At 60.9% G+C, this 56,698-nt stretch carries 54 protein-coding genes (2 of these 54 running past the window's edge); 30 read left to right on the top strand and 24 right to left on the bottom strand.

The window, feature by feature from the left end; translation table 11 throughout:
- A protein-coding gene (locus GCM43_RS22575; RefSeq protein ID WP_152248138.1) for a head GIN domain-containing protein crosses the window boundary here: on the top strand, positions 1–432 show its 3' portion. It extends 375 nt beyond the left edge of the window; 432 of the gene's 807 nt are visible here — the last part of the coding sequence; its start codon lies off the left edge, out of view; the stop codon is at positions 430–432.
- 4 nt (positions 433–436) lie between these two features.
- On the opposite strand, the gene GCM43_RS22570 is transcribed toward GCM43_RS22575, so the two are convergent.
- Entirely contained in the window at positions 437–1,675 is a 1,239-nt protein-coding gene (locus GCM43_RS22570; protein ID WP_152248137.1) for a TIGR03862 family flavoprotein, read from the bottom strand.
- 133 nt (positions 1,676–1,808) lie between these two features.
- On the opposite strand from GCM43_RS22570, the gene GCM43_RS22565 reads away from it, so the two are divergent.
- Both GCM43_RS22565 and GCM43_RS22560 read left to right on the top strand, forming a co-directional pair.
- A complete protein-coding gene (locus GCM43_RS22565; RefSeq protein ID WP_152248136.1) occupies positions 1,809–2,039 on the top strand; it encodes a hypothetical protein in 231 nt (76 codons plus the stop codon).
- Positions 1,997–2,593 carry a nuclear transport factor 2 family protein gene (locus GCM43_RS22560; RefSeq protein WP_226929616.1) on the top strand — a complete coding sequence of 199 codons (597 nt, stop codon included), beginning with the start codon at positions 1,997–1,999 and terminating at the stop codon, positions 2,591–2,593. Before GCM43_RS22565 ends, GCM43_RS22560 begins: the two co-directional genes overlap by 43 nt.
- A 159-nt stretch (positions 2,594–2,752) precedes the next feature.
- Here the strand turns inward: GCM43_RS22560 and GCM43_RS22555 are convergent, their stop codons facing one another.
- The 6 genes from GCM43_RS22555 to thrC form a co-directional block, all read right to left on the bottom strand.
- A complete protein-coding gene (locus GCM43_RS22555; RefSeq protein ID WP_193315710.1) occupies positions 2,753–4,375 on the bottom strand; it encodes a type VI lipase adapter Tla3 domain-containing protein in 1,623 nt (540 codons plus the stop codon).
- Positions 4,376–4,560: 185 nt separating this feature from the next.
- Complete coding sequence (locus GCM43_RS22550; RefSeq protein ID WP_193315709.1) at positions 4,561–6,063, bottom strand: type VI lipase adapter Tla3 domain-containing protein; 1,503 nt, start codon at positions 6,061–6,063, stop codon at positions 4,561–4,563.
- 128 nt (positions 6,064–6,191) lie between these two features.
- Positions 6,192–8,522 (bottom strand): T6SS effector phospholipase Tle3 domain-containing protein, encoded by a 2,331-nt coding sequence (locus GCM43_RS22545; RefSeq protein ID WP_152248132.1) that lies wholly within the window; start codon positions 8,520–8,522, stop codon positions 6,192–6,194.
- Between the two features lie 117 nt (positions 8,523–8,639).
- Positions 8,640–8,897 carry a molybdopterin converting factor subunit 1 gene (moaD, locus tag GCM43_RS22540; protein ID WP_152248131.1) on the bottom strand — a complete coding sequence of 86 codons (258 nt, stop codon included), beginning with the start codon at positions 8,895–8,897 and terminating at the stop codon, positions 8,640–8,642.
- A gap of 11 nt (positions 8,898–8,908) precedes the next feature.
- Positions 8,909–10,126 (bottom strand): molybdopterin molybdotransferase MoeA, encoded by a 1,218-nt coding sequence (locus GCM43_RS22535; RefSeq protein WP_152248130.1) that lies wholly within the window; start codon positions 10,124–10,126, stop codon positions 8,909–8,911.
- Positions 10,126–11,616, bottom strand: a complete 1,491-nt coding sequence (thrC, locus tag GCM43_RS22530) for a threonine synthase (RefSeq protein WP_152248129.1) — start codon at positions 11,614–11,616, stop codon at positions 10,126–10,128. Before thrC ends, GCM43_RS22535 begins: the two co-directional genes overlap by 1 nt.
- Positions 11,617–11,833: 217 nt before the next feature.
- On the opposite strand from thrC, the gene GCM43_RS22525 reads away from it, so the two are divergent.
- Positions 11,834–12,574, top strand: coding sequence for an AAA family ATPase (locus GCM43_RS22525; protein ID WP_152248128.1), 741 nt, complete (start codon positions 11,834–11,836; stop codon positions 12,572–12,574).
- Between the two features lie 126 nt (positions 12,575–12,700).
- On the opposite strand, the gene GCM43_RS22520 is transcribed toward GCM43_RS22525, so the two are convergent.
- The 3 genes from GCM43_RS22520 to kbl form a co-directional block, all read right to left on the bottom strand.
- Positions 12,701–14,095, bottom strand: a complete 1,395-nt coding sequence (locus GCM43_RS22520) for an L-serine ammonia-lyase (protein ID WP_152248127.1) — start codon at positions 14,093–14,095, stop codon at positions 12,701–12,703.
- 128 nt (positions 14,096–14,223) lie between these two features.
- Positions 14,224–15,204 (bottom strand): NAD-dependent epimerase/dehydratase family protein, encoded by a 981-nt coding sequence (locus tag GCM43_RS22515; RefSeq protein ID WP_152248126.1) that lies wholly within the window; start codon positions 15,202–15,204, stop codon positions 14,224–14,226.
- Between the two features lie 22 nt (positions 15,205–15,226).
- Positions 15,227–16,447 carry a glycine C-acetyltransferase gene (gene kbl, locus GCM43_RS22510; protein ID WP_152248125.1) on the bottom strand — a complete coding sequence of 407 codons (1,221 nt, stop codon included), beginning with the start codon at positions 16,445–16,447 and terminating at the stop codon, positions 15,227–15,229.
- 211 nt (positions 16,448–16,658) lie between these two features.
- Here kbl and GCM43_RS22505 point away from each other — a divergent pair, with 211 nt between their 5' ends.
- The 7 genes from GCM43_RS22505 (at position 16,659) to GCM43_RS22475 (ending at position 23,137) form a co-directional block, all read left to right on the top strand.
- The gene (locus GCM43_RS22505) at positions 16,659–17,234 is read left to right on the top strand and encodes a helix-turn-helix domain-containing protein (RefSeq protein ID WP_152248124.1); all 576 of its coding nucleotides are present in this window, start codon (positions 16,659–16,661) and stop codon (positions 17,232–17,234) included.
- 152 nt (positions 17,235–17,386) lie between these two features.
- On the top strand, positions 17,387–18,313 hold the full coding sequence (locus GCM43_RS22500; RefSeq protein WP_152248123.1) for an STM4015 family protein: 927 nt from the start codon (positions 17,387–17,389) through the stop codon (positions 18,311–18,313).
- A gap of 12 nt (positions 18,314–18,325) precedes the next feature.
- Positions 18,326–19,426, top strand: a complete 1,101-nt coding sequence (locus tag GCM43_RS22495; protein WP_152248122.1) for an STM4014 family protein — start codon at positions 18,326–18,328, stop codon at positions 19,424–19,426.
- A complete protein-coding gene (locus GCM43_RS22490; RefSeq protein WP_152248121.1) occupies positions 19,419–20,258 on the top strand; it encodes an STM4013/SEN3800 family hydrolase in 840 nt (279 codons plus the stop codon). Before GCM43_RS22495 ends, GCM43_RS22490 begins: the two co-directional genes overlap by 8 nt.
- Positions 20,255–21,634 carry an STM4012 family radical SAM protein gene (locus GCM43_RS22485; protein WP_152248120.1) on the top strand — a complete coding sequence of 460 codons (1,380 nt, stop codon included), beginning with the start codon at positions 20,255–20,257 and terminating at the stop codon, positions 21,632–21,634. Before GCM43_RS22490 ends, GCM43_RS22485 begins: the two co-directional genes overlap by 4 nt.
- Complete coding sequence (locus tag GCM43_RS22480) at positions 21,628–22,530, top strand: STM4011 family radical SAM protein (protein ID WP_152248119.1); 903 nt, start codon at positions 21,628–21,630, stop codon at positions 22,528–22,530. Before GCM43_RS22485 ends, GCM43_RS22480 begins: the two co-directional genes overlap by 7 nt.
- A 28-nt stretch (positions 22,531–22,558) precedes the next feature.
- Entirely contained in the window at positions 22,559–23,137 is a 579-nt protein-coding gene (locus GCM43_RS22475) for a GNAT family N-acetyltransferase (protein ID WP_152248118.1), read from the top strand.
- Here the strand turns inward: GCM43_RS22475 and GCM43_RS22470 are convergent.
- The gene (locus GCM43_RS22470; protein ID WP_152248117.1) at positions 23,081–24,256 is read right to left on the bottom strand and encodes an MFS transporter; all 1,176 of its coding nucleotides are present in this window, start codon (positions 24,254–24,256) and stop codon (positions 23,081–23,083) included. The two genes, GCM43_RS22475 and GCM43_RS22470, sit on opposite strands and share 57 nt — an antisense overlap.
- Positions 24,253–25,434 (bottom strand): serine hydrolase domain-containing protein, encoded by a 1,182-nt coding sequence (locus GCM43_RS22465; protein WP_152248116.1) that lies wholly within the window; start codon positions 25,432–25,434, stop codon positions 24,253–24,255. The genes GCM43_RS22470 and GCM43_RS22465 overlap by 4 nt, the downstream gene beginning before the upstream one ends.
- Positions 25,435–25,554: 120 nt before the next feature.
- Between GCM43_RS22465 and GCM43_RS22460 the strand changes: the two genes are divergently transcribed.
- From GCM43_RS22460 to drt3b, 4 genes are all read left to right on the top strand, one after another.
- Positions 25,555–26,475 carry a LysR family transcriptional regulator gene (locus tag GCM43_RS22460; protein ID WP_152248115.1) on the top strand — a complete coding sequence of 307 codons (921 nt, stop codon included), beginning with the start codon at positions 25,555–25,557 and terminating at the stop codon, positions 26,473–26,475.
- 15 nt (positions 26,476–26,490) lie between these two features.
- Positions 26,491–26,826 (top strand): hypothetical protein, encoded by a 336-nt coding sequence (locus GCM43_RS22455; protein ID WP_152248114.1) that lies wholly within the window; start codon positions 26,491–26,493, stop codon positions 26,824–26,826.
- Between the two features lie 95 nt (positions 26,827–26,921).
- Positions 26,922–28,214 carry an antiviral reverse transcriptase Drt3a gene (drt3a, locus tag GCM43_RS22450; protein WP_152248113.1) on the top strand — a complete coding sequence of 431 codons (1,293 nt, stop codon included), beginning with the start codon at positions 26,922–26,924 and terminating at the stop codon, positions 28,212–28,214.
- Positions 28,211–30,208 (top strand): antiviral reverse transcriptase Drt3b, encoded by a 1,998-nt coding sequence (gene drt3b, locus GCM43_RS22445; protein WP_152248112.1) that lies wholly within the window; start codon positions 28,211–28,213, stop codon positions 30,206–30,208. The genes drt3a and drt3b overlap by 4 nt, the downstream gene beginning before the upstream one ends.
- 741 nt (positions 30,209–30,949) lie before the next feature.
- Here drt3b and GCM43_RS22440 read toward each other — a convergent pair.
- Entirely contained in the window at positions 30,950–33,166 is a 2,217-nt protein-coding gene (locus GCM43_RS22440) for a prolyl oligopeptidase family serine peptidase (RefSeq protein WP_193315708.1), read from the bottom strand.
- Positions 33,167–33,580: 414 nt separating this feature from the next.
- Between GCM43_RS22440 and GCM43_RS22435 the strand changes: the two genes are divergently transcribed.
- Positions 33,581–35,368, top strand: a complete 1,788-nt coding sequence (locus tag GCM43_RS22435) for a GGDEF domain-containing protein (protein WP_152248155.1) — start codon at positions 33,581–33,583, stop codon at positions 35,366–35,368.
- 87 nt (positions 35,369–35,455) lie between these two features.
- Here the strand turns inward: GCM43_RS22435 and GCM43_RS22430 are convergent, their stop codons facing one another.
- The 3 genes from GCM43_RS22430 to GCM43_RS22420 form a co-directional block, all read right to left on the bottom strand.
- Entirely contained in the window at positions 35,456–36,295 is an 840-nt protein-coding gene (locus GCM43_RS22430) for a tetratricopeptide repeat protein (RefSeq protein WP_152248111.1), read from the bottom strand.
- Between the two features lie 114 nt (positions 36,296–36,409).
- Positions 36,410–37,039 carry a 3'-5' exonuclease gene (locus GCM43_RS22425; protein ID WP_152248110.1) on the bottom strand — a complete coding sequence of 210 codons (630 nt, stop codon included), beginning with the start codon at positions 37,037–37,039 and terminating at the stop codon, positions 36,410–36,412.
- 29 nt (positions 37,040–37,068) lie between these two features.
- Positions 37,069–38,319, bottom strand: coding sequence for an Hsp70 family protein (locus tag GCM43_RS22420; RefSeq protein ID WP_152248109.1), 1,251 nt, complete (start codon positions 38,317–38,319; stop codon positions 37,069–37,071).
- A 173-nt stretch (positions 38,320–38,492) separates the two neighbouring features.
- Between GCM43_RS22420 and GCM43_RS22415 the strand changes: the two genes are divergently transcribed.
- The 3 genes from GCM43_RS22415 (at position 38,493) to GCM43_RS22405 (ending at position 41,030) form a co-directional block, all read left to right on the top strand.
- Positions 38,493–39,233, top strand: coding sequence for an Ig-like domain-containing protein (locus tag GCM43_RS22415; RefSeq protein ID WP_152248108.1), 741 nt, complete (start codon positions 38,493–38,495; stop codon positions 39,231–39,233).
- A gap of 2 nt (positions 39,234–39,235) precedes the next feature.
- Positions 39,236–39,817, top strand: a complete 582-nt coding sequence (locus GCM43_RS22410) for a hypothetical protein (protein WP_152248107.1) — start codon at positions 39,236–39,238, stop codon at positions 39,815–39,817.
- A 160-nt stretch (positions 39,818–39,977) separates the two neighbouring features.
- Positions 39,978–41,030 (top strand): LacI family DNA-binding transcriptional regulator, encoded by a 1,053-nt coding sequence (locus GCM43_RS22405; RefSeq protein WP_152248106.1) that lies wholly within the window; start codon positions 39,978–39,980, stop codon positions 41,028–41,030.
- Positions 41,031–41,043: 13 nt separating this feature from the next.
- Here GCM43_RS22405 and GCM43_RS22400 read toward each other — a convergent pair whose 3' ends face one another.
- Complete coding sequence (locus GCM43_RS22400) at positions 41,044–41,472, bottom strand: YidB family protein (protein ID WP_152248105.1); 429 nt, start codon at positions 41,470–41,472, stop codon at positions 41,044–41,046.
- A 98-nt stretch (positions 41,473–41,570) separates the two neighbouring features.
- Here GCM43_RS22400 and GCM43_RS25895 point away from each other — a divergent pair, with 98 nt between their 5' ends.
- The 3 genes from GCM43_RS25895 to GCM43_RS22390 all read left to right on the top strand — a co-directional run bounded on the left by GCM43_RS25895 (position 41,571) and on the right by GCM43_RS22390 (position 42,993).
- Positions 41,571–41,732 (top strand): hypothetical protein, encoded by a 162-nt coding sequence (locus GCM43_RS25895; RefSeq protein WP_193315707.1) that lies wholly within the window; start codon positions 41,571–41,573, stop codon positions 41,730–41,732.
- Positions 41,729–42,457: a hypothetical protein gene (locus GCM43_RS22395; RefSeq protein WP_152248104.1), complete on the top strand. Its 729-nt coding sequence runs from the start codon at positions 41,729–41,731 to the stop codon at positions 42,455–42,457. The genes GCM43_RS25895 and GCM43_RS22395 overlap by 4 nt, the downstream gene beginning before the upstream one ends.
- 65 nt (positions 42,458–42,522) lie before the next feature.
- A complete protein-coding gene (locus GCM43_RS22390) occupies positions 42,523–42,993 on the top strand; it encodes a DUF6328 family protein (protein WP_152248103.1) in 471 nt (156 codons plus the stop codon).
- Between the two features lie 164 nt (positions 42,994–43,157).
- Here the strand turns inward: GCM43_RS22390 and GCM43_RS22385 are convergent, their stop codons facing one another.
- Complete coding sequence (locus tag GCM43_RS22385) at positions 43,158–43,616, bottom strand: DUF421 domain-containing protein (protein WP_152248102.1); 459 nt, start codon at positions 43,614–43,616, stop codon at positions 43,158–43,160.
- Positions 43,617–43,695: 79 nt separating this feature from the next.
- The gene (locus GCM43_RS22380) at positions 43,696–45,705 is read right to left on the bottom strand and encodes a glycoside hydrolase family 3 protein (protein WP_152248101.1); all 2,010 of its coding nucleotides are present in this window, start codon (positions 45,703–45,705) and stop codon (positions 43,696–43,698) included.
- Between the two features lie 204 nt (positions 45,706–45,909).
- Here GCM43_RS22380 and GCM43_RS22375 point away from each other — a divergent pair, with 204 nt between their 5' ends.
- The 5 genes from GCM43_RS22375 (at position 45,910) to GCM43_RS22355 (ending at position 49,574) form a co-directional block, all read left to right on the top strand.
- Complete coding sequence (locus GCM43_RS22375; protein ID WP_152248100.1) at positions 45,910–46,938, top strand: AraC family transcriptional regulator; 1,029 nt, start codon at positions 45,910–45,912, stop codon at positions 46,936–46,938.
- 62 nt (positions 46,939–47,000) lie between these two features.
- Entirely contained in the window at positions 47,001–48,077 is a 1,077-nt protein-coding gene (locus GCM43_RS22370; protein ID WP_152248099.1) for an NAD(P)H-dependent flavin oxidoreductase, read from the top strand.
- 33 nt (positions 48,078–48,110) lie between these two features.
- Entirely contained in the window at positions 48,111–48,533 is a 423-nt protein-coding gene (locus GCM43_RS22365) for a DUF7684 family protein (RefSeq protein ID WP_152248098.1), read from the top strand.
- 26 nt (positions 48,534–48,559) lie between these two features.
- On the top strand, positions 48,560–48,847 hold the full coding sequence (locus GCM43_RS22360; RefSeq protein ID WP_152248097.1) for a putative quinol monooxygenase: 288 nt from the start codon (positions 48,560–48,562) through the stop codon (positions 48,845–48,847).
- Positions 48,848–48,959: 112 nt separating this feature from the next.
- Positions 48,960–49,574, top strand: a complete 615-nt coding sequence (locus GCM43_RS22355; RefSeq protein WP_193315706.1) for a M17 family peptidase N-terminal domain-containing protein — start codon at positions 48,960–48,962, stop codon at positions 49,572–49,574.
- 175 nt (positions 49,575–49,749) lie between these two features.
- Here GCM43_RS22355 and GCM43_RS22350 read toward each other — a convergent pair whose 3' ends face one another.
- From GCM43_RS22350 to alkB, 4 genes are all read right to left on the bottom strand, one after another.
- Positions 49,750–50,196 carry an Imm70 family immunity protein gene (locus GCM43_RS22350; protein ID WP_152248095.1) on the bottom strand — a complete coding sequence of 149 codons (447 nt, stop codon included), beginning with the start codon at positions 50,194–50,196 and terminating at the stop codon, positions 49,750–49,752.
- Positions 50,193–52,553 (bottom strand): penicillin-binding protein 1A, encoded by a 2,361-nt coding sequence (locus tag GCM43_RS22345; RefSeq protein WP_226929618.1) that lies wholly within the window; start codon positions 52,551–52,553, stop codon positions 50,193–50,195. Before GCM43_RS22345 ends, GCM43_RS22350 begins: the two co-directional genes overlap by 4 nt.
- A gap of 179 nt (positions 52,554–52,732) precedes the next feature.
- Entirely contained in the window at positions 52,733–52,906 is a 174-nt protein-coding gene (locus GCM43_RS25890) for a hypothetical protein (protein ID WP_193315705.1), read from the bottom strand.
- A 119-nt stretch (positions 52,907–53,025) separates the two neighbouring features.
- The gene (alkB, locus tag GCM43_RS22340) at positions 53,026–53,688 is read right to left on the bottom strand and encodes a DNA oxidative demethylase AlkB (RefSeq protein WP_152248093.1); all 663 of its coding nucleotides are present in this window, start codon (positions 53,686–53,688) and stop codon (positions 53,026–53,028) included.
- A 102-nt stretch (positions 53,689–53,790) separates the two neighbouring features.
- On the opposite strand from alkB, the gene GCM43_RS22335 reads away from it, so the two are divergent.
- Complete coding sequence (locus tag GCM43_RS22335) at positions 53,791–54,264, top strand: heme-degrading domain-containing protein (protein WP_152248092.1); 474 nt, start codon at positions 53,791–53,793, stop codon at positions 54,262–54,264.
- Between the two features lie 9 nt (positions 54,265–54,273).
- On the opposite strand, the gene GCM43_RS22330 is transcribed toward GCM43_RS22335, so the two are convergent.
- Positions 54,274–55,032, bottom strand: coding sequence for an SDR family NAD(P)-dependent oxidoreductase (locus tag GCM43_RS22330; protein WP_152248091.1), 759 nt, complete (start codon positions 55,030–55,032; stop codon positions 54,274–54,276).
- A gap of 126 nt (positions 55,033–55,158) precedes the next feature.
- On the opposite strand from GCM43_RS22330, the gene GCM43_RS22325 reads away from it, so the two are divergent.
- Together GCM43_RS22325 and GCM43_RS22320 are read left to right on the top strand one after the other, a co-directional pair.
- The gene (locus GCM43_RS22325; RefSeq protein WP_152248090.1) at positions 55,159–55,596 is read left to right on the top strand and encodes an acyl-CoA thioesterase; all 438 of its coding nucleotides are present in this window, start codon (positions 55,159–55,161) and stop codon (positions 55,594–55,596) included.
- Positions 55,597–55,620: 24 nt separating this feature from the next.
- Positions 55,621–56,698: the 5' portion of a hypothetical protein gene (locus tag GCM43_RS22320; protein ID WP_152248089.1), read on the top strand. 326 nt of this gene lie beyond the right edge of the window; 1,078 of the gene's 1,404 nt are visible here — the first part of the coding sequence; it begins with the start codon at positions 55,621–55,623; its stop codon lies beyond the right edge, outside the window.

Here is a 56,698-nt window from a genome sequence, read left to right as displayed (position 1 = left end):
GGCAGCGGCGACAGCACGGTCAGCGGCTTTTCCGGCGACAGTCTGGCGCTCGAACTGATCGGCGCGGGCGACCTGAAATTTACCGGGCGCTACAAGGAACTCAAGGCAAGCGTCCAAGGTAGCGGCGACGTGGAACTGCATGGCGGCAACAGCGACATCGTGTCCCTCAATATGGTCGGCTCGGGCAATATCAGCGCCAGCGGCAACACCAAAGCGTTGCAGCTTGAACTGAGCGGCTCGGGCGATATCGACGCCGAGCACCTGGCGGCCGACCAGGCAAAAGTCGTTGTGCAAGGCTCGGGCCAGGCCACGGTATTTGTGCGCAAGGAAGCCGACCTGGCGCTGCGCGGCAGCGGCGATATCCATGTCTACGGCAACCCGCGCCAGCGCGCCTCGCAGCGCTCGGGCACGGGGGAAGTCACCTGGCATTAATGCATCAGGCCTGGCGGGCTTCCAGCCACGCCACCGCCTGCTCGCCGGCCGCCTTGCCACCGGCCAGGCAGGCTGTCAGCAGATAGCCACCGGTCGGCGCTTCCCAGTCCACCATCTCGCCAGCCACAAAGACGCCCGGCATGGCGGCCAGCATGGCGCCGTCCAGCCCATCGAACATGACGCCGCCGGCGCTGCTGATGGCTTCATCGATCGGCCGCGGCCGCTGCAAGGTCACCGGCAGGAACTTGATGGCTTGCGCCAGTGTGGCCTCGTCGGCAAAGTCTGACGCCGACAGACACTCGCGCAGCAGTCCCGACTTGACGCCCTTGATACCGAGCCGGCTTTGCAGGTGGCCCGACATCGAACGCGCGCCGCGCGGACGCGTGACTTCCTCAAACACTTTCTCATGGCTATGATCAGGCGCCAGGTCGAGCCAGATGGTGGTGCTGCCATCGCGCGCGATCTGCTCGCGCAGCGGGCCCGACAAGGCGTAAATCAGACTGCCCTCCACGCCCCCTTCGGTTACCACGAATTGACCCTGGCGGCGTATCTTCAAGCCATCGGCATCGAACGCGGTAATGGCCACCGTCGTCAACGGTTCGCCCGCATAGCGGCTGCGCAGATGGTCGCTCCAGGCAACATCGAAGCCGCAGTTGGCCGGCACCAACGGCGCCACCGCCACGCCCTGCTGCTGCAGGACCGGCACCCAGGCGCCATCAGAACCCAGCCGGGCCCAGCTGGCGCCACCAAGCGCCAGGATCACCGCATCGAACTGGCGCAGCTGCTGGCCGTCCGGCGTGGCAAAGCACAGCTGGCCATCGTGCCAGCCCAGCCAGCGGTGGCGCATATGAAACTGCACACCCGCCTCGCGCAAGCGATGCAGCCAGGCGCGCAGCAAGGGCGCCGCCTTCATATCGGTCGGAAACACGCGGTTCGAGCTGCCGACAAAGGTGTCGATACCCAGCCCGTGCACCCAGTCGCGCACCTGCTGCGGGCCGAACTGGTCGAGCACCGGGCGCAACCGCCCCGCCGCCTTGCCATAGCGGCCGACAAACGCCTGGTAGCCTTCGGCATGCGTGATATTCATGCCACCGCGACCGGCCAGCAGGAATTTGCGCCCGACAGACGGCATGGCGTCGAACAGGTCGACCTGCGCGCCGCGCTCGGCCGCCGCCTGCGCGGCCATCAGACCGGCAGGACCACCGCCGATCACGGCAATACGTAAGATATGGGTACTGGGCATAAGAAAAGCTGAAGAGAAAACCCCGGCATTTTAGTCGAGTTGCGGCCAGATAGTAGCGACAAGGCAGCGAATTGATGCATACTGCAACAAACACAGTGTCATGGACGACAATTAAAGCAGACAGGAGAAGACGATGGGTGCAGGTTTCTGGATTTCCCGCTATGTGCTGGCCAGCGGCATTTTGTTCATTATTCTGGTGATCGTCGAATTTTCCAAAGGCACCACCAGCCAGGCCGATATCCTGAGCGCGCTGGCCTGGTCGCTGGTGGCTTCGGCGATTTTTATCGGCTCCAAATACTGGCGCTACCGCAAGGCGGTGCAGTGTGCAACGTGCAGCGCGGACAGCAAGCCGAAGGCCCGATAGCGGGCAGGAGTCTTGCCTATATTGAACTGCGGCCAGACGGACATTTCACGATTGCCTTGTTACGACCACTGGCGGCCTTTGATAAAGGAAATTTCAGAATGAAACGTGCTTTTTTGCTTGTTTGGTTGCTGGTACCGTTCCTGGCTCAAGCCGCCGATCTCACCGATGAGCAGCATATCGAGCGCGCTGTACGTGACTATATTGAATCGCAACACCAGGCCGATCCGCTACGCATGGCGCGCGGGATAGACCCCACACTAGCAAAGCGCACATATTGGCGGGCCGCCGACGGGTCTGAATTCATCATAAACACAGACTACGATGCGATGTTGAAGGTAGCCAGAAACTACAATAAAGACGGCACAAGATTTCCTGCGCATCCGCGTGTGGACATCAGGATTCTCGATATTGACCAGCGTGTGGCAACCGTCAAATTGAACGCTGATGAATGGATCGACTATATGCACCTGTACAAGAACGACCATAGCGAATGGAAAATCGTCAATGTGCTTTGGCAGTATCACGACACGACGCGCCAGGTCAGCAAAAAATAGCCAGGTTGCCGCATTCGATGGTAACAGCCGCTGTCAGCCAGAACCGGCTCTCCCGGATCTGCGTGACTGCGCACAGTGCGGGGTCAGTTCCGCCATTTGTACACGACCTCGACGGTATATAGCTTCCCTGCACAGCGCGTCAGAAAAGAAAAAGTCCTTTCAGTTTTGCGGATAGTTGGCCGGATCAATCGCGAGCGTCACATGGTGACCAAACACATCGCCGCCCCGCGCATGCTGTTGCAACCCGCGCTTTTCCTCTGACGGTGGACTAATCATTACGATGGATGCTTCTGCGGGATTGCGCAGGTTGATCGCCGCGCTGACGCCGCCATCGCGGTAGCTGCCCATTACGCCGATTGCCATCTGCACCAGCAGCGTGGCCGCGCCGGTATTGCCCAGGCGCCTGTCGGTATCGATCCATTGCGCAGGGTTGCCGGCATCCAGCTCCGTGCCCCCCTCTTGAACATGCTGCATCAATGTCTTGTGCAGCGCTACTTCTTGCTGTGTATTGCCGCCAGTGGCGCTTACTATCCGCGCTGGCGCCGCCGCGCGATCCCCTTCCGGCAGGCTGCGCAGGGCCTGCTGCCAGCCTGCCTGCAGGGCGCGCTCGCGCTCGTCGCGCCGTGTCAATGGCTTGCCGCTGGCGTCCACCATCGCTACATAAGTCGGCCGGTGGATAAAGCCCAGCGTGGGCAAGGCGTCGAGCTGGGCCAACTGCTCCTTGTTGAACGGTACAGGAAACCATGGTGTCGGTTTCCAGTCTTTCGGCGGATGATAGTCATGCGGGTGAAGCTTGTGCAGCATGCTGAAACTGCCGGTGCCGCGGATATCGCTGCGCTGGGCGAACTGGGCGGCGACGGGGAGCCATTCGGCTATCGTTGGCGCACGCATGGTAAAGGCAACAGGATCTTTTTCCTTGTCGGGATGGGGTACGGTGCGCTTCAAGCGCTCGTAGGCAAGAAACAACCGTCTGGCCACACCATAGCTATTGAGATTATCGACGCTGGCTTCGGGCGGCGCATCGTCAAAGGCAAACGCACGTACCGCATCAATACGCTCACGCCGGGCAAGCACGAACAAGGCGGATGCATCAGGCATTTCAGGAACATACTGGCCATCCTTGACCAACGCTGGCGAACCATCTGGTCGATACAGGTCGCGGGCGTAAATACTATCGACGGAATTGAGGACAATATAGGGAGCGTCAGGATTAGCGTCAAAAAATGCAAATACATCCTCCACGATGCGGTCTGGGTATTCGCTGAAGCGGCGTGGACCGGCAATAAACAAATGCCAGTGCAAGCCGGAAGCTGCATAGTCGCCAGCCAGACCGATCAATGGATCATCTGGCCGATCCACCATACTTGCGTTAAAAACCGGGGGCTCGGCGTTAAACACTGGAACGGCAAAATACATGGGTGTATGCCTGGCACCATTTTCAAGTGCATCACCGCTTCGTGCGCCTGACAGCCCCTCCCGTTCGGATGCATCCCATGGATATTTTTTTTCATCCTGCTCACGTATGCTTGCGTAAGCATTGCCGCCCTGCAATGCCTCCCACAATTTCCCCTGACGATATTTATCCACCGTCACGCCCATGCCGATGACCTCCAGTACATAGCCACGCTGTTGCTGTTCAACGGCTTGCAACATATGCTTGCCAGACTGGGCAACTTCAACCGGCTTGTGCGGCCCAAACCAACGAACACCCAGTAGACCGAGGGCGACGCAGGGAGGTATTAACAATAACCATTGCAGATAGTGCCATATGGATTTATGCATGAGAAACTCCATACCATGTCACTTTGAAGTAAGATCGCTTGGTTGCCAGAAACGAAACTGCCTGAATGAGTCGGTACGCTTGCCGCTAAGCGTTTCACAAAGGGTCAGGGTCAGTTCCGCCATTCGTACACGACCTCGGCGGTATATAGCTTCCCTGCACAACGCTCAGACAAGAAAAAGTCCTTTCAGTTTTGCGGATAGTTGGCCGGATCAATCGCCAGCGTCACATGGTGGCCAAACACATCGCCGCCCCGCGCATGCTGTTGCAACCTGCGTTTTTCCTCTGACGGTGGACTAATCATTACGATGGATGCTTCTGCGGGATTGCGCAGGTTGATCGCCGCGCTGACGCCGCCATCGCGGTAGCTGCCCATCACACCGATGGCCATCTGCACCAGCAGCGTGGCCGCGCCGGTGTTGCCCAGGCGCCTGTCGGTATCGATCCAATGCGCAGGATTACCGGCATCCAGCTCAGGGCCGCCAACATGCGCGTGCTGCATCAATGTCTTGTGCAGCGCTACTTCCTGCTGTGTATTGCCGCCGGTGGCGCTTACTATCCGCGCTGGCGCCGCCGCGCGCTCCCCTTCCGGCAGGCTGCGCAGGGCCTGCTGCCAGCCTGTCTGCAGGGCGCGCTCGCGCTCGTCACGCCGGGCCAATGGCTTGCCGCTGGCATCCACCATCGCCACATAAGTCGGCCGGTGGATAAAGCCCAGCGTGGGCAAAGCGTCGAGCTGCGCCAACTGCTCCTTGTTGAACGGTACAGGAAACCATGGCGTCGGTTTCCAGTCTTTCGGTGGGTGGTAGTCATGCGGATGGAGCTTGTGCAGCATGCTGAAACTGCCGGTGCCGCGGATATCGCTGCGCTGGGCGAACTGGGCAGCGACGGGGAGCCATTCTTCGACCAACGGCGGACGCGAGCCCGGTGAATCAGGCTTGCGCCTGGGTAATTTTCGTATCAATTCGTTATAGGTCAGAAACAGCCTGCGCGCCACACCGTGGGCATTGAGATCATTGACGCTGGCCTCGGGCGGCGCATCTTCGAAGGCAAACGGGCGTACGGCATCGATCCGTTCTCGCCGGGCCAGGACAAACAGGGCTGAGGAGTCGGGCATTTCGGGGATGTAATAGCCATCCCAGGCAAGTGGCGGCGAATCCTGCGGGCGATACAGATTACGCGTGGACATACTGTCTTCCGCATTGAGCACGACGTACGCGGCATCTGGATTGGAGTCGAAGAAGGCAAACACGTCTTCCAGAATACGGTCAGGATATTCGCCAAAACGCCTGGCTGCGGCCAGGAACAGGTGCCAGTGCATACCAGACAAAGGTGCGCCTGAGGCCAGGCCTATGGAAGGATCATCAAGACTGTCCATCATGCGAGCGTCAAAAATGGGGGGCTCGGCATTAAAAACCGGTACGGCAAAGTACATAGGCGTGCGCGCCGCGCCATTTTCCAAGCTATCACCACCACGTCCGCCCGCGATACCCTCTCTTTCCATTTCGTCCCATGTGTACTTTTTCTCGTCCTGTTCACGGATGCTGGCATAAGCATTGCCACCCTGCAGCGCATCCCACAATTTTCCCTGTCGATATTTGTCCAATGTGACGCCCATGCCGATGACTTCCAGCACATATTCACGTTTTTCCTGCCCGCTGGGCTGGAGTGGCTGGGCGATAGACTTGCTCACTGCTAGCGGCTTATTTGGGCCAAACCACCGCACACCCAGCAAACTGGCTGCCACACAGGGAGGCACCAGTAAAAGCCACTGCAGATAATGCCTTATAGAATTAGACATGGGAAATTCCTCCATAGCGCTCATTTAGGGATATCGTCACTTGGCCGCCAGGAGCGAAATTCCTTGGTCGAATCAGTACGCCTGCCACTGACCGTTTCACACACCACCGCTGATGGAAGACCAGCGTGTAATGCTGGAACCCAGGCAGGCATTTCGCCGGTACTGTAATACCTCGCGCTGCCTTCGATAATTTGCCTGCGGCTATTTGGTTCACTTTCAAGATAAACTGAAAATTGTTTAATAAATGTATTCCATCTCAGAATGCCCACTCGCACTGCCTTGGCGCCGTCCTGCTGCAGCCGCCAATCCGCCACCGCACACAAATAACGATAAAACCTGGGATCACTGCTTGCCTTGCCTCCGCCGATGGCCACGTCATACGCTGTAACCTGCCTGTGATTGGCGGCATTGCCGATAATGGCGCCGTGGAATGACTTGGGGCTGATTTCCTGCTGCCAGCGCAGCCTCGCTTCGTTGGGCGTTTCCATGCGGACGATGGCAAGCCGGTCGCCTCCGCCCGGATGGCGCCCCACGTGCAACAGCTCGCTCTGGTCTTCCAATGCCTTGCCGCGATTCCATGCCTGCTGCACCTGCTGGTGCTCGCCCGAGCCGAAGAAAGCAGCGACACCCTCGGGAATGCGACCCGCCTGCGCACGCGGGTCGGCAACGATTTCCCTTGGCCTCTGGCGCAGGCCTTTTTTGCTGGTAATGGCGATGGCGGCATCGATGGGGTCAACGTCTTCGCATGGCCCCTGCTGCGCGGGCGGCAGGCGCGACTGGCTGGAATCGGCGGGAAACTGTGCAGGCAGCACCTCGCCGCCATTGAGCACCGCCTTCACGGGAATACGCAAGGCCTCGCCATTGATGCGACGCAAGCCCTCTCGATGCCAGCCAAAGGCACGCGAGATACTCCATCTGCCGGGCTCGGCCGGCGGCCATTGCGCCTCATCATGCCGGGCGCGATGGCCGCGATTGGCGTCGGCAACATGGACATGGTCGTCTTCGCCATCGACGCGCAGCGCAAAGTCATGCGGTGGCAGGCCCACTTTGACCTGCTCCACGGCATTGGTGGCAGGATCGAGACGCTGCTTGACGGTAAAGACGCGCTGGCAAAAGCTGCTGCCCAGTTCCGACAGCGGCTGGCGGCGCTCCTGCACGCACTGCCAGATGACAGGCGCACCTGCCGTCACACCGTGCTGCGTCTTGCCGCTGGCAGCAACAAGCCGGCTGCCGCGCAGATAATCGGGTACGCCCTGCCAGCCTATCCCTTGCATATTGTCGAGCGCCACCGTCATGTCTTCAGGACAGAAATACAGATAGACCTTGCCGCGATTGTCGCGATCCAATGCGGCCTGCCAGGCGCCACCGGCCATGCCGTGGCACAGCGTGTGATCCTTGATCAGTGCGAAAGGCCGCGTGCCACGCTTGCCGGCAAGTACGCAGTTGACGATCTGTACCAGCGTCTGCAGGCGCGCATGCAGGGTCTGGCGGTGACTGATCGCCGCATATTGGCCATCCATCGCTGCATCGGTGCCGCCGCCAAACACGCTACTCGCTTCCACCGTGCCGAAAAACATGGTGGTATCTTCTTCCAGGCTGTACGGAGGATGGGTCAGTATCAGTGTATCGGCCGGGCGCTGCCCTTCGTCGTGCAGGAAGGCCTGCGCCAGCAGCGAGATCAGGCAGCCCTGGCTATGGGCCACGATGGATACCACATCGTCCTTGTCGTAGTCGCGTATCATGGCGATCAATGCCGCGAGCCGCCTGGCGGCCAGCACCATATACATCCGCCCTGGCGCCGTCATCAAGGGGCGCACCGGGTCGCCGCCCACGTCGATCGGCGAAAACAAACCCTTGTTCCACATATCCGGCAAGGTATTGGTGGCATTGCCGAACGGGCCGCCGTTTTTCGACATGTCCTTGTCGAGCCGGTTGCCATAGCGGTCGGTATGCTGGCCGTTGACCACCTTGCTGGCGCCGTTCTGCTCGCGGTAACCCCAGTAAAACGGAATTACCGGGCTGTTGCTAGCGGCCAGCAGCTGGCGTTTGAAGAACACGGCGTCGGGGTCCGGTTCCAGCTGGGTCTTGTCCTGGGTTTGCGGCTTGCGATAACTGGCAGGCCGCAGAATCGGCCGGCCGCTGTCGCGCACACCGTACATGCGCGCGTCCAGCCCCTGGCACAGGCCCTGCTCCACCGCCTCGTAACTGGTACCCACATCATTGACGCCGTGGATCACAATCACATTGCCGGGCAACTCGGGGCGCACGCGCACGATTTTTTCCTGCACGCGACCGCACTGCAGCAAGGCATGATCGCTGCCGGTAACATAGGGAATTTTGGGATAGGCCATTTCCGTCCAATGTGTCCATAGGGAAACACAGTGTAGAACGGCAGGCCGGGCTTGAATTTGCGCTATGGCAAACGAAGCAGGCGCGCAGGCCTCAGGCCCGCACGCTGAACAACAAACTTAACCGCCCGTCACCGGCGGGAAAAACGCTACCTCATCACCGTTGGCAACAGCTGTTTGGGCATCGCACATCAGCTGGTTATGCGCCATGCGCAGCGCTCGCCCTTCGGCCAGCGCTTCGGCCCAGTTGCCGCCGCGCGTCAGCAGTGTCGCGCGTACCTGGCCCACCGTGGTGGTGGCCTGCTCCAGCTCCAGCACTTCCTGCCCGGTGCCCACCAGTTCGCGCACGCTGGCAAAAAAACGCAGATTGATTTTCATCGGCTTCCTTATTACAGCAATTCGTTGAACGGGATAAAGCACAGCATGTCGCCACGCGTGATCGACAGGCCCGGCGGGCAGTCGATCAGGCCGTCGCCCCAGACGGTCGAGGTCAGCACGCCCGAGCTCTGGTTGGCAAACAGTTCAAGCTCGCCGTCGTCGGTGATGCGCGCGCGCAGGAATTCGTTGCGCCTGTCGGCCTTGCTGCGCTCGAACGCTGCCGGCAGCCGGTAGCTGCGCGGCGCCAGGTTGCCTGACACACCCTGCAGGCGCAGGATAAACGGGCGTACGAACAGCAAAAAGGTGACAAAGCTCGATACCGGATTGCCGGGCAGGCCGACAAAAAACGCCTGCCCCACTTCGCCAAAGGCCAGCGGTTTACCCGGCTTGACGGCGATCTGCCACATGTTCAGGCGCCCTTCGGCTTCCACCGCCGGCTTGATATGGTCTTCCTCGCCCACCGATACGCCGCCCGAGGTGATAATCAGATCATTGCCTTCGGCGGCGCGGCGCAGCACGCTGCGGGTCGCTTCCAGCGAGTCGGGCACGATACCGAGGTCGGTAATCTCGCAGCCGAGATTTTCCAGCAAGCCGCGCAGCGTAAAGCGGTTCGAGTTGTAGACGGCGCCCGGCGCCAGCGGCTGGCCGGGCATGGCCAGCTCGTCACCGGTAAAGAACACCGCCACGCGCAGCTTGCGCAGCACCGGCAGGCTGGCCAGGCCGACCGACGCGGCCAGGCCCATCTCCTGGCTGCGCAGGCGCCGGCCCGCTTCCAATATCTGGCCGCCGGCGCGGATATCCTCGCCCTGCCTGCGTACCCACTCGCCCGGCTGCGGCGTATGGTTGATGGTGACCACGCCATCGGCCAGCGTGCACTGCTCCTGCATCACCACCGCGTCGGCGCCGTCAGGGATCAGTGCGCCGGTAAAGATGCGCGCGGCAGTTCCTGGCTGCAAAGGCTGGCCGATATGGCCGGCCGCGATGCGCTGCGACACCGGCAGGTTGGCCGAACCGCTGGCGCAATCGACAGCGCGCACGGCGTAGCCATCCATCTGCGTGTTGTCACGCTCGGGCACATTGAGCGTGGACGTTTGGGCAGCAGCCAGCACGCGGCCATTGGCGTCCATGGTGTCGACCTGGTCAACTTCGGTCACCGGCCGCGCAGCGGCAGCCATGAAAGCCAGCGCCTCGGCCACCGACAGCATCGGTTTGCGTACGGGCTCTGTCATCACAGTCCCGTATTGGCGGCGATATACGCCTTCATTTTGGCTACGTCCGTATCCATCACCACAAATTTCTGCGGCAGTTCCTCGATGGCTTCGAAACCGCTTGGGCGCTCGGCATCGACGCCCAGCGCTTCGAGTATGGTTTCGTTGAACTTGGCTGCCAGCGCCGTTTCCAGCACGATCATCGGCACGTTCGCTTCCAGGTGTTCGCGGGCGACCTTGATGCCGTCGGCGGTATGGGTGTCGATGGTGATCTCGTAGTCGTCAGCCACATCGCGGATGGTGTCGAGGCGGTCCTGATGGGTCGACTTGCCGGACTTGAAGCCATACTGCGCGACGAGCTTGAATTCGTCGCCGTCGCTGCCCGGTTTGCCGGACAGGTCGAAGCCGCCCTGGGTTTCCACTTTGTCGAACAGCGCTTTGACGCGTGCGCTGTCGCGCCCGACCAGGTCGTACACGAAACGCTCGAAGTTCGACGCCTTCGAGATATCCATCGACGGGCTGCTGGTGTGATAGGTCTCGCTGGACTTGCGCACGCGGTACACGCCGGTGCGGAAAAATTCGTCCAGCACATCGTTCTCGTTGGTGGCGGCCACCAGTTTCGCGATCGGCAGGCCCATCATGCGCGCGATATGACCGGCGCAGATATTGCCGAAGTTACCCGACGGCACCGTAAACGACACCTTCTGGTCATTGCTGGTGGTCGCTGCCAGATAGCCGCGGAAGTAGTACACCACCTGCGCCACCACGCGCGCCCAGTTGATCGAATTGACGGTGCCGATCTTCTGTTTGGCCTTGAACGGCAGGTCGTTCGAGACCGCCTTGACCATATCCTGGCAGTCGTCAAACACGCCTTCGACGGCGATATTGAAAATGTTCGGGTCCTGCAGGCTGAACATCTGCGCGCTCTGGAAGGCGCTCATTTTCTTGTGCGGCGAGAGCATGAAGACGCGGATGCCCTTTTTGCCCCGCATCGCGTATTCAGCGGCGCTGCCGGTGTCGCCGGAGGTAGCGCCGAAAATATTGAGTTCGGCGTTTTTCTCGGCCAGCGCGTATTCGAACAGATTGCCCAGCAGTTGCATGGCCATGTCCTTGAAGGCCAGCGTGGGGCCGTTCGACAGCGCCTGCAGGATCAGTTTGGTCTGGCCACCGGCCACTTGTTTTTCTTCCAGCACGCGCAGCGGCGTGATGTCGGCGGCGTTTTCGCCAGCGCGCGCGTTCTTGTAGACAGCCTTGGTATAGGTTTTCGCGGTCAGTGCCTTCAGGTCCGCGTCCGGGATATCGGTGGCGAACTTCTTCAGGATTTCGTAGGCCAGGTCGGCATACGACAATGTGCGCCAGGCGTTGAGCTCGGCACCAGTGACTTGCGGGTAGTGTTCAGGGAGATACAAACCGCCATCCGGGGCCAGGCCACCCAGCAGAATGTCGGAAAATTGTTGCGATTGTTGCGATTGCGAAGGCGCTTGTGCAGCGCGAGTAGACACGTAGTGCATGAATTGGAGTCCAGTTGAGCGCAGAGCGATTGAAATGAATGGCAAACGAGCGGATATTATAGTGCCAGCCGGCGTTCCAGGCCATTGCGCGCGGCGCACAGGTCAAGAAACCGGCGCCCGGGGCTGGCGCCGGCATGCGATTTACGCCACACTTGCCTGCATTGCCCTGTCCTTCAACCTGCACGCCCGGCTTTGCGGGCACCGACGGAAAGCCGCCATGCCGCTTAACAAAAAGCCCTATCTGCAAAGCGCCGCGCTGCGGCCCGACACCGTGGTCGACCTCGATCACTACCCTTTCACGATACCGGCCATCCGCGACTTCCGGCAGATCGATTTTCATCGCGACGTGACGTTTTTCGTCGGCGAAAACGGCAGCGGCAAGTCAACCATGCTCGAAGCGCTGGCCGTGGCGCTCGGTTTTGGCAAGGACGGCGGCACGCGCAATGTGCGCATCGGCGCCGTGTCGGACCAGGAGTCGGGGCTGCATGCGCATTTGCGGCTGAGCAAGAGCTACAAGAAGCCAGCCGACAGCTACTTTCTGCGTGCGGAGAGTTTTTTCAATGTTGCTACCTATATGGACGACATGCCGGAGTTCCTCGGTGGCTACGGCGGCAAATCGCTGCACGCCCAGTCGCATGGCGAAGCATTCATGGCCACGCTGGTCAACAAGCTGCGCGGCAAGGGTCTGTATCTGCTGGACGAGCCGGAGGCGGCGCTGTCGCCAAGCCGGCAGCTGGCGGCCCTGTCGGTCATCCACCAGCTGGTGCAGGACGACTCGCAACTGATTATCGCCACCCACTCGCCCATTTTGCTGGCCTACCCCAACGCGCGCATCCTGAGCTTTACCGGCGGCGGCATCCATGAGGTGGCGTATGAAGACACCGAACACTACGCCGTCACGCGCGACTTTCTCGATCACTATCCGAGGCGGCTGGAGCAGTTGTTCGAGGAGGAGTGATTAACCGAGACCGTAGGTCGGATTAGGCCTCGGAGAGGCCGTAATCCGACAACATTGTTAGCGCTTGCGGTGTTGTCGGATTACGCGCTTGCGCGCTAATCCGACCTACCGACCTGACGGTTTTTTCTAGCAAGCCGCGTGATTGACCGTAATCACATGCACGGCCAGGCCACCCAGCGAGGTTTCCTTGTATTTGTCCTGCATGTCGGCGCCGGTCTGGCGCATGGTTTCGATTACTTCGTCGAGGCTGACGAAGTGGGTGCCGTCGCCGTTCAGGGCCAGCGAGGCGGCGGTAATGGCCTTGACGGCGCCCATGCCGTTGCGCTCGATGCAGGGGATCTGCACCAGGCCGCCGATCGGGTCGCAGGTCATGCCCAGGTGGTGCTCGATGCCGATTTCAGCGGCGTTTTCAATCTGCTCGTTGCTGCCGCCCAGCGCCGCCACCAGGCCGGCTGCGGCCATGGCGCAGGCCACGCCGACTTCGCCCTGACAGCCCACTTCGGCGCCCGAGATCGAGGCATTGCGCTTGCACAGCATGCCGATGGCCGCCGCCGTCAGCAGGAAGCGGCGCACGCCGCCAACCGGGTCGCTTGGATGGCAGTCGTGCGCGTAGTAGCGCAGCACGGCGGGAATAATGCCGGCCGCGCCATTGGTCGGCGCTGTCACCACGCGCCCGCCGGCCGCGTTTTCCTCGTTGACGGCCATCGCATACAGACTGACCAAGTGTACTGCGTCGTGCGGCAGATCGTTGGCGCGGCTTGGGGATGCCTTGGCATCCTGCGCCTGGCGCCACAATTTGGCGGCGCGGCGCTTCACATTCAGCCCGCCCGGCAGGTTGCCGGTGGTGTCCAGGCCATGGGCGATGCAGTCGCGCATCACGTGCCAGATACGGTCCAGCCCCTCGTTCAGTTGCGCTTCACTGCGGCGCACATGTTCGTTGGCGCGCAGCATTTCGGGGATCGACAGACCGCTGGCGCGGCCATGGGCCAGCAGCTGCTCCATGGTATCGAACGGGAACGCCACCGGCGCCGCGTCTGCCGGCTGGGTGGGGATGGCGGCCTCGCCTGCTTCGCGGATAAAACCGCCGCCGATCGAGTAGTACACCTTGTCGATGCGCGTGCCATCGGCCAGGCGCAGGGTAAAGCGCATGCCGTTCGGGTGTTCGGGCAGCGATTCGCTCTTGTGCCACAACAGGTTGATGGCGGCTTTGAACGGCACCTTGTGCGCGCCCAGCAGCGCCAGCTCACCGGCCGCTTCGGCGGCAGCGAGCATGGCATCGACTTCGTCGGGCGGCACGTCCTGCGGCGTCTGGCCCATCAGACCCAGGATCACCGCCTTGTCGGTGGCGTGGCCGACACCGGTCAGCGCCAGCGAGCCATACAGCGCCGCATCGACACCCACCACCTGGTCGAGCGGACCGGCTTCAAGCAGGAAGCGGCGCGCCGCCACCATCGGCCCCACGGTGTGGGAACTCGACGGCCCGATGCCGATCTTGAACAGGTCAAATACGCTCATATCCATGCGGTGTCTCTTTATTTTGGTGTTTTGTTTTTTTTGCTGTTGTTGGATTACTGGTCATGCCAACACTTGTTACGCCAACAATGTTGTCGGATTACGGCCCCCTTGGGGCCTAATCCGACCTACGCGACCTACGCTGCCGAAGCGATTTCTTCTGGCTGGCCGACGTTGACGTTGACGTTGGCCAGCATGTCGGCCACCATCTGCTCGACGCCAATCGCTGCTTTCCAGCCCCAGTCGGCCGTGGCGCGGCTGTCGTCGAGGCTTTGCGGCCAGCTGTCGGCAATCGCCTGGCGGCTGTCGGGCGTATAGGCGATTTTGAAGTCCGGCAGTTTTTGCACGATGGCTTGCGCCAGCTGCTCGGGGTTGAACGACACGCCGGCCACGTTGTAGGACGAACGGATGGCGATCTGTTCAGCCGGCGCATCCATCAGTTCGATGGTGGCGCGGATCGCGTCGGGCATATAGATCATCGGCAGCGTGGTGTGCGCGCCGAGGAAGCAGTCGTAGCGCTCGCCGCGCAGGGCTGCGTGGAAGATCGCAATCGCGTAATCGGTGGTGCCGCCGCCCGGTGGCGACTTGTAGCTGATAATGCCGGGGTAGCGGATACTGCGGACATCGACGCCATACTTGTTGAAGTAGTATTCGCACAGGCGCTCGCCAGCCAGTTTGCTGATGCCGTACATCGAGGTCGGATCCATCACCGTCATCTGCGGCGTATTGACCTGCGGCGTATTCGGGCCGAAAGCGGCAATTGACGACGGCCAGAAGATGCGCAGCGGCTTGCCTGCCTCGCCGCGCTCGCGCGCCAGTTCCAGGATATTGAGCAGGCCGTCCATGTTGAGGCTCCAGGCCTTCAGTGGCGCCGCTTCACCGGTGGCCGACAGCATCGCGGCCAACTGGTACACCTGGGTGATGTCTTCGCTGGCAATCAGCGCCGACAGCGCTTCCTTGTCCAGCACATTCAACTGCGTATAGCGCTTGGCCTGGTACAGATTGGTGGTGCTGATATCGCTGGCAATCACATTGTCCGCGCCATGCTGCAGGGCCAGTGCACCAACCAGTTCGCTGCCGATCTGGCCGTTTGCGCCAATGACTAAAATACGTTCCATCTTGAGTTCCTGTTTGTTCTTATTAATTGGTGGTGGTCTTGAGCAGACCCAGTTCCTTGCCCGCCTGATCGAATGCGGCCAGCACCGTGACCAGCTGCTCGCGGCTATGCGCAGCGGAGAGCTGCACGCGCACGCGCGCCTGGCCCATCGGCACCACCGGGTAGAAGAAGCCGGTCACCAGCACGCCCAGCTCATACAGGCGGGCGGCAAACTTTTGCGCTACCGGTGCGTCAAACAGCATCACCGGCACCACCGGGTGCGTGCCCGGCTTGATGGTAAAGCCGATGCGCTCGATCTCGCTGCGGAAAAACGCCGTGTTTTCATGCAGGCGGTCGCGCAGTTCGGTCGACTTGGCCAGGCGTTCGAGTACCGACAGTGAAGCGCCGGCAATCGAGGGCGCCAGCGTGTTGGAGAACAGGTAAGGACGCGACTTCTGGCGCAGCGTGTCGATCACTTCCTTGCGCGCCGAAGTAAAGCCGCCCATTGCGCCACCCAACGCCTTGCCCAGCGTGCCGGTAATAATGTCGATGCGGCCCATCACATTGTGGTGCTCGTGCGTGCCGCGACCGGACGCGCCCATAAAGCCCGAGGCGTGGCACTCGTCGATCATCACCAGCGCGCCGTATTGGTCGGCCAGGTCGCAGATCTTGTCGAGCTGCGCAATCGTGCCGTCCATCGAGAACACGCCGTCGGTAACGATCACCTTGTGGCGCTTGCCGGCGGCGGCGGCGGCCTGCAGCTGCACTTCCAGGTCGGCCATGTCGTTATGCAGGTAGCGGTAGCGGCCGGCCTTGCACAGGCGGATGCCGTCGATGATCGAAGCGTGGTTCAGCGCATCCGAGATAATCGCGTCGTTTTCGTCGAACAGCGGCTCGAACACACCGCCGTTGGCGTCAAAGGCAGCCGCGTACAAAATCGTGTCTTCGGTGCCGAGAAAACTTGAAATGGCTTGCTCGAGTTCCTTGTGCACGGTTTGCGTGCCGCAGATAAAGCGTACCGACGACAGGCCATAGCCGTATTTTTCGGTCGCGGCAATCGACGCTTCTTGGGTTTGCATGTCGCCCGACAGGCCCAGGTAGTTATTGGCACACATATTGATCAGGGTGCGGCCATCGTCGCACACCACTTCAGCGCCCTGGCGCGAGGCAATCACGCGCTCGGGCTTGTACAGGCCCTGCTGGCGCAGTTGATCGAGGTTCTGTTGCAGACCGCTGAAAAAGGTGTTCTTCGCTTGCTTGCTCATGATGTTCCTGATCCTTGTTTGACTGTGTGCCGAATATGTACTGGTGGGAGGGCTGCCGTGGCTTGACCGGTTCGCAAGGTATGCTGTACCGTGAAGCTGTGCCTGGAAGTCTACACGTTTCCAGGATCGCCCTCTTGATCCATTATTTTGAACTGAAATTCAATATAATGGATATTACCGAAGCCCATTGAACTTTGCAAGCCAACTGCCGATGAAAACCAGCGTTACGACCAATTCTCCGCCCGAAGTGGGCGCCACCCTGCAACGACTGCGCCTGGCGCGCGGCCTGACGCTGGAGGATTTGTCGCGCATCGCCGGCGTCTCGAAGTCCATGCTGTCGCAGATCGAGCGCGAAAAGGCCAACCCCACCATCGCCATTACCTGGCGCCTGGCCAATGCACTGGGCGTGCAGATCGGCGAACTGCTGTCGAGCGCGGAAAAAGCCGTGGAAACCATCCGCATTACCGACGCCCATGAAACGCCGACCCTGCCCGGCGACCATGCCGGCTACGTGCTGCGCATCCTGGGGCCGATGGAACTGGCCGGTAAATACGAGTGGTATGAAGTCACGCTGGCGCCGGGCGGCGAACTGGCCTCGCAACCGCATGACCCGGGCACCACCGAGCATCTGACAGTCATCCACGGCAACCTGGAACTGGAAGTCGGCACGGCCAGGAAAAAGGTCAAGAACGGCGGCACAGCCAGGTATCCGGCCGACCAGCCACATACCATCCGCAATCTGGGCAAAACCGAGGGCAAGGCGCTGCTGGTGGTGATACACCGCTAACCTCAGGTGCAATATTGCTTTTCAGCAGTGCGCAATATGCTCTTACACCCATGCTAAGATTTTGTAATACACAAGATTTCCGCGCCTGGATGTCTTAGGGCACAGTGCGCAGCGCATCCAGGCACCCACCGTTTGCCATGGAGAGCCCAGCAATGACCATTTCCGACAGCACCGTCACCTTCCATAACAAAAAAGTCGTCCAGTACGACCCTGACCTGCCGGTCGATCCGTCGCCGGACGTGGTCTACCGCCTGTCGCTCGACTACGACGATGAGGGCAAGATGGAAGAGCTGATTGCCGGCTTCCTGGAAAAGGCCGACAAGAGCAAGCTCGAGGCAATTATCCTGGGCATGTGGGGCGAGCCGTATGACTCGGGCGCCGACGAGGCGATGGCCGAACTGATCAAACAGGCGCCGCAACTGCCGAACCTGCGCGCCATCTTTATCGGCGACATGACGTATGAAGAATGCGAAATCTCGTGGATCGTGCAAGGCAGCTACAAGCCGCTGCTGGACGCCTTCCCGCAGCTGGAAGAGCTGCGCATCCGTGGCGGCAACGATCTGGTGATCGAGCCGTTTGCGCACCAGAACCTGCGCCGCTTCACGATCGAATCGGGCGGCCTGTCCGACAAGATTGCGCAGGCGCTGGCCGCGTCGAGTATGCCGCAGCTTGAACACCTGGAACTGTGGCTGGGCAGCGACGACTACGGTTTTTCGGGCGATGTGGAGCTGTACCGCAAGGTGCTGGCGCAGCTGGCGACGCCAACGCTGCGCTACCTGGGCCTGCGCGACTCGTGCATCGCCGATGACCTGGCTGTGTGGCTGGCACAGGAGCCGCTGGTGGGCCAGCTCGATACGCTCGACCTGTCGCTGGGCACCATCGGCGACGTCGGCGCCAAGGCCATCCTGCAAGGGCGCCAGTTCGGCAAGCTCAAACGCCTGGACCTGTCGCACCACTATATCTCTGAAGCGAACCAGGAAAAGCTCAAACAGCTGCCGTTCGAGGTGGTGCTCGACGATCCGCAGGAAGACGACGAAGACGACGGCGAAACCTATCGCTACGTGGCTGTCGGCGAATAAGGCGTTCCTGCCTTGTCCGACCATCTGATTTTGCTGGCAACAGAAGGCAGCAAGCGCGTGCGCCTGATGCAGGCCGCGCGCGCGCAGTTGCAGCTGCCGCCGGCGCAGATACTGGAATGGCGCGACTATCTGCGCCAGCCTGGGTTGCTCGATGAACTGCTTGACGCTGCGCTTGCCCCGCCCTGCGCATTCAAGATCGAGCCGCCCGGCGACGATCCCGCCGCGCATTGGCATCTGCTGGCCGACGGCTGCCGGTTGCAAGGGCGCGCCCCGGTCGCAGCTCCCTTGCATGGCGAACTGCTGGCGATGGACGCCTGGTTTGCCGGCTTTCGCTCTGCCATGGCGCAGTTGACGGAGCAATTGGCGGCGCTGCAGCAGGTGCGCGTGTTCAATGCGCCGGCCGAAATACTGCGCATGACCGACAAGCTGACCTGCCAGCAGCATCTGGCCGCGCATGGCCTGACCATCCCTACCCTGCTTGGACGGGTGGCCGGTTACGAGCAGCTGCAATCACTGCTGGAACAGCAAGGGATCGACCGCGTCTATCTGAAACCGCGCTATGGTTCGTCGGCGTCGGGCGTGGTGGCCTTGCGGCGCCACCGCGATGGCCGGGTGCAGTCCACCAGTTCGGCCAGAATCGTGTGCAAGGATGGTGTTACGCAACTGTTCAATGACAAACGTATCTCGCGCCTGAGCAAGCATGCCGAGATTGCCGCCCTGGTCAACGCACTGGCGCAGCAGCAGCTCTACGCCGAAGCCTGGCTGCCCAAGCCGCGCCTGGGCAGCGGCCATTACGACCTGCGCGTGGTGACGATTGCGGGCATGCCTGCGCACCGGGTAGCGCGCATCGGCGCCCGGATGATGACCAATCTGCATCTCGACAACCGCCGTGGCGACACCGATGGCCTGCTTGACGCACGCGACACGGCCGCCATGGAGGCAGCCTGCCGCCAGGCCGCCAGCACCTTTCCGCACAGCCACGTCACCGGCTACGACCTGGTCGTACGCCAGGGCTGCGCTCATGTGCTGGAAGCAAACACCTTTGGCGACCTGCTGCCAGGCTTGCTGTGGCAAGGCCAGGACACCTACACCGCACAATTGCATCATGCCTGAAGCCCTCTACCCTATCCCCGATATGCACGCGGTCGTTGGCAGCCACGATATCGTCTTCATTACATTGGACACGCTGCGCTACGATGTGGCGCAGACACTGTTCGAGGCCGGCGAACTGCCGGTGCTGGCGCAATACATGGCTGCTGGCGGCTGGGACAAGCGCCATAGTCCGGCCACCTTTACCTATGCAGCGCATCAGGCCTTCTTTGCCGGTTTTCTGCCTACGCCAGCGCAACCCGGACGCCATGCGCGCCTGTTTGCCAGCGCCTTTGCCGGCAGCGAAACGACATCTGCGCGCACCTTTGCGTTTGAAGAAGCCGACCTGCCGGCCGCACTGGCCGCGCGCGGCTACCGCACCATCTGCATCGGCGGCGTAGGTTTTTTCAACAAGCAGACGGCCCTGGGCAGCGTACTGCCTGGCCTGTTCCAGGAAAGCCACTGGAGCCCCGGCATGGGCGTGGCCAGCCGCCATTCGACCGAAAAGCAGGTCAAGCTGGCCTGCGAGCGGCTGGCCGCTACCGAAGGACGCACCTTTTTGTTTATCAACGTGGCCGCGCTGCATGCGCCGAACCGCGCCTACCTGCCCGGCTGCCGGCAAGATAATCTCGACAGCCATGCGGCCGCGCTGCGCTATGTCGATGGCGCGCTGGCGCCGCTGTTCGAGGCCTGCGCCAGACGCGCGCCCACCTTTGCCATTGTCTGCTCGGACCACGGCAGCGCCTATGGCGACGATGGCTATCAGGGCCACCGCGTCGCCCACGACAGCGTATGGCAGGTGCCGTACGCGAATTTTTTTATTCCGCCGCCAACGGCCCAGGAGCACACAGCATGAACCCATCGGAACAACCAGGCGCGCTGGCGCAGCGCATGCGCCATACGCCTTATCAGGCCTATTCCTATTCCTACCCGCACAAGGCGGCCTACCGCACGCTGGCCGAGGCTACGCCGCTGGCGACGCTGTGGGCGCAGCAGGATCGCTCCGCCCTGTTTGCCTATATCCATATTCCGTTCTGTGAAATGCGCTGCGGCTTTTGCAATCTGTTTGCCATGGCCCGCCCCAGCGCCGACATGGTCGAGCGCTATGTGCAGCAGGTGCTGGTGCAGATGCGCGCGCTCGATGGCGCGCTGGGCGAGCGGAAATTTGCCCGTTTTGCGCTGGGCGGCGGCACGCCCACCTACCTGTCGGCGCAGCAGCTTGACACCCTGCTGTGCGGCGCGCGCGATATACTCGGCATCGACCTGCAGCAAACGCCAGCGGGCATCGAGGCGGCGCCCGAAACGGTCACGCGCGAGCGCATGGCCGTGTGCCGCGCGCATGGCATCGACCGCGTCAGCCTGGGCATCCAGAGCTTTGCCGCCAATGAAATGCGCGCGCTGGCGCGGCCGCAGCAAAACAGCACGGTGCAGCAGGCCATCGCCCTGATCCGCGAAGCCGGCTTTCCCACCCTGAACCTGGACCTGATCTACGGCATTGCCGGCCAGACGGTTGCCAGCCTGCTGGCCTCGATCGACAGCGCGCTGGCCTTTGCGCCCGAAGAAATCTATCTGTATCCGCTGTATGTGCGCGAGCAAACGGGCCTGGGCAAAGTGGCGCGCCGCCAGGGCGCGGCCAGCCTGGACCCGATCATGCTGGCGCGCGACGGCGACAGCCGGCTGGCGCTGTATGCAGCCGCACGCGAACATCTGCTGGCGCAGGGCTACGAGCAGGTCTCGATGCGCATGTTCCGCGCACCGCATGCGCCCGAGCAGAACGGCCCATCCTACTGCTGCCAGAACGACGGCATGGTGGGCCTGGGCGCCGGCGCGCGTTCGTACACCTCGCAGCTGCATTATTCGAGCGAATATGCGGTGGCGCGGGTCGAGACCATCGGGATTATCGAACAGTATCTGGCGCTGGACGAGGCGCGTTTTGCGCAGGCCGAACACGGCTATGTGCTGAACGAAGACGAACAGCGGCGCCGCTTTGTAATTCAGTCGCTGCTGACCGAACCGGGTCTGGATCGCAACGCCTATACGGCACGCTTCGGCACGCAATGCGAAGCCGATCTGCCGCAACTGGCCGAACTGCATGCGCTCGAACTGGTCACCGAAGATGGCCCGCTGCTGCGCCTGAACCAGCGCGGCTATGCCTATGCCGACACCATCGGCCCGTGGCTGATTTCGCCCACGGTGCGCCGCCTGATGGAAGAAAGCGGCCAGGCATGCTGACAGCGCCTCCTGGCTTCGGCGAGGCCGGCAGCCTGTCGCTGCTATACCGCGGCACGCTGGCCAGCTGCAATTACGCCTGCGCCTACTGCCCGTTCGCAAAAAAACGCGACAGCCGCGCCGCGCTGGCACACGATGCGCGCGAAGTGGCGCGCTTTGTGCAGTGGGTCTCTGAAGCACAGCGCCCCATCAGCGTGCTGTTTACACCATGGGGCGAAGCGCTGGTACGGCGCCACTACCGCCATGCCATGGCGCAATTGGCCGCCCTGCCGCAGGTGCGCCAGGTGGCGCTGCAGACCAATCTGTCCGGCCCCCTGAAATGGCTCGACGGCTTGCCCGGACGCGAAAAGATCGGCCTGTGGTGTACCTACCATCCTGGCGAAACCACGCTGGCGCGCTTTATCGAGCGCTGCACGCGGCTGGACGCCATGGGCATACGCTATTCGGTCGGCGTGGTGGCCATGCGCGAGCATTTCGAGGCGATTGCCGAACTGCGCGCCGCGCTCCCAAAACACGTCTACCTGTGGCTCAATGCCTATGACCGGCGCGGCCCCGGCTACTACAGCGAACAGGACCTGACTTGGCTCGACGCCATCGATCCGTGGTTTGCGCACAATCGCCGACCGGTTCCTTCGCGCGGCAAGGGCTGTCTGGCCGGCGAGACGGCGCTGTCGGTCGATGGCGACGGCACACTGGCGCGCTGCCATTTCCTGCCCGAGCGCCTCGGCAATCTGTACACCGACGATCTGGCCGACATCCTGCAGGAGCGCCCTTGTCCGCGCCTCAAATGCGACTGCTATATCGGCTATGCGCAGCGCAAGGACCTGCCCTACCAGCAGATATTTGGCGATGGCGTGCTGGCGCGCCTGGGTGGGCAGGCTGACGGGCTGATTGCCTGATGGCGCAGCCGCTGCTACAGTGACCGCCATGACGACACCATCCCTGCACCATGCCGGCCTGCTATGGCGGCCCTTCGAAGATAACGATGCCGAAGCGTTTGCCGCCGCCGTACGCGAGTCGGTCGCCTCGGTCGCGCCCTGGATGCCTTGGTGTACCAGCACGTACACGGAAACCCAGGCACTGGAGTGGTTTGCGCACTGCCGCGCCCAGGCCGCCAGCGGCGGGGCTTTGGAATACGGTGCGTTTTGCCAGGACAGCGGCGAATTCCTCGGCGGCGCCGGCCTTAATGAAATCCGCCAGCAGCACAAGCTGTGCAATCTCGGCTACTGGGTGCGCCAGTCGCGCCAGCGCCAGGGCGTGGCCCTGCGCTCTGTACAGGCGCTGTCGCGCCATGCGTTCGAGGCGCTGGGTCTGCAGCGCGTAGAAATCGTGGTTGCAGTCGGCAACAGCGCCAGCGCGAATGTCGCGCTCAAGGCCGGCGCCCTGCGCGAGGGCGTCGCCAGGAATCGCCTTTATCTGCACGACCGGCCGGTGGACGCGCAGATGTTTTCACTGCTGCCGCCTGGCAGCACACACGATGCCGAGCGTAACCAGCAGCAACGCTAGCAAGGCAGGCGGAAAAGCACCTGCGCCGAACCGGTCGAGCAACACGCCGCCAAGCAGGCCGCCACCGGCAATGGCCATATTCCAGGCCGTGACCAGCATGGACTGCGCCATATCGGCCGCCTCGCCCGCAGCTTGCGCCAGGGCCGTCTGGAACAGGGTGGCGGCGCCGCCGAAGGCCAGGCCCCAGATCACGACCGCTGCATAGACGGCCGCAGGCGCGTCGCCCAATACGCCGAGAAGGATCGCAGCCAGTGCGAACAGGCAGATGCTGGCCAGCGTCAAGGCCCGCAGGTGACGATCAACCAGCACACCGATCACCCAGATGCCGACCAGAGACGCGACGCCAAACACCAGCAGCACCAGGTCGGTGCGCGCGGCCATGCCGGCAGCGGCCAGGAACGGCGCGATATAGGTATAGAGAAGATTATGCGCCAGCACAAAAGTCAGCACCACCAGCAGCACCGGCCGGATGCCACGCATGATCCATACGCGCTTCAATGACAGTGACTTGCCACCGGTCTGACCCGGATAATCAGGCACCTTGATGCGCACCCAGGCCAGCAGCAGCAATGCCAGCAGGCTCATAATGCCAAAGCACAGCCGCCATCCCACCAGATTGCCCAGAAAAGTGCCGGCCGGAACGCCCAGCGACAGCGCCAGCGGCGTTCCGACCATGGCAATCGCAATCGCCCTGCCCTTTTGATGCTCGGGTACCATGCGCGCGGCACAGCCGGCCAGCAGCGCCCACAACAACCCGGCCGACATGCCCGCCAGGAAGCGCGCCACCAGGGTCACGCCATAGCTGGTCGACACCGTGGTCACGCTATTGGCAATGGCAAAGCCGGCAATCGCGGCCAGCAGCAAGCTCCGGCGACGCACCCGCTGGGTCGCTGCCATCAGCGGCATGGCCGCGACCAGCGAGCCCGTTGCATACACCGTGACCAGCTGCCCCGCAAGCGACTCGGACACCGCCAGCCCCTGCCCGATCTGGTGCAGCAGGCCGGCCGGCAGCGCTTCGGTCAGGATCGTGACGAAACCGGCCAGGGCCAGCGCCAGCAATGCAGCCAGCGGCAGCCGGTCAGCGCTTGCGGCGTGCCTGCCGCGAACACCGGCGCTCATGCGCGTGGCTCCAGGCGGTCGATCCCGTAGACGGCGTCACGCACGTCGGCAACAAAGCGCCCGGACATGCCCTCATACAAGGTATTGGTCAACGCCACCACGGACAGGCCGCGCGCGCCATCGACAAACCAGGCGTGGCCGTAGGCACCACCCCAGCGCCAGGTGCCCGGCGACTCGGGCGACGCGGCGGCCGCAGGGTCACGCAGCACCGAAAAGCCGAGGCCAAAGCCAAACCCCGGCGCATTGGGCAGTTCGCGCCCGCCAGTCTGGTCGCGCCCCATTTCCTGCACCAGGGCAGCGGGCAGCAACGGTGCACCGCCCTGGCGCAACACCTCGAGCAGGCGCAGCACATCGCCGGCGCTGCCGACCATGCCGGCGCCACCGGACGCAAACGCCGTCTCGTCCAGCGCGCGCGCCGGTGCATAGCGGATGCCGACGGTGCCCTCGAAGGCGGGCACGATATCGAGCTCACGCATGCGCCGCGGCGATGGCGCGTCGTTGACGTACGCTGCCGCCAGCCGGCTTGCATCGCGCGCGACAAAGCCGGTATCGTCCATGCCCAGCGGGCCCGTCACCAGCTCGCGCACCGCTTTAGCCAGCGGCTGGCCGCAGACCTGTTCAATGACCGCGCCAAGCACGTCGGTCGCCAGCGAATAGCCCCAGTTGCTTCCCGGCGGGTACAGCAGCGGCACGCTGGCCAGGCGGCGCAGGTTCTCGGCCAGAGAGAACGCCGACTGGTTCATGCCATCGGACACGCCAGCGCGCGCATAAGGACCGTTCTCGTCGGCCTCGAAGAAGCGGTAGCCGAGGCCCGCCGTATGGCTTAGCAACTGCCGCACCGTCAGCGATGCCACGCCGCCATCGGGCAGGCAGGGCCGGAAGTCAGGCAGCCAGCGCTCGATACCGGCGTCAAGTGCAAGCCGCCCCTGCGCCACCAGCACCAGTGCAGCAACAGAGACAATGGGTTTGCTGACCGAGGCCAGCCGGAACAGCGCATCCGCCTGCATCATGCGGCCGGCCTCACGGTCGGCGCTGCCGGCAGCGCGCTGATAAACCAGCTCGCCGTCCCTGGCGACCAGCACCACTGCGCCGACCAGGCGCTGGTCGGCCAGGGCCTGGTCGATCACGCGGTCGATCAGTTGCATCGGTTGTGGCACGGGAAATGAAAAAGTTGACATACGGATTTCCTTGGTTGTGGATCACCGCGCCACGATAAAATTTCCGCAATAAAAGAAAAAGTAAGATAGAGTTCCTCGGTATGCGGAAATATCTGTCCGCAATCGGAACGCAAGAGGAATATGGAAAGTCTGAACGGGTTTATCGTCTTCGTGCAGGTGGCCGAAACACGCAGTTTTGTCGCGGCCGGGCGCCTGCTGGGCGTATCCGCATCGGCCGTGGGCAAGAGCATGGCGCGACTGGAAGCGCGGCTGGGCGTACGGCTGTTTCACCGCAGCACGCGCAGCATGACGCTGACGGCAGAGGGCACGCAGTTCCTCGAACGCAGCCGGCGCATCCTGGCCGAAATCGAAGCGGCCGAACTGGAGCTGTCGCAAGCGACTGCCGCGCCACGCGGACGCCTGCGCGTCAGCCTGCCGCTGGTCAGCTCCCTGGTCCTGCCCGTACTGGGCGAATTCATGCGCCAGTATCCCGAGATCGAACTCGACCTGGACTTTAGCGACCGCATGGTCGATGTGATCGAAGAAGGTTTCGATGCCGTCGTACGCACCGGCACGCCCACCGACTCGCGCCTGTCCGCGCGGCAACTGGGCCAGTTCCAGATGATGCTGGTCGCCTCCCCCGCCTACCTGGCACAGCACGGCTTCCCGCAACATCCGGCCGACCTGGCACAGCACAGCTGCCTGCATTATCGCTACCCTCACACCGGCAAGCTGGAAACCTGGCCGTTGCAGGCCGTACCTGGCGAAGCGGAGTGGCAGCTGCCAACCTCGATGATCTGCAATAACATCGAAACGCGCGTCTGCTTCGCCCTGCAAGGCCTGGGTATCGCCTGCCTGCCCGATTTCGCCATACGCGACGCGATTGCCGATGGCCACTTGTTCCCGGTGCTGGGCGAATATGTACAGCGTACCGGCACATTTCATGTGCTGTGGCCGTCGGGACGACAGGCGTCACCGAAGATCCGGGCTTTTGTCGACTTTCTGGGCGAACGGGTGTTTCCGGTCGGGCGCGCAGAGCAACACCAGCAACCAGCAAGATAAGTCCAGGCGTTGCTGATGCCGCGCGGCCACAAGCGCTCCGTGTTCTACACTCTGCAACGTGGCGAAAACTACCGCGACAGTACCACCGACTACGAAGCGCTCGCGGTGCAACGTAATGCACCGCGATGGATCAAGGCACTGACGAAATTCGGATTCATCCTGAATCAGCCTGACATGCTTCTATCGTTGTATGCCTTGACCAACGATGGTCAGGCAGGCGCACGTCCCGAACATCGTTTCTTTCACGTTAACGGAGCACACATAGCAGCACCGTATCGGGCGCGTTTGCTCTACTGCAAAAACAATTTCTCAATGATATGCATATCTATTAGATATCTTGAGTTACACTGATCCGTTAAGTTGACATTGGGCAGTAGGTTGCAAAATACAACTAAACCGGAATGGCCCTTTGCCGCAAAGTGCGATAGCCAAAATACCAATCATCAGTGCGTGAACCTTTACAAAAAATGCTGACAACAGAATTTTCCAAACGAAGTCTTCGTTCAATGATTCGACAAAAAGACGGAAATCAGGGTATTTTAAAAGAAAAACATCTACGTGAGGCATACCTGGGTTGGTTAGAAAAAACAATTGCATCCAATAAATTCCAGTTTGGAAAACTAAAACCCATTAAAGTTGGATCATTCTTGGCATATCAACCCACTTTGCTTGGAGACGATTTAGTTTTAAGGAGAATTAACGGAATAATAAGAAATAGATATTCCACCAGACAAGCCAACAGAAATACCATAATTCAACAAGCCACTATATTACTAGAAGAAAATTGCCCCAAACACATATATAAAATTGATATTGCAAAATTCTATGAGAGCATAGATAGAGATTTTATTATTAAAAAACTTCTTGATGACAACCTTATTTCATCAACTACTCACAATTTGATTTCTATACTTTTCAAAAATTTTGGCAAATATATAAAGTATGGATTACCAAGAGGTTTGTCTATAAGTGCCACTCTTTCAGAGCTATATCTGAAAGACCTAGATAAGAAAATATCGGAAATGGATGGAGTTTATTATTACTCCAGGTACGTGGATGACATGATAATATTTTCCTCAAAGAGTCGGCCATCTATCCTGTCTGAAATCACAGATTTCCTTCCCGGAAAAATGAAAATAAATTTTGATAAATGTGTAAGCTATTATGTAGGTTGCAACTGTCTCATAACGTGTGAATGCGGCAGATCACCTTGCCAGTGCGCTGTTAAATGTGTTTGCCCTTCCACACCCCAGATAGAGATAAATTATCTAGGTTATAAATTAACAATCCCCAAAATCCCTTTAAGGGACACTAAAAAGAAAATCATCGTGGACGTGAGTATGTCGGAGAATAAGGTAAGAAGAATTAAAGCGCGTATGGTTATAGCGTTTCTTGATAACCACAAATTATCTAATTTTTCACTTCTACATGACAGGATAAAATTTCTTACTGAGAACCGTCGAATTAAGACGCAAGGGCGACGAGGGAAGTTAATGTCTGGAATTCATTACAATTATCCACTGATTACAAATATGGCACCTTTTATTGCGATGAATCAGTTTTTACGGTCTCAAGTTTATGCGAACACTGGACAGTTTGGTGTCAAACAATCCAGTATGCTGTCCGCACAACAGAAAAATGACCTCGCGAAATTATCGTTTGTTTCCGGCTTCAAAAGTAAACGATCAAAGTCAGTGAGCTCGCATAGCCTTAAAAACATTAGAAAGTGCTGGCAATGAAAGAGAAAATCAGAATTAGGCAAAAGGATGCGAATAGAGTTTTACTCACCGAAACTTTGCCTTATGAAACACCAATAATATTTTCAAACAAAAAGCTTTATCATTTTGCCATTTTATCAGAAAAAAATTCTTCTACCATACCAGCTTTTGTAAAGACAATTTTTTCTAAAAATAGCTTAAAATCAACTATCCCTTACGACTATAACATCCGTCAAGGGGCAAATAAAGAGCGCCGGTTGTCCATTATTCATCCTGCGCATCAATTATCTTTTACTAATTTCTACACTTCCTACAGTGATTTGATCCTTTCACTGTGTCGGAAAAGCCGATTTAGTTTGCGCTATCCGGTTCGGGTGGCGTCCTATTTTTACACACACGAATACGATGAGGGCGCAGAACTAAATGAGAATGAGGTCGAGGAAAACCCTGAAATAGAGGGCTATGAAGGCAAATATGCAAGCTCTTACTTTTATTACTCTAAGTTTAACCAATTATATAAATTCATTGATTCAGGTGAATTTCTAAATCTGGAGCGTCAATTTTGCAATCTAAAACGCTTCGATGTTAAGCGTTGCTTCGCCAGCATTTATACACATACTATTTCCTGGGCAGTTAAAGGCAAACTATTTGCCAAAGAACATCAAGGCACAAGTTTTGATTCAACCTTTGATAGTTTAATGATGGCCGCTAACTATCAAGAAACAAACGGTATCGTTGTTGGTCCTGAAGCGTCACGAATTTTCGCGGAAATAATTCTTCAGCAGATCGATTCTAATATTTTCACAGCAATCAATGAAGCTGGAATATTGGATTCCGAGTATGCAATTCGTAGATATCTGGATGATTATTTTCTTTTCACCCGAAATAAAGATATTGAAAATTCCATCTACCATATTGTAGAGCATCAACTACAAGATTATAAATTATATCTAAATGAATCGAAGACCGTAGAGATGTCGGTCCCTTTCGCAACTGGTCAGACCATTGCAAAAAGTGATGTTCAGAAAGTTTTAGATGAGAGCGTTTTACATTGGCTTGCCGAGGTTCGTCGGGCAATTACTCCACCAGATTCCGACGAAAACTCCAAAACAGAGCCGCTATTTACTGGACACTTAAAGGTTATCAACACACCATTTAGACAAGCCACTCACGTAATTAGGGACATAAAGATAGCTCTAAAAAGAAGCTCCCAAAGCTTCAATATAATTAGTGGATATGCTTTGTCTGCGATAATAAAATCATGCTATCGCCTTGAAAAAAAAATTAGAAAATTTCCAGATGCGCCTATCCCGTGGCAGAACCTTCAGAGTTTATTAACAAGTACTATAGAAATAGTATTTTTTTTGTATTCAATGGACTTCAGAGTACGGACAACATATTTGGTTTCGCAATTTATGTTAACAATAGATAAATTTGGAAACCTAGATCCAAGACTAAAAGAATCTTTGCAGAGGCAATTAAAAAACTCCGCAATTACGGTATTGGACTCTCGTCCCTCAGGAGAATTAGGTGGCATTGAGGTTCATAACCTGCTCATAGCACTAAGAGCTATTTGTCCCGATGACAACTTATCGGAAGATGACATCCGAAAATATTTTGATATCTCTAATAAAATTAAATATTCTTCATTCCATTATTTTGATTTTATCGCACTGTTTTATGTGATTCGCGCAAAACCACTATACGCCGAGCTTAGCATTGAAGTTTTGACTGAACTAAAAAGGGTTTTCAAGGACAGCGACAATAGAATTGGCTTTAATAGTGAATTAACGTTGTTATTGGTAGATATGCTCTCATGTCCATTTATCAATCGAGATGAAAAAGGGGAAATATTAAACGACTTCTCAAAACACGCCCTCAATAGAATTACCTCAGACCAAGAAAGAGGACAGTTGATCAACTTCTTTACCGCTCATCTTCATTTTGTTAACTGGTCGGATAACTTGAACTTAGAAAAATTATTAGTCAGAAAACAGTTGAACCCAGGATACTAAAAATGATACACTGGCTCTGGAACCTGCTTTCGCAATAGAACACAATGAATTCTGTCAAGTAAGAAGCTTTATGCGATAGGACAAGTTGAATTGCTGCTTACCGTGAGTAAGTACTCAATCAGAGCACCGGGAGAGAGGATCGGGGATATGAAGCTATAGGCCTCGCATTTTGCATATACACGCCAGGAGGTGGGTTCCAATTTGTAAGCCCTACCTGCTTGTCTGTATAGCGGCTTGTGTCACTCTTTGCTGCGCCATTGGATTCCCTGCCGAAGCACTGCTCAGGTGCGGGGAGAACCAATTTCGCCTGCCCCCCCCCCCGCGAGAAAGGTGTGGCACGTTGCTGACTTCACCACCCCATTTTAACGGTTTGGTGTGCGTTTGCTAGCTGAACTGACCCTGTCAGTTTGACTCGCCCGCCATATCCTAGCGAACGCAGCAACTCTGTCTAAGAACCTTCAAAGCGCAACCCCTTTAGTTGTTCGTGAAACTGTTTCAAAGTACGTCGCTGCTTGCGTGATTTTACCGCCTCTATCTTTAGTAGCCCGAAAGCTGGAAAGAGTACTTGTCGATTGCGCTGGGCGAGCGTCTATCTGCGTGGTGCACATCAAGTTATGCGTGATGCCGCTACTGAACCTTCTAGGGCTCGGTCAAGGCAACAGTAACATTGTCTTGTCGTGACAGCCCATAAAAAACGCGGGCCAACCGCACCCGCGCTTTTCACACTCCACAATCAGCAGCTTACTGCGCCGCCACCTTGGCAGGCTCAGCCGTCTGAGTCACTGCCGGCGTCATCTTGAGCGCGCGGCTCAAAAAGCCCCAGCGATCCGCCACTTCTTCGATCTGCTTGGCCGTCGGCTTGCCGGCGCCGTGGCCGGCCTTGCTGTCGATGCGGATCAACACTGGCGCTGCGCCGCCTTGTGCGGCCTGAGCTGCGGCGGCGAACTTGAAGCTGTGGGCTGGCACCACGCGGTCGTCATGGTCGGCGGTGGTGATCATGGTGGCCGGGTAGCAGCCGCCGGCTTTCAGGTTGTGCAGCGGCGAGTATTTCACCAGTGCCTTGAACTGTTCGGCGTCGTCAGACGAGCCGTAGTCGGGCACCCAGCCCCAGCCCACGGTGAATTTGTGGAAGCGCAGCATATCGAGCACGCCGACTTGCGGGATGGCAGCGGCAAACAGGTCGGGACGCTGGGTCATCGCTGCTCCGACCAGCAGGCCGCCGTTGCTGCCGCCGCCGATCGACAGTTTTGCTGGCGAGGTGACCTTGTTGTAGACCAGCCATTGCGCTGCGCCGATAAAGTCGTCAAACACGTTTTGCTTGTTGAGCTTGGTGCCGGCCTGGTGCCAGGCTTCGCCGTATTCGCCGCCGCCGCGCAGGTTGGCCATGACATACACGCCACCCATTTCCACCCAGGCCAGGTTGGCCACCGAGAAGCTTGGGGTCAACGAAATATTGAAGCCGCCGTAGCCGTACAGATAGGTCGGGTTCGAGCCGTCCAGCTTCATGCCTTTTTTGGAGACGATGAACATCGGCACGCGGGTGCCGTCGCGGCTGGTGAAGAACTGCTGGCGCACATCAAACGCGGACGGATCGAAGTCGACCTTGGGCTGGCGGTACACGGTGCTCTTGCCGGTCTTCATGTCGTAGCGATAGATGGTCGCTGGCGTGGTAAAGCTGGTGAAAGAATAGAACGTTTCGCTATCGCTCTTCTTGCCAGCAAAGCCACCGGCCGAGCCGATGCCTGGCAGGTCAACCTGGCGCACCAGTTTGCCGTCCAGGCTGGTGATCTTGATCTGGGTCTGCGCATCTTTCAGGTAGTTCAGCACCAGCTGGCTATTGAGGATATTGGCCGACACCAGCGTCTCTTCGCTTTGCGGCACGATTTCTTTCCAGTCGGCCGGCAGTGGCTTGCGGATGTCGATGGCGATTACGCGCGACTTCGGTGCATTATTGTCGGTGGCGAAGTAGAACACCGGGCCGACATTGTCGATAAACGAGTAGGAAGCGTCGAACTCTTCCAGCAGGCCGACCACCTTGGCGTTCTTCTGGCGCAGGTCCTTGTAGAAGATGCGGTTCTTGCGCTCGGTGCCTTGCGTGGCGGTAATGATCAGGTAGTTGCCGTCATCGCTGACGCGGCTGCCGCCAAATGCCCATTCTTTCTGGTCGGGGCGGTCAAACACCAGCACATCGGCGCTTTGCGGCGTGCCCAGCTTGTGGAAATACAGTTTCTGGAAGTAATTGATATCGGCCAGTTTGGTCTCTTCCTTCGGCGCGTCGTAGCGGCTGTAGAAGAAGCCGGCGTTATCCTTGGTCCAGGAAGCACCCGAGAACTTGGCCCACTTGATTTCGTCGGCGAGGTCCTTGCCGGTGTCGATATCGCGCACTTTCCACTCGTTCCAGTCGGAACCGGAAGCAGCGGTGGCGTAGGCAAGGAACTTGCCGTTGTGGCTGATCGAGGTGCCAGCCAGCGCCACCGTGCCGTCAGCGGACAATGTATTCGGGTCGAGCAGCAGGCGCGGCTCGTCGGTCAGCTTTTTGACCGTGTAGAGCACAGCCTGGTTTTGCAGGCCGTCGTTGCGGGTAAAGAAGTAGCGGCCGCCTTCTTTCGTTGGCGTGCTGAAACGCTCGTAGTTCCACAGCTTGGTCAGGCGTTGCTTGATCGCTTCGCGCTCGGGGATGGTGCCCAGGTACGATTGCGTCAGCTTGTTTTGCGCGACCACCCAATCATGCGTCTCGGCGCTGTTGGCGTCTTCCAGCCAGCGGTAAGGATCGGCAATGGTGGTGCCGAAATAGCTGTCCTGCTGATCGACTTTTTTGCTGAGCGGATAGACTACCGGAGCTGCATCGCCGGCCGGGCAAGCTGCCGCAGGTACAGGTACAGCAGCGGATTGGGCCATGGCGTTGCCGCCAAAAGCGGCCAGCAAACTGAGGATGAGGGTTGCACTACGTAATTGCATGGGTTGTTCGTCTCATTGTGGGGATTCTCGAATGGCAAGCTGGTCTTGCGCCGGCGCTGCCCATGTTGACTTTCGCCAAAGTAAATCATAACGTGGATTACTACTTTTAATGCACAGTTATCCGGGCAATATGCCGGCTTTTATTTGGCGCCAAACGCAAACCATCATGCAAATGATGGCGATGCAACTGTGACAGTCAGTCAATAAATATTGCTAATCGCTTACAGATTTCATCAAGCCGTCATAAATGATATTTATGATGGGCAATAGACCATGGCCTAAAACACTGCCATGCCGACTGCCGCCCACCGTTCCCTCATGCCTAACCTTGCTCTTTCCGCCGTCATGCCTACGCCCGCGCCCATGTCGGACCTTGCCCTGCCAGCCAATGTGGCTTACCTGAAGACCTCGTCCATGGCGGCGGAAGCGACTGCCGAACTGCTCGATATCGTGGCCGGGCGCAAGCTGTCGGCGCTGTTCCAGCCGATTATCCAGATGCACAGCGGCGACATCATCGGCTATGAAGGGCTGATACGCGGGCCGTCCGACAGTGCGCTGCATGCGCCGATGAATCTGTTCAAGGTGGCGCGCGCCGGCGGGCTGACGCAGGAAGTGGAACATCTGTGCCGACAGGTGGTGCTGGAGCGCTTTGCCGAACTGGACCTCCCGGGCAAGCTGTTCCTTAATGTCAGTCCGGAATGCCTGCTGTTGCGCAATGCGCGCCATGGCGGCACGCTGGAATACATCGAGCAGATCGGCATCAACCCGGAGCGCGTGATTATCGAGCTGACGGAAAACCAGCCCACCTACGATTACGAGCTGATGCGCGAAGCGGTCAGGCATTACCGCAACATGGGTTTCCAGATCGCCATCGACGACCTGGGCGAAGGCTTTTCCAGCCTGCGCCTGTGGTCTGAACTGCGTCCGCAGTATGTCAAGATCGATATGCACTTTATCCAGGGCATCAACAATGACCCGGTCAAGCTGCAGTTCGTGCGCTCGATCCAGGAAATTGCGGAAAAATCGGGCACGCTGGTGATTGCCGAAGGTATCGAGACGCAGACCGAACTGCTGGTACTGCGCGATCTTGGCGTGGCGTTCGGCCAGGGCTACCACCTGGGCCGCCCGCATGCGGCGCCGGCGCGCGCGCTGCCAGCCGAGGTGGTGCAGGCGCTGGGGCGCAATGGCGTGGCCGTCTATCCGCAGCGCAGCAGCCTGGAAAAAAACGGCGCCAGCATCCGCAAGCTGCTGCAGCATGTAGCCACCGTCTCGTCGTCGAAGAACAATAACGAAGTCTACGAGCTGTTTGCGCGCGAGCCCAAGCTGATGGTGATCCCGGTAGTCGACCAGGGCGTGCCGCTGGGCCTGATCAACCGCTTCGAGATGATCGACCACTTTGCCCGCCCTTACCAGCGCGAACTGTACGGCAAAAAATCCTGCAGCCAGTTCATGGACGCCCAGCCGCTGATCGCCGACCATGACACCAGCTTGCAGGAACTGAGCTACACCATGGTGCAGTCGGACGCGCACCACCTGTTCAACGGCTTTATCATTACGGAAAACGGCCGCTACCTGGGCATGGGACGCGGCCACGATCTGATGCGCGAAATCACGCAGATGCAGATCAACGCGGCGCGCTACGCCAATCCGCTCACGCAATTGCCGGGCAATGTACCGATCAACGAGCATATCGACCGCCTGCTCCATAGCGGCAGCCGCTTCTGGGTCTGCTATTGCGACCTTGACCATTTCAAGCCGTTCAACGATGTGTACGGCTACCGCAAGGGCGACGATGTGATCCAGCTGACCGGTGAGCTGCTGAGCCGGCATTGCGACCCGAACCGCGACTTTATCGGCCATATCGGCGGCGACGACTTCATGATCCTGTTCCAGAGCGAAGACTGGGAAGCGCGCTGCCAGGCCATGCTGGACGACTTTGCCAGCGCCATCCTGGCCTTCTACAGCGCCGACGACTGCGAGCGCGGCGGCTATATCAGCGAAGACCGGCAGGGCAAGAAAGTATTTTATTCGCTGATCAGCCTGTCATTGGGCCTGATCAAGGTGGAGGCGCACCAGTACTATACGCATCACCAGATCGCCACCCAGGCCGCCGAAGCGAAGAGGCAGGCCAAGAAAATCCACGGCAACAGCCTGTTTATCGACCGCCGCCAAGGCGCCAAGCCGCGTCCGGAACTGGCCTAACGCGCTACGGAGCAGGCAGCGGTTGCTGCGCCAACTGGCGAGCCGATTATCGCAGCGCCTTGCACCTGGCAAACGCCACGGCGACCTTCAGGTTCTGTCCGGCGCCAGAGGAAAGCGCGCGCGACACCATAGGCTGGTCAGCGACTGTGCACATGGCAGCCCTGTGGGCGCCAGCATCAGTGCCAGCCTGCACTGCGCTTCGGCGTCGTCCTGCCGGGCTGCGCGCTGCAGCCAGGCAGCGGCGCGCAGCTGGTCGGCCGCCACGCCACGACCCTGTGCATAAGCGACGCCAAGCAGACGCTGCGCCGCTGGCACACCCTGCGCGGCAGCCTGGCGAAACCAGGCCAGCGCCTGACTGTCGCTCTGCGCCACGCCCTGGCCGCGCTGGTATGCCAGGCCCAGGTTCAGCTGCGCCAGCGCCTCGCCCTGCAGCGCGGCCTTGCGAAACCAGGCCAGCGCCAGTGCATCGTTGCGCTGGGTGCCCAGCCCTTGCGCATACGCCACGCCCAGCTGCGACTGTGCGCTGGCCACGCCCTGCCCGGCGGCGCGGTAAAACCAGGCCAGCGCCAGTTCATCGTCTTGCGGCACGCCGCGGCCCTTGCGATACATCTGGCCCAGGTTCTGCTGCGCCGAGGCCTCGCCCTGGACGGCGGCGCGGCGAAACCACAGCACGGCGTCATCGTCGCTCTGCGCTGCGCCACGGCCGTGGTAATACATGGCGCCCAGATGATTCTGCGCAAAAGCCAGCCCTTGCAGGGCGGCCAGGCGCAACCAGGCAAAGGCGCGTGCATCGTCCTGCTGCACGCCCTCGCCTTTTTTATACAGCAGTCCGAGATTAAATTGCGCGTAGGCGTTGCCTTGCTCGGCAGCGGCGCGAAACCACAGCCAGACCTGATGGCTGTCGCTGGCAGCATCGCGGTGATCCATCTGCGCCTCCCGTCCATGGCGACATCGTTGGACTTGCATTGTAAGTTCGATGCCCTGTGCGGGCTTGCGCGAACTCAAAGGCAATAGCAAAATGCCATGCCTTTGCCGGGCGCGTCAGCTGCGGCCGGCCTGCTTCTGCAGGTATTGCGGCACCTTGGCCGCCGCCAGCTTGTTGAGCGCCACCAGCAGCGCGGCGTCGACGCCGCCGAGACCGTAGGTGCTGCGCAGATGGCGGCCGATATGGATCAGCACCTGGGCCGCCACCTCGGCGTCGGACTCGGCCCGGTGGGCGGCGCTTTTGAAAGCGATGCCAAGCTGGCCCGACAGCAATCCCAGCTTGTAGCTGGACAGACCAGGAAACACGCGGCGCGACAGTTTGAGCGAACACACCAGCGCCTGGTGCGCCGGCGCCAGCTGCAATCGCGCGCTCTCGGCGCGCAGGAATTTCTCGTCAAAGCTGGCGTTATGGGCCGACAGCGTGTCGCTGCCGATAAAGTCCAGCAATTGCGGCACCACCTCGGCCACCGGTGGTGCACGGTCGACCATGGCCTGGGTAATGCCGGTCAGGCCGGTAATAAAGGAAGGAATGCGCGCCCGGCAGTTGACCAGCGTAACGAAGCGGTCGGTAATACGCCCGTCCTCAATGCGCAGCGCCGCCACTTCGGTAATCCGGTCGCCCATGTCGGGGGACAAACCGGTGGTCTCGAAGTCGATCATCACGATCGGTTTGTCAAATACGCTCATGGACGCTTTCAGATAAAGGAATGGGACGCTCAGCCAAATTTGCGCACGGCGTCCAACGCCAGGCCGGCGCCGATACTGCCGAACAGGTCGCCTTCGACCTTGCGCGCCGACGGCACCACGGCGGCGATCTTCTCGCGCAACAGGCGCACGCCGCTCGAGCCGCCGGTAAAGAATACCGTATCGACCGCCTCCGGCGCCACCCCGGCGTCACGCAGCAGGCGTTGCACGGTGTCTTCAACCGAGCCGCACAGGTGGCCGATGGCCTCGTCGAACTGGCCGCGCCTGAGCAGCAGGCTTTGGGCGGGCGCCAGACGCTCCAGTTCCAGCTCCACCTGTTCGGCGCCGGACAGCGCAATCTTGCCTTCCTCGACCTTCATCGCCAGCCAGTGGCCGGAGCGCTCCTCGATCAGGTGCTGCAGGCGCCTGACCTTGTCCTGCTCGCGCGCATCGCGGCACACATCGGCCAGTTGCACCCAGATTTTCTTGGTGTAAGCGAGGTTGATGGTATGCCAGGTGGCCAGGTTGAAATAATAGCTCGACGGCACTTCGCTATTGTTATTGAGGCGGCTGCCATAGCCGAGCAGCGGCATGACCGATGCCAGGCTCAGGTATTTATCGAAATCGGTGCCGCCGATATGCACGCCGCCGGTAGCCAGGATATCGTCGCGGCGCTCGGCTTTTTTCGCGCGCTCGGGCGACAGGCGCACCAGCGAAAAGTCCGAGGTGCCGCCGCCGATATCGGCAATCAGCACCAGCTCTTCGCGCGCAATCTGCGATTCATAGTCAAAGGCAGCGGCAATCGGCTCGAACTGGAAGGCGATCTCCTTGAAGCCGACCGAACGGGCGATCTCGGCCAGCGTATCTTGCGCTAATTGATCGGCCTGGGCATTGTCATCGATAAAGAAAACGGGACGGCCAAACACGGCCGAAGTCAATTCGCGGCCGGCGGACTGCTCGGCCCGGCGCTTGACCTCGCCGATAAATTGCGACAACAGCATGCGAAACGGCACGGCGCGGCCCCCCACTTCGGTCTGGCCGTCGATCAGGCTGGTGCCGAGCAGGCTTTTAAGCGAGCGCATCAGGCGCCCTTCATAGCCGGCCAGATAATCGGCCAGCGCGGCACGGCCATAGCTGACCTCTTCGTCTTCGGCATTGAAGAACACCACCGACGGCAGGGTCGTTTTGCCATCTTCCAGGCTCAGCATGGTGCTCTGACCCGGACGTACCCAGCCCACCGTGGAATTTGACGTGCCGAAATCGACACCGCAAGCGTGAATCATGTCGACCCTTCCCTGAATAAAGGGGCGTTATGTTAGCAGACCGGGCCGACCTTGACCAGCAAAACCGCTGGCCGGGGCAACGCCGCCACACACGGCCATCAAGCTTGCTGTGCATCAAATGATGCAAACGCGCAAAAGATACTCTTAGGCAACCACCCCTGCCGGAGAGCGCCGTGTTCCAGTCTTTATCCTTGTCACCTTCCTGGTCTCGCCCGCCGGTGGCAAGCGCAGCACTGCTGCTATGCTGTGCCTTGCTGTCAGCCTGCGGCGGCGGCGCGACCGATGCCCAGCCTGCCCAAGGCTGCAGCCTGCAAGCGACAGCCGGCTGCGGCGGCACCCTGCCCGATCCCGTTACGCCGCCGGTAACACCGCCGACCACACCGCCGGTGACGCCAACCGATCCCGCCAGCCTGGCCGCCGGCGTGCAACTGCTGTTCTCATCGACCGAACTGGCCTCGGCAGGCCTGGCCGGCAGCGAAGTGGGCGTCACCGCGCTGGTCAGGGACAAAGCCAACCAGGCCTTGGCGGGTGCGGCGATCGCCTTTGGCGCCGATTCTGGCCTGTTGTCGGGCGTGGAACTGCTGACCGACAGGAACGGTCAGGCGCACGCGACGCTGGGCACCGGGGGCGAGCGCAGCAATCGCAATATCAAGGTCACGGCGACCGTGGGCAGCCACAGCGGCGCTGGCACGGTGGCCGTGACAGGCAGCAGCGTGGAGCTGGCCGGGCCGACCCTGCTGACGCTGGGCCAGCAGGCCGACCTGACGCTGACGGTGCGCGACTCTGCCGGCAGGCCGGTCGCCGGCGCCGCCGTGACATTGGCGAGCTCTGGCGCCGGCAATGCGCTGTCCGTCAGGGACGGTGGCGCCGCGCTCAGCAATGCCCACCCCAGGCGCGCGCGCAGGTACACCTGACGGTGGCAAAAAAGGCGCTGTCGATCAAATTTGGCAGCGGCAACAGCGTACGCGCCTATTCGACCAGCGTGCTGCAACAGGATTTTGCCGTGTTCGTGGCCGACAGCGCCGGCAATGCCGTGCCCGGCGTGGCGCTGACGGCTGCCGCCTGGCCCAGCCGCTATGACAAGGGCTATTATGTGTGGGAAGCGGACAAGGCCGACTTTCCCGACACGGGCGTATGGCGCCTGGCGCAGCCGCGCTACAGCTGCGCCAATGAAGACGTGCTGCGCAACAGCCTGTACGACGCCGCCTTCGACGTCAACGGCAATGGCGTGCTCGACCCGGGCATCCCGCTGACCGTCAGCAGCGAGGGCCGCACCGATGCGTTGGGCCTGGCGACGGTCACGCTCAGCTATCCGCGCAATTACGGCTCCTGGGTGCAGCTGCTGCTGACGGTGCGCGGCGCGGTGGCCGGCAGCGAAGCGGTGGCCAGCACCGAGGTCGGCCTGCCCACGCTGGCGCTCGATTTTGGCAACCGGCGCGTCGCGCCGCCGGGCCAGACCAGCCCGTACGGCTTGGGGCCATGCAGTACCGCCGACTGACGTGGCATGCTGGGCTTGGCCGTCCGAAAATGTCTGCTTTGCAATAGAACACTCTTGCAACACGGCAATAGTTTGCGCTATCCTCGTCGCTTAGCTCCGGTCGCCATGCACGCCCGGGCCCGCAGCAAGACCTTGAGACAGGCGCTTGGCAACCATAACTATGCGAAAAAAACTGAACAATACCGGGGCAGGCGGCGCCACGCGCCGGGTAACGTCCTATGATGTGGCGCTGGCGGCGGGCGTGTCGCAGTCGGCCGTGTCGCGCTGCTTCAAGCCGGGTGCCAGCGTGTCGCCCGCCACCCAGGCCAAGGTCATGCAGGCAGCCGCCGCGCTCGACTATATTCCCAATGCCGCCGCGCGCAGCCTCATTACGCGCCGCTCCAACCTGGTGGCGGTGATCGTGTCCAACCTGGCCAATCTGTATTATCCGCAGGTCCTGTCCGAACTGAGCGAGCAGATTGCGCGCCTGGGCAAGCGCCTGCTGCTCTTTACGCTCGAGCGCGAGACCGATATCGGCAAGGTGCTGTGCGATGTCTGGCAATACCAGGTGGATGGCGCCATCGTGGCGGCCTGCCTGTCGGACCAGCAGATTGCCGAATTTGCGCGCCGCGAGGTGCCGCTGGTGCTGTTTAACCGCCGCTCGCGCGAACAGGCCGTGCCGGCCGTGCTGTGCGACCAGGCCGAGGCGGCGCGCCTGCTGGTGTCGCGCCTGGCCGAAGCCGGTCATCGCCAGTTCGCCATTATCGATGGTCCTGGCGATTCGGCCGTGGCGCAGGAGCGCAAGGCCGGCATGCTGGACCGGCTGTTTGAACTGGGCTTGCCGGCGCCCATCGTGGTCGGCGGCAATTACGACTATGCCAGCGGCGGACTGGGCTTGCGCAAGGTAATCGACCGCCTGGGCCGCGTGCCGGACGCCGTTATCTGCGGCAATGACATCATGGCCATCGGCTGCCTCGACACGGCGCGCCAGCAACTGGGCATCGCCGTGCCGCAGCAGATGTCGGTGGCCGGCTTCGATGCGATGGAGGCGTCCGGCTGGCTCAGCTATAACATCACCACGCTGCGCCAGCCGATACAGCAGATGGCCAGCGACGCCGTGCTGATGCTCGACCGCCTGATGGCGCGCTGCGGCGGCGCCGCCGAAGGCCGGCGTTACCGGTCCAGCCTGGTTGAAGGCGCCACCGCGCGCCTGGCGATGATGGCGGCCGCCTGAGTCGGCCCGCAGTTCAGCCGAACAGTTTGCCCTTGAGTATGTTCAAGCCCTGGCTGACCAGATCATTGCCTTCCGGCAGTTGGCCATGCGGCGTCAAGTGGTCGATCAGTTGCGGCAGCAGCAGGGCCAGGCCGCTTGAGGCGGCATCCGGCGCCAGGCCGGCTTTCTGGGCAATCTGCGCGACCACATCGGCGCCCAGCACGCTTTTGACCTGCTCGCTCGACAGCACGGCATTGGCGCCGGCGCCGATCCAGCTGGCCACTTGCGGCGCCAGTCCGCTATCCTGGAACTTCTGCAGCAGACCGGCCACGCCGCCGTGCTGGTTGATCAGATCCATGACCGCCGACAGCAGCGCCGGGTGGCCATCCGTATTGCCGGCTGCGCCGGACTGGCCGCCCAGGGCGTTGATGGCCTGTCCTGCCAGTTGATCGAATAATCCCATATTGACTCCTTTAACGATAAAAAAACGCTGTGATTGTGCGCCGCGCGCATTAAAAAATCTTTAAGCTTGCCTGAACCCCATCGAGCGATAGGAAAGCCATGACCACTACTGTAGGCGATTTTTTACGCGAGCGCAGGTATACCTGGTACGTGCCGCGCATGTCGGCCAAGCGGGCGTCCGCCTATTTCAAGGCACTGCTCAAGGCCAGCATCAGGGAAACCTGGGACGGCTGGTTTCCTCAGGAGAAAAACACACGATGAAATTACCTTTGACCCTGCCCGGCATCTGCTGGCCGCTGCACGCCACGGTGGGCCATATTGCCGTCACCTCCCAACAAATCACCGGGCACTTCAACGCCGGCGCCGGCCTCGACGCCATCGTCGTGTGCGAGCTGGTTCCTGCAGGCAAGTATCGCAACGGCGCGCCGCGCCAGTGGTGCCGTACCCATCAAATGTACTGGGGCACCCAGGCCGATCTGGCCGACCAGAGTTTCAGCGGCCTCACGCGCTGCCGGCAGCACGCCAGCCCGATGGGCTATGTGCTGTATCCTGAAGTCTACGATCCGTCCAGCCACCACGGCGCTGTACTGGCGCAGGGCGACGAAGGACTGCTGACCTTGCACGCCAGGGCCGACGATGGTGGAGCCTTGCTGGTCCGCAAGGCCATGGCGCTGGCCATCGACTGCCGCGCCCTGCCCGGCCTGTTCCACGCCGATATCGTGCAGATCAACCTGACGCCGCCGGCCGTACAGGGCTATCTCGAAGCGCGCCAGGCCGGCGCACCGCTAGGCTGCATCGACTGCCCGCGCTGCCATCATCCACACCTGGACCTGGCCGAATTTGCGCAGGAGCCGCACCAGCGCCATTACTGCGGTCACTGCGGCCACAGCGCCACGCACAGCAAAACCGAGATGGTGTCCAATCCTCTGGCGCGCCTGCACGACTATGCGCTGAGCACGCCGCAGCGCATCGCGGCATGGTTTTAGGTGTGCCTGGCAACAGTCGCGCCGGCAATCAGCGGCTAGACTGAAATTTTGGCAAGGGACATACCATGCAAGACAATTTCGATCACGACAGCGACGAGGACAGCGGCGACGGCGACCTGTCGGACCTGCTGAGCGAACTGCGCATCCTGCTGCCCGGCGCCCAGATGCTGACGGCGTTCCTGATCATCCTGCCGTTCAACGGCGGCTTCGCGAAAATTGTGCAGGCAGAAAAAGTGGTGTTCCTGGCGACTTTTTTCCTGTCCATGACCAGCCTGGTGCTGTTGAGCGCGCCCGCCATCCAGCACCGCATCATGCGCCCGCTCAAGGACCGCGAGCGTTTCAAGCGCGTGGCCGACCGCATCATGATGGCCGGCGCGCTGACGCTGGCCTTCGCTTTCGTGCTGGGCACCAACCTGGTGATCTCGGAAGTGTTCGGCCATCTTGCCGGCATCGTGGCCTGCACCATCATGGCCGTACTGATTATCGTGATGTGGTGGGTAATGCCACGCTATCTCAAGCGGCGCACCAGCATCTGACCGCGCAAACTCGGGGTCAGTTCCGCCAATGCGACACGAGCTCTTGCGTTGATACTATGTTGTCGCTGTCGTCGGTGTCGTCGGATTACGCCGCTGCGCGGCTAATCCGACCTACGCGGCTAATCCAACCAATTTTAAATGGTGACATGACCGCGTTTGATGGGCTATTTTTGCAGGATGGTAATCTTGCCATCGGCTTCCAAGAACGCGCACTTCATGTCCTTGAGCGGGCAGTCGGCTTCGCGCAACGCCTGCTCGACGTCGCCGGCGGCCACGCGGCACTGGCGCACCACCTTGTCGAAGATCACGCCGTCGCGGCCAAGCAGCACCGGCGTGCCGTCGATCAGTTCGGCGATCTTGCGGCTGCGCGAGGTGAGCCACGCGATCAGCATATTTAAACCCAGCAAGGTCATGGCCAGCAACAGGCCGCCGGGAATCGAATCGTCGCCGCCCGACAGCGAGTTCGAGACCGCTTCGCTGAGCAGCATCACCACCAGCAAGTCGAACGGCGTAAACTGCCCCACCGTGCGCTTGCCGGTCATGCGCATCAACAGCAGCAGCGCCAGATAAACCAGCGCTGCGCGTGCCATCAGCTCCCACCACGGCACATCGAGTTCGAACATGGCAAGTCTCCTTGATCAACTTGCCACATTTATACGATATTTACGTGGTGGGTGCCGCACAACTGAAGCTTGGCTCCGATCAGTAAGACAGGCCGTAACCAAACTTGTACAGCGGACGGGCTGTGTCGTAAGGCACGTCCGACTTCTGCACCTGCACTTCGGCCATCGACGACGGCAGCTCGAACGGCAGCTTGCCCTGCGGTTTGGCCTTGCCGGTCAGCACGTCGAACAATGCGCTGTCGCTGACGCCAAAGTTGCCGATCACCGCGCTGGCCTTGTCCTGCACATTGCCCAGGATGGCCGGACGGTCGAGATAGACCGTGACGATGGTTTTTGGCGCCAGGCGGGCCGCATTCTTGATCGCTTCATAATCGGCGTCGCCGTCGATGTAATTGAGGCGGCCTTCATGCTGCATGCTGCCGAAGATATAGTTCGGGTGCAGGGTTTCATAGGCGGTCGACACGCGCAGCAGCGCCACATCGGCCTCTTGCGGCGTGGCCACTACCGTATAGCCGTACTTGGCCGCCACCGAGGCATCGATGCCGTACAGATACACCTTCTTGACCGTGGCGGCCAGCGGCAGCACCTTGTCCTTGTTTTCCAGCAGCACCAGCGAACGGCGCTGCGCATCGAGGCCCGCTTCGATGAATTCGGCCTTGCCCACGGTCGCCGCCGCCTTGGCGGTATCGACAAACGGATGCTCGAACAGACCCTGCTTGAACTTCTGCACCAGGATACGCTTGGCCGAGGCGTTGATGCGCGCTTCGGTCAGGTCGCCGCGCGCCACGGCCTGGGTCAGGTATTGCGCTTCGGTCACGCCGCCAAACTGATCCATGCCGGCCAGCACGGCCTTGGTGTAGCGCTGCGCCTTGGTGGCGTCTTCCATACCCCACGGCGTGCCAAAGCCGTTAAAACTCGGCGCCACGCCCGCTGGCGTGCCGTTGCGGCAATAGGCGTCGCAATCGGAGGTAATGCCCCAGTCCGACAAAATCACGCCTTCAAAACCGTATTTGCCGCGCAGCAGATCGGTCAGCAAGGTCTTGCTGAAGCCGGCCGCGGTCTGTTCCAGCGTAATGCCGTCGATCGTGATATTGCTGTCTGGAAGTGCGTAGGTCGGCATTACCGACGCCGCCTTGGCGGCAAATGCGCCTTCGAACGGCTTGACGTGGTAGGCAAAGTTATTGCTCGGAAAGGTCATGTAGCGACCGTAGTAGTTGTGGCCATCGAAACCCTCGCGCGTGGCGCCGTAGCCGACCCAGTGCTTGACGACCGCCACCACGCTGCCGTCATGCAGGCCGGTATTGCCGTCCTGGAAGCCTTCGATATATTGCTGGACCATCCGCTTGGCCAGGTCGGCGTCTTCGCCGAAAGTGCCGTTGATGCGCGACCAGCGCGGCTCGGTAGCCAGGTCGGCCTGGGGCGAGAGCGCCTGCGTGATACCGACAGCCAGGTATTCCTGGCGTGCAATGTCGCCGAAACGGCGCACCAGCGCGTCGTCGCCGATGGCAGCCAGGCCCAGCGTTTCGGGCCACTGCGAAAAACCATTGGTGCTGGCGCTGGCGCCCACCGTGTACTGGAAGTGGTGGCGCGGATCGGTACTGATCGAGACCGGAATGCCCAGGCGCGTCGTTTCGCTCAGCGCCTGCACCTTGTTGTACTGGGCGGCCATATTGGCCGTGTCGCCGGCCATGCGGGTAATAAAGGTATTGATATATTGCTTGACGATCAGGCCTTGGAGGGCCGTCAGGTCATACGCGCCGCCCAGGCCGATGCCGGACGGGTCGGACACCGTGGGCGCCGTGCCATGCATCATCAGGCCGGCCTTTTCATCGAGCGTCATTTTCGACAGCAGGTCGTCGGCGCGTGCCTCGGGCGACTGGCGCCAGTCTTCGTAGACGTCGAGCTTGCCGTTGCGGTTCATGTCCTTGAAGCGATAGGCGCCGTCTTGCACGATAGTGTAGGACGTGGTGCCAAATACCGGCTGTGTGTACTCCTGGGCGACGGTATCGTTGTTGCCGCAGGCGGCAAGGGTGAGCGCGGCCAGGCCGCCGGCGACCGCCAGGGCCATCGGTTTCAGATTGCGGGTCATGATTATCTCCAGATTTATAGTAGTTACGGGCGCGGCATCCAGGCCGGCCCGCAAGCAATATAGCCTGCACCGCGCTGCTGCATGTTGACCGCACAGTGGTCGATTTATACCCGCGTGAACAATTTTCACTTTATTCGTGCGCAACCAACTCTTCCTACAAAGTGTTAGGATTGCTGAAAAATTACTACAATCGGGGAGACACCCATGCATAAATCCGATACGCGGACGGTTTCCAACCGTATCGCGCAGCATTTTGCACGCGCCATGCTGGCAGACGGCCATGATCCGGCCGATTTTGCGCGCCAGACCGGCATTACCGAAGCTTTACTGGCTGAGCCAGGCGGGCGCATCAATGCCGAACGGCACCGCCGCATGATGCTGTATGCGCAGCACCTGGCGCCGCAGCGCGGCATGCTGGAGATGGACGTGCCGCACTGGTTTGCGCAATTTTCCAGCATCGCCCATGTCTGCTTCAACCGCCCCACCCTGCGCGAAGCACTGCAGGAACTGCTGAAATTGCGCGGCCTGATCGGTGAATTCGATTTCATGCTGATGCGCGAACAGGGCGGCCGGGTGGAAATCGACTACCTGTCCGAGTTTTGTCCGCTCGGCGGCGCGATGCAGGCGCTGGCCAATTTCAAATTGCTCAGCCTGGTCGTACGCGCCTATGACGGGCCGCGTGCGACCACGTTTCGCACCGGTTTCATGGGCGCCGCACCGTGGTTCGCGCACAATGTGTCGGAATGCTTCGGCGCACCGGCGCGCTATCACCAGGGGCGCAACAGCCTGACGTTCGATGCGCACAAACTCGACCAGCCTTACGCCCAGTTCAACGCCGTGCTGGCGCCGCATGCGCTGCAGCACGCCCATGCTCAATTGCAGCAGTTGCACGATGCGCAGCGCTTTTCCGCGCGCGTCGAGCAAGCCATCGTCGATTTGCTGGGTGCGCACCATGGCAACGGCGCCTCGCTGCTGCCGGCCCTGTGCGACGGCCTGGCCATCAACAGCTGGACGCTGCGGCGCCAGTTACAGCAGGAACACACCTCGTTTCGCGCGCTCGAACTGCGCGCCAAAAGCCGCGAATCGCGCCGTCTGCTGCGCGAGACCAGGCTCTCCGTGGCCGAGATCGGCGAGCGCCTGGGTTTTTCCTCGCAAAGCGCGTTTACCCGCTTTTTCCGCACCCAGTTCGATCTGCCGCCGGCGCGCTACCGTCATGATGCGGCCGGACAATAGCAGGCTCGGCACACCCTTGCCGCAGCCACTATAATTTGGCATCGCATCGACAAAGGCATGCCATGACGCAGTCCGCACAACTACTTGAACGTTTGCAACTACAGTTGCCGATTATCCAGGCGCCGATGGCCGGCACCGCCACCCCACAGCTGGCCGCCGCCGTCTCTGAGGCGGGCGGTCTCGGTTCGCTGGGGCTGGGCGCGTCAACCCTGGCGCAGGCGCGCCAGGCGATCCGCGACACGCGCGCGCTGACCGCGCGGCCGTTCAATGTCAATTTCTTCTGCCATGCGCCGGCCGTGCGCGACGCGGCGCGCGAAGCGGCCTGGCTGGCCCATCTGCAGCCGCTGTTCGATGAACTGAAAGCCGACGCTCCCACCCTGCTGGAAGAAATCTATCCGACCTTTGTGGGCGATGATGCGATGCTGGCGATGCTGTTCGACGAGCGTCCTGCCGTGGTCAGCTTTCATTTCGGCCTGCCGCCGGCCAGCACCGTGCAGGCGCTGCGCGCCGCCGGCATCTATACCATCGCCAGCGCCACCAGCGTCGAAGAGGCGCAGTTGATCGAGCAGGCCGGCGTCGATGCCATCGTGGCGCAAGGCTACGAGGCAGGCGGCCATCGCGGTGTGTTCGATCCCGACGCCCGCGATGAAAAACTGCCAGCCTTTGTACTGCTGCGCCAGCTGGTGCGCCAGACCAGTCTGCCCGTAATTGCCGCCGGCGGCATGATGGACGGTGCCGGCGTCCAGGCGGCGTTGCAACTGGGCGCTGCCGCAGCGCAACTGGGCACCGCCTTTATCGCCTGCCCGGAATCGGCTGCCAGCGCCAGTTACCGCGCCAACCTGCTGGGCGAGCGCGCCGGCCAGACGCGCATGACCAGCGTGTTGTCGGGGCGCCCGGCGCGCGGCATGGTCAATCGTTATATCGAGCACGGCGAAGCGCCAGGCAGCCCTCCGCCTGCGGCCTATCCGGTGGCCTATGATGCGGCCAAGCAGCTCAATGCGGCCGCAGTCAAGCTGGGCCAGCATGAATTTGCCGCGCAGTGGGCCGGCCAGGGTGCGCCGCTGGCGCGTGCGCTGCCGGCCGCCGAGCTGATGGCGCTGCTGGCCCGGGAGTATGGCAAAGCGGCAGGCGGCTGTTAAAATTGGCACCTGATTGTTTAACCATTGCTGCCCATGCTGAAATCTACCCTGCGCTATCTGCATCTGACACCCGACCAGCCGCTGCCGCCGCTGGAGGGTTTGACCTCGTTCAAGACCATCCTGGTGCTCGAAGCGGTAGTCGAGGAAATGGTGATGTGGGAAACCTGCCGTACACTGGTCGCCTCCGGTTGCCTTTACGCACTGGCCTGGGGCAAGCAATGCGAAAGCTGGCACGAAGCCATCGACGATGCGTTTCTGGAAGCGACCAACTACGAAGACCTCGATGACGCAAAAACCCTGGTCAGCACCGCACACGAGGACGAAGAACTGGGTGAAGTATTCTGGTTTGCCCGCCACCGCGCCGTGCATGCCGCCGAGCTGCCCGATACACTGATTGTCCATATTGCCGACACACCGCGCCGCGAGGCACTCGAAGCCGAGTACCGCGACGCCTGAACATCTCCATCCAGAAAAGGAAGACCATGAGCTTGATCGTTGTTGCCACCATTGATGCCCAACCCCAGCATATCGACGCCGTACGCGCCGCGCTGGAAGCCGTTGTTCCGCCAAGCAATGCCGAAGCCGATTGCATCTCTTATGCACTGCACCTTGACAACAAGATTCCCACGCGCTTTATCATGCTCGAGGAATGGACCGACAAGGCTGCCCTGGTCGCCCATGAAGCCACACCGCACTTCAAGGCACTGGTTGCTGCCGTCGGCGACAAGGTCGTCAAGATTGACGTGGCCGAGTTGAGCAAGATCGCCTGAACCGTGTCCTGCAGGCCCTGACCTTTGGCAGGCGCGCAAGCGGTGTCGCGCCATTATGATGCTCATGCAGGCGCGCCATCGGTTGCGCGCCGCATCATCAGGAAAGCCGTTTATGCACACTGCCGACACATCTGCCCCACCGCGCCTGCCGATCGGCACGGCCAACCAGGTCGTCTTCGATGTCGTTGCCTGGGGCCCCGCCCGAGCCGACGTCGATCTCAGCGTGGCCTGCATGTTCGAACATGAAATGCCTGGCACCACCATGAGCGGCGGCTTGCTGGGCCTGGACCAGGCCCTGGGCGGCCAGCTGTCGCGCCTGCGCACCACCGGCGCTTTTCGCGCGCAGGAAATGGAAACACTGCTGATCACGCTGCCGCCGGCCGCCGTCGCTGCGCGCGCCGTGCTGGTGATCGGCCTGGGCCAGCCCGAACAACTGAACGCCGACACGCTGCGCCGCGCCACCCGCGTGGCCATGCGCGAGGCAATACGCCACGGCGCACTGTCGATGGCGTTTGCCCCCAGCGTGCTCGACGCCGGCCACACCGACAACGCCGCACTCAATATGCCAGCCGTCATGCTCGACGGCATGCTGAGCGCACTGCAGGCCGAAACCGACCTGGCCGCGCTTGGCCTCGCACCCCCGCCAAGCTTGCGCCATTGCACTTTCGATGTCGGCGCACCACGCATCGCCAGCGCCGGCGCCGCCTTCGCCGCCGCCTTCCCCTGAAACGCGGAAACGCGGGGTCAGTTCCGCCATTTGGACACAGCCTCAGCTGTAGAGCCCTGATCTTGCAATCGAGCTACATACCCGTCTCAATACTGATGAGTTCGTGTCTGTTTGGCGGAACTGACCCCGCATTGCGCATTGTGACCGGTAGTGTTGAGCGCCGGTGCGGAAGGATTCAGGCGCTGTAGTAGAACGGCGCGATACCGTCTACCTGCACGATTTCCAGCGTGCCGCCCGCTTCTTTCAAGGCCGCCACGCGTTCCAGCATCACATCGAGCAAAGGCACGCCGTCGGTGGTGACGTGGTAGTTGGCCAGGCAGGTCACGCCAGCGCCCAAGGCCTTGCCCCACGGACTCTCACGCGCCAGGTCGCTGTAATCCCAGATCGCGGCGCCTGGCGTCAGCTGCCTCAACTTGCGCCGGATGTCCTCCAGCTCGCGCCAGGCCGCATCGGCATGCTGCGCCGGCAGTGCGCCGCGACAGAGTTCGAACATGACATGCGGGAAGCAGCTGCCCCAGCTGCCGTGCTCCAGCTGCACCGCCACCGTGGACAGCAGCGAATGGAACAGCGGCTCGACGCCGATATCGGTCAATTGCGCACCGAGCCTGAAGGCGATGCTCACGGTGCGCCACCGTCGGGCGACTGCGGCGCTGGTGGCTGCTGAGGCTGCGGCTGGGCTGCAGGCTCCTGCGGCACGGCGCGGCCATTGCTTTCCTGGCCGCCCGCCTCTTCGACTGGCATCGCCAGCGGCGCCTCTGGCGTGCCTTCCTGTTGCAGGTCGCCCGCTTCTTCTTCGACTTCCTCGACCGGTTCAACGCGACGCAGCGGCGCCGGCGGTTTGCCGCCTGGGAAGATCGCATCGCGCGTCAGCTTGCCGGTATCGAGCGCCGTCTTGAAGAAGTCGCCCACCACCAGCACCGCATTATGGCCGCCCTGGCCCCAGTAGTTGCTGCGCATGGTCACGCGCGCATCGTTGAAGCCCACCCAGGCGCCGCCCACCAGTTCGGGGTGCATCAGGATAAACCAGCCGTCGGCATTGTTCTGCGTGGTGCCGCTCTTGCCGGCCACATCCGAGCGGATGCCGAAACGGTTGCGTATTGCCGTGCCGGTGCCGCGGTCGATTACGCCACGCATCATGTCGAGCAAGGTGTTGGCCGACTCTTCCGGCATGGCCCGTTTCGGCCGGTCGTCGCCAAAGCGCGCGATCACCTTGCCGTCGCGGTCGGTAATATGCGTGACCACGAACGGCAGGCGCGCCTGGCCCTGGTCGGCAATGCTGGCGTAGGCGTTGACCATTTCCAGCAGCGTCACCGGACTGGTGCCCAGCGCCAGCGAAGGCACCGCAGCCAGCTTGCTGTCGCGTATGCCCAGCGCGCGCGCCAGCTTGATAATCGGCGGCAGGCCCACGTCCTGCATCACCTGGGCCGTAATGGTGTTCTTGGAATACACCAGGCCGTCGCGCATGCTCATCTCGCGCCCGGTGGTGCCGCTCATGTCGGTCGGGCGCCAGATAGTGCCGTCGGCCGCCTTGATGTCCGTCACGGCATCGCGGTACAGATGGTCGGGCGTAATGCCCTTTTCCAGCGCCGCGCCATACACGATGGGCTTGAAGGTCGAGCCGGGCTGGCGCGCCGCCTGCGCCACGTGGTCGAACTGTTCGCGCGCAAAGTCGCGGCTGCCGACCCAGGCGCGCAAGGCGCCGGTGGCCGGATCCATCGCCACGAAGCCGGCCTGCAGCCGCGTTTTCGCTTTGTGCAGCGCCGACATGAAGCGCCGGTCGCCCTTCAGTTGCGCCAGCGCTTCGTCGGGTGTCTTGCCATCGGCCACCAGCTTGCGGTAGTCGTTTGACTCGCGCACGAAGGCGTCGTTGAGCTCGGGATGCGATTTCCAGAAATAATCGAACGGCGCACTGCCGGCCTGCATCGACGCATACATGCCGGTCGAGGTCGACGAAGGCAGTCCGGCGCGGCTCCATTCCACATCGGCAATCGCCTGCAAGGCATTGGCCTGGCGCTCGACGGCGCGCTCGGCCGCCTGCTGCAGATCGCTATCCAACGTGGTATGCACCACCAGCCCGTCGCGCTCGAGGTTGTAGTCGTTTTCATCGGCCCAGTTGATCAGCCATTTGCGCACATAGGCGGTAAAGTGGCTGTCGGTCTGTGCGCGTTCGCTCTGGCGCTCGAAGTGCAGGCGCAAGGGGCGCTTGAGCAACTGTTTGTAGCGCGCCTCGTCGATCAGATCGTGCTTGCGCATCTGCCCCAGCACCACATTGCGCCGCTGCAGCGAGCGCTCGGGATTGCTGACCGGGTTGTAGTAATTGGTACCCTTGAGCATGCCGACCAGGGTGGCGCTTTCCAGGATATCGAGGCGGCTGGCCGGCTTGTCGAAATAGGTGCGCGCCGCCATCTCGATGCCGAAGGTGTTGTACAGGAACGGCACTGTATTGAGATAGGCTTCCAGGATTTCGGTCTTGCTGTAGGTTGCTTCGATCTTGAGCGCCGTGATCAGTTCCTTGAGCTTGCGGTTCAGGTTGCGCGATCGGCCAATTTCCTCGGGAAACATATTGCGCGCCAGCTGCTGCGTGATGGTCGAGCCGCCCTGCGCGTTGCCGCTGGCCGTATGCACGATGGCGCCGGCGGTGCGCTTGAAGTCGACGCCGTGGTGCTGGTAGAAGCGATGGTCTTCGGTGGCGATCAGCGCATTGACCACGTTGGGCGAAATCTGCTTGAGCGTGACGCGTTCCTGCAGGCCCTGGTCAAAGCGTACCAGTTCGGTGCCATCGGTACTGACCATGCTGCTGGGCGCAGCCGTACGCGCCTGGCGCAGGTCGTGGATGCTGGGGGTCAGGGGAATGAGCAGCAGCATGTACAGCGTCAGCAGCAGCAACAACGCAAGGAAAGACCACAACGCCAGTACCAGCGCGCGGCGCAGCGGCGGCAGCGTCATCAGGTGCGCGTGGCCCCTGGCCGTCAATGCCATCAGCCTGATACGCGCGGCATCGGCCAGCCGCATGCAATGCCGGCCGACGCGTCCTGCCCATAGTTTTGCCTGTTCCTGCCACTGCTGCTTGCCTGCCATGCGATAACCTTGTCTGAAGCCGGATAATCCGTTTCAGCAAGTATATAGGGCAGCGCGCCAGCGAGCAGGTAATTTACGCGCTAGTGCCGGCGCTCGCGCGGACCGTCCGGCAAACCGTGCCCTTTCAGGCGCGTTTCTTCAAGCTCGTCCATGCCCAGTTTTTCTTCGTCGACCAACATATGGTCGACCCGCTCGCGTTCGAGTTCGTCAGCCAGCGTGCCGTCGATAACGGCCTGTTCAAATTTTTGCGTCATGCTGTCTCCGTTGATGTCTTGTGGCCTGGGGTCCAAGGCTCTGGAACCAGCTTAGATCATCGCCGGGCGCTTTGCCAGTGCGATTTCAATCGAATCGGGGTGCGGCTGCAAGCAGGCGTCTAGCCGGCCTTGCGCAACGTCAGGTTGATGCGCTGCGCGCCCAGCAGCGCATGCTCACCGGCGGCCAGCGGGGCCACGCCGTGAAAGCGCAGGCGGTCGGGGCCGCCCCATACCACCACGTCGCCATGCAGCAGCGCAATGCGCGCAGGCTTGTCGCTGCGCTGCGCGCCACCGAACAGGAAGGTCGCCGGCAGGCCCAGCGAGACAGACACGATCGGCGCGCCGAGGTCGCATTCATCTTTGTCCTGGTGCAACGCCATGCGCGCTCCCGGACGATAGCTGTTGATCAGGCAGGCATCGGGCACGAAACCGGCATAGCCGGCCGCCAGTGCGGCAGCGCCAGCCAGTTCCAGCAACAGCGCCGGCATGGCCGGCCACGGCAGGCTGCTGACAGGATCCTGGCGCACATAGCGGTAGCCGCGCGCGTCGGTGATCCAGCCCAGCTGGCCGCAATTGCTCATCGCCACCGACATGCGCAGGCCGCCCGGCGTGGCCATATGACGCAACGGCGCCGCCTGCACGATGGCATCGAGCGCCGGCAGCAGTTGGGCAACATAAGGCAGTGCAAAGCCGCGCAGCAGTGCCGAGCCGCCGGCACCGGGCGCCAGCGGCGCTGGCGGGGACACAGGCTGGTCTTCGTCGGCAAACAGGGATAAATTCATGCCGCCATTCTAGCGCTGCCACGAGAAAAGCGCGCAAAAGCGCCCGTGGCTTGCCGCAGGTAAGCTACAGTAACGTTTTTCAGCCACTTTGAACTTGCCCCCATGGACCATTTCGCCGATCTGCTGCAGACCCTGGAACAACAGGAAGAGACTTTGCAATTCGACCATTTCGACAACGACCGCGCGCTGGCCGTGGGCCTGTGGATCGTCGAAGACGTGCGCCGGCGCGGCAAAGCCGTCACCGTCAATATCACGCGCAACGGCCAGGTGCTGTTCCACCACGCCATGGCCGGCGCCACGCCAGACCAGGCCGACTGGATACGGCGCAAGAACAATACCGTGCAGCGCTTTGCCCGCAGTTCCTACTATATGGGGATTTACTACAAGAATCGCGGCAGCACGTTTGAAGAGGTCAAGTACCTCGACGACATGGAATATGCAGGCCACGGCGGCGCCTTCCCGCTGATTATCCGCGGCACCGGCCCGGTCGGCACCGTGACCGTATCAGGTCTGGCGCAGGCCGACGACCACGCGCTGGTGGTGGCGGCGCTGCAGGCGCAGCTGGACGCGCACTAAAATTGCATCTTAAATCCGCTGGCCGCCGTCGATGGGAATCTCTGCGCCGGTAATATACGAGGCGCGCTCGCTGCACAGGAACTCGACCAGGTCGGCCACTTCAGCCGTGGTGCCCAGGCGGCGCATGGGGATCTGCGTATCGACGATATGCCCGGTGCCAGGCGACAGGATGGCCGTGTCGATTTCACCGGGGGCAATGGCATTGACGCGCACATGCATTGGCGCCATGTCGTTGGCCATCTCGCGCGTCAGCGAGGCCAGCGCTGCTTTCGAGCTGGCGTAGGCCGAGCCGGCAAACGGATGCACGCGGTAGCCGGCAATCGAGCACAGATTGACCACCGAGCCGCGCGCATTGGACAGTTCCTGCGCAAAGCCGCGCGTGAGCGCCAGCGGCGCAAAGAAATTGGTGTTGTACATTTCCTGCCAGGTCTGCATGTCGGTGGTCAGCGAATTGACACGCGTGCCGCCCGGCCCCTTGGGCGAAACGCCGGCATTGTTGACCAGCGCATGGAGCTTGCCATCGGCCAGCATCGGGCGCAAGGTGTCGACCATCTGGCCGATCTGCGACAGGTCCGACAGATCCATGCAAAAGTGCGTATTGTGTTCCTGGCTGCGCGGACAGCCCAGCGGAATCGGGCTGCGCGAGACGGTAATCACGCGCCAGCCCAGCGCGCGGAAGCGTTCGGCCACCGCATGGCCGATGCCGCGGCTGGCGCCGGTGACGATGGCAGTCTTGCGGTCGAGGTTTTTTTCGGTTTGATCGGGCATGCGGCTCCTTGTCTGATAACAGATTTGTTCATTTCTGTAAGATACTGCGGTATCGTATCAAAAGCAGCCGGTGCGTGTTTCTGCCGGACGCGCCAGCGTACGCCGCCAGCCATTCAAGGAGACCATGTGAACTGGGATTATCCCCACCCCTGCACCCTGCCCGTCATGCCGCAAGCGTCTGATATCGACGGCTTGCAGCACACCAACAACGCCGTCTACGTGCGCTGGTGCGAGCAGGTCGCCTGGCATCACTCGGCGCTGCTGGGCCTGAAACTGGACGATTACCGCCGCCTCGACCGCGCCATGGCGATACGGCGCAGCGTCTACGACTACCTGCTGCCCACCTACGAACATGAGCCGCTGACGCTGGCCACCTGGCTGACCGCCAGCGACGCACGCTCCAGCATGGAGCGGCGCTTCCAGCTGGTGCGCGACAGCGACCGCGCCACCGTCGTGCGCGGCCACTGGGAACTGGTCTGCATCGAACTGAGCAGCGGCCGCGCGCGGCGTCTGCCACCCGAATTCCTGATCGCCTACGAACCGGCTGTGGTGAAGTCAAGGTAATTCAAATATGGCAATCAAGAACACATGAGCAAAATCCTCGACTGGCTCCTTGGAGAAGCACACAATAAACAACATCCTGCGCCCGTACGGGATTGGCGCCACGCAGAACTGGAAAGCTTGCGCCAGTCCAGCTCCGCTGGCGATCTCGCCAACTGGCTCCGTCACGACGACGGACGCTTGCGCGAAGCGGCCCTGGCGCGCACTGCCGAAGCCGGCATGGCCGAGCTGTATCCGGCAGTGATGGAACGGCTCAATGACTGGGCGCCACAGGTCAGGCAGGCGGCTCGCAGCGCCCTTGTCACCATGCTTGCATTGATGTCGGAAAGCCAGGTACTGGCGGCGCTGGGCTTGCTCGAGCGCCTGTTTCTGGCTACCCGCGAGGATCATACGCAGTGGATCGAACAGTTCGAAGCAGCAGCACTGGAAAAAATCGGACCGCAAGCAGTTCTCAAGGCAATAACGGGCCAGCAGATTCGCACTGCCCGCGCCTGCTTTCGCATTGCGCGCCAACACCGCCTTGCGCCACTAGACACGCTGGTAAAACAAACGTTGCAATACGCACACGATATCCGTATCGCAATCGCCGCGTTTGATTTGATCGCCGAGGCTGAACAATCCGTGCAAAGCAGCCTGTTCGAGGCGGCCCTTGCCAATAAATTCGGCGCCGTTCGCACCCGCGCCCTGCGCGCGTTGCTCGCCGCATCGGATCAATCACGGGCCCGCCCGGTCGCCATGGCTGCCTTGGCAGATCCGTACAGTGCCGCCAGAGGCGCAGCGATCTGGCATCTGCAACAGATGGGCGTTGAAACAGATCGTTACTATCTCGAGCAACTCGCAACGGGCGCATTGCCTGCCAAAAAAATACGCCTGTGCCTCAGTGCCTTGTGCGGGCATGGAAACCATGGACAACTGGCCGTCATCAAAAGTTACCTGAACAGCCCCTGGTCCAGCGTACAGGTCAGCGCCCTGCTGGCATGGGCGCGGCTGGACAAATCTGCCAGGGATGACATCGTGGTCGTGGCATTGCAAAGTGAGGCCACCGCCCCGCGCAAGATAGCGCTGCTGATGACAGAAAAATACGGCGCCTGCATCGACACGGCTA

The sequence above is a fragment of the Janthinobacterium aquaticum genome, assembly GCF_009208565.1.
In the GTDB taxonomy this organism is placed as follows: Bacteria; Pseudomonadota; Gammaproteobacteria; order Burkholderiales; family Burkholderiaceae_D; genus Janthinobacterium.
This window is presented reverse-complemented; position numbering and strand designations above follow the sequence as displayed.

What these genes read in the sequence shown, in the direction of transcription:
- GCM43_RS22525 (WP_152248128.1), top strand. Translation starts at nt 11,834, where the DNA reads ATGCCGCTTAACAAAAAGCCCTATCTGCAAAGCGCCGCGCTGCGGCCC.
- GCM43_RS22380 (WP_152248101.1), bottom strand. Translation starts at nt 45,705, where the DNA reads ATGACCCGCAATCTGAAACCGATGGCCCTGGCGGTCGCCGGCGGCCTG.
- GCM43_RS22370 (WP_152248099.1), top strand. Translation starts at nt 47,001, where the DNA reads ATGACGCAGTCCGCACAACTACTTGAACGTTTGCAACTACAGTTGCCG.
- GCM43_RS22515 (WP_152248126.1), bottom strand. Translation starts at nt 15,204, where the DNA reads ATGGAACGTATTTTAGTCATTGGCGCAAACGGCCAGATCGGCAGCGAA.
- GCM43_RS22505 (WP_152248124.1), top strand. Translation starts at nt 16,659, where the DNA reads ATGAAAACCAGCGTTACGACCAATTCTCCGCCCGAAGTGGGCGCCACC.
- alkB (WP_152248093.1), bottom strand. Translation starts at nt 53,688, where the DNA reads ATGAATTTATCCCTGTTTGCCGACGAAGACCAGCCTGTGTCCCCGCCA.
- GCM43_RS22385 (WP_152248102.1), bottom strand. Translation starts at nt 43,616, where the DNA reads ATGTTCGAACTCGATGTGCCGTGGTGGGAGCTGATGGCACGCGCAGCG.
- GCM43_RS22425 (WP_152248110.1), bottom strand. Translation starts at nt 37,039, where the DNA reads ATGAGCGTATTTGACAAACCGATCGTGATGATCGACTTCGAGACCACC.
- GCM43_RS22490 (WP_152248121.1), top strand. Translation starts at nt 19,419, where the DNA reads ATGCCTGAAGCCCTCTACCCTATCCCCGATATGCACGCGGTCGTTGGC.
- thrC (WP_152248129.1), bottom strand. Translation starts at nt 11,616, where the DNA reads ATGCACTACGTGTCTACTCGCGCTGCACAAGCGCCTTCGCAATCGCAA.
- GCM43_RS25895 (WP_193315707.1), top strand. Translation starts at nt 41,571, where the DNA reads ATGACCACTACTGTAGGCGATTTTTTACGCGAGCGCAGGTATACCTGG.
- drt3b (WP_152248112.1), top strand. Translation starts at nt 28,211, where the DNA reads ATGAAAGAGAAAATCAGAATTAGGCAAAAGGATGCGAATAGAGTTTTA.
- GCM43_RS22405 (WP_152248106.1), top strand. Translation starts at nt 39,978, where the DNA reads ATGCGAAAAAAACTGAACAATACCGGGGCAGGCGGCGCCACGCGCCGG.
- GCM43_RS22455 (WP_152248114.1), top strand. Translation starts at nt 26,491, where the DNA reads ATGCCGCGCGGCCACAAGCGCTCCGTGTTCTACACTCTGCAACGTGGC.
- GCM43_RS22500 (WP_152248123.1), top strand. Translation starts at nt 17,387, where the DNA reads ATGACCATTTCCGACAGCACCGTCACCTTCCATAACAAAAAAGTCGTC.
- GCM43_RS25890 (WP_193315705.1), bottom strand. Translation starts at nt 52,906, where the DNA reads ATGACGCAAAAATTTGAACAGGCCGTTATCGACGGCACGCTGGCTGAC.
- GCM43_RS22475 (WP_152248118.1), top strand. Translation starts at nt 22,559, where the DNA reads ATGACGACACCATCCCTGCACCATGCCGGCCTGCTATGGCGGCCCTTC.
- GCM43_RS22355 (WP_193315706.1), top strand. Translation starts at nt 48,960, where the DNA reads ATGCACACTGCCGACACATCTGCCCCACCGCGCCTGCCGATCGGCACG.
- GCM43_RS22545 (WP_152248132.1), bottom strand. Translation starts at nt 8,522, where the DNA reads ATGGCCTATCCCAAAATTCCCTATGTTACCGGCAGCGATCATGCCTTG.
- GCM43_RS22375 (WP_152248100.1), top strand. Translation starts at nt 45,910, where the DNA reads ATGCATAAATCCGATACGCGGACGGTTTCCAACCGTATCGCGCAGCAT.
- GCM43_RS22520 (WP_152248127.1), bottom strand. Translation starts at nt 14,095, where the DNA reads ATGGATATGAGCGTATTTGACCTGTTCAAGATCGGCATCGGGCCGTCG.
- GCM43_RS22465 (WP_152248116.1), bottom strand. Translation starts at nt 25,434, where the DNA reads ATGTCAACTTTTTCATTTCCCGTGCCACAACCGATGCAACTGATCGAC.
- kbl (WP_152248125.1), bottom strand. Translation starts at nt 16,447, where the DNA reads ATGAGCAAGCAAGCGAAGAACACCTTTTTCAGCGGTCTGCAACAGAAC.
- GCM43_RS22335 (WP_152248092.1), top strand. Translation starts at nt 53,791, where the DNA reads ATGGACCATTTCGCCGATCTGCTGCAGACCCTGGAACAACAGGAAGAG.
- GCM43_RS22470 (WP_152248117.1), bottom strand. Translation starts at nt 24,256, where the DNA reads ATGAGCGCCGGTGTTCGCGGCAGGCACGCCGCAAGCGCTGACCGGCTG.
- GCM43_RS22345 (WP_226929618.1), bottom strand. Translation starts at nt 52,553, where the DNA reads ATGGCATTGACGGCCAGGGGCCACGCGCACCTGATGACGCTGCCGCCG.
- moaD (WP_152248131.1), bottom strand. Translation starts at nt 8,897, where the DNA reads ATGAAAATCAATCTGCGTTTTTTTGCCAGCGTGCGCGAACTGGTGGGC.
- GCM43_RS22480 (WP_152248119.1), top strand. Translation starts at nt 21,628, where the DNA reads ATGCTGACAGCGCCTCCTGGCTTCGGCGAGGCCGGCAGCCTGTCGCTG.
- GCM43_RS22365 (WP_152248098.1), top strand. Translation starts at nt 48,111, where the DNA reads ATGCTGAAATCTACCCTGCGCTATCTGCATCTGACACCCGACCAGCCG.
- GCM43_RS22430 (WP_152248111.1), bottom strand. Translation starts at nt 36,295, where the DNA reads ATGGATCACCGCGATGCTGCCAGCGACAGCCATCAGGTCTGGCTGTGG.
- GCM43_RS22555 (WP_193315710.1), bottom strand. Translation starts at nt 4,375, where the DNA reads ATGCATAAATCCATATGGCACTATCTGCAATGGTTATTGTTAATACCT.
- GCM43_RS22485 (WP_152248120.1), top strand. Translation starts at nt 20,255, where the DNA reads ATGAACCCATCGGAACAACCAGGCGCGCTGGCGCAGCGCATGCGCCAT.
- GCM43_RS22395 (WP_152248104.1), top strand. Translation starts at nt 41,729, where the DNA reads ATGAAATTACCTTTGACCCTGCCCGGCATCTGCTGGCCGCTGCACGCC.
- GCM43_RS22420 (WP_152248109.1), bottom strand. Translation starts at nt 38,319, where the DNA reads ATGATTCACGCTTGCGGTGTCGATTTCGGCACGTCAAATTCCACGGTG.
- GCM43_RS22330 (WP_152248091.1), bottom strand. Translation starts at nt 55,032, where the DNA reads ATGCCCGATCAAACCGAAAAAAACCTCGACCGCAAGACTGCCATCGTC.
- GCM43_RS22360 (WP_152248097.1), top strand. Translation starts at nt 48,560, where the DNA reads ATGAGCTTGATCGTTGTTGCCACCATTGATGCCCAACCCCAGCATATC.
- GCM43_RS22570 (WP_152248137.1), bottom strand. Translation starts at nt 1,675, where the DNA reads ATGCCCAGTACCCATATCTTACGTATTGCCGTGATCGGCGGTGGTCCT.
- GCM43_RS22440 (WP_193315708.1), bottom strand. Translation starts at nt 33,166, where the DNA reads ATGCAATTACGTAGTGCAACCCTCATCCTCAGTTTGCTGGCCGCTTTT.
- GCM43_RS22400 (WP_152248105.1), bottom strand. Translation starts at nt 41,472, where the DNA reads ATGGGATTATTCGATCAACTGGCAGGACAGGCCATCAACGCCCTGGGC.
- GCM43_RS22435 (WP_152248155.1), top strand. Translation starts at nt 33,581, where the DNA reads ATGGCGGCGGAAGCGACTGCCGAACTGCTCGATATCGTGGCCGGGCGC.
- GCM43_RS22565 (WP_152248136.1), top strand. Translation starts at nt 1,809, where the DNA reads ATGGGTGCAGGTTTCTGGATTTCCCGCTATGTGCTGGCCAGCGGCATT.
- GCM43_RS22460 (WP_152248115.1), top strand. Translation starts at nt 25,555, where the DNA reads ATGGAAAGTCTGAACGGGTTTATCGTCTTCGTGCAGGTGGCCGAAACA.
- GCM43_RS22535 (WP_152248130.1), bottom strand. Translation starts at nt 10,126, where the DNA reads ATGACAGAGCCCGTACGCAAACCGATGCTGTCGGTGGCCGAGGCGCTG.
- GCM43_RS22390 (WP_152248103.1), top strand. Translation starts at nt 42,523, where the DNA reads ATGCAAGACAATTTCGATCACGACAGCGACGAGGACAGCGGCGACGGC.